This window comes from Cohnella lubricantis (genome assembly GCF_014212015.1).
Lineage (GTDB): Bacteria > Bacillota > Bacilli > Paenibacillales > Paenibacillaceae > Cohnella > Cohnella lubricantis.
On record NZ_JACJVN010000053.1, the window covers coordinates 1 to 55,375 of the forward strand.

58 protein-coding genes and 1 pseudogene (1 of these 59 cut by a window edge) are annotated in these 55,375 nt (G+C 57.5%); 41 read left to right on the top strand and 18 right to left on the bottom strand.

Going from position 1 to position 55,375, the window contains the following annotated elements; all coding sequences use genetic code 11:
* Positions 1–233: pseudogene (locus H4Q31_RS13180) on the top strand (hypothetical protein); the annotation flags it as partial.
* Positions 234–299: 66 nt separating this feature from the next.
* Here H4Q31_RS13180 and H4Q31_RS13185 read toward each other — a convergent pair.
* Both H4Q31_RS13185 and H4Q31_RS13190 read right to left on the bottom strand, forming a co-directional pair.
* Positions 300–1,127, bottom strand: coding sequence for an NAD kinase (locus H4Q31_RS13185; RefSeq protein ID WP_185179530.1), 828 nt, complete (start codon positions 1,125–1,127; stop codon positions 300–302).
* A 152-nt stretch (positions 1,128–1,279) separates the two neighbouring features.
* Positions 1,280–2,428, bottom strand: a complete 1,149-nt coding sequence (locus H4Q31_RS13190) for a nucleoside recognition domain-containing protein (protein ID WP_245347324.1) — start codon at positions 2,426–2,428, stop codon at positions 1,280–1,282.
* A gap of 421 nt (positions 2,429–2,849) precedes the next feature.
* Here H4Q31_RS13190 and H4Q31_RS13195 point away from each other — a divergent pair, with 421 nt between their 5' ends.
* Together H4Q31_RS13195 and H4Q31_RS13200 are read left to right on the top strand one after the other, a co-directional pair.
* The gene (locus tag H4Q31_RS13195; protein WP_185179531.1) at positions 2,850–3,239 is read left to right on the top strand and encodes a globin domain-containing protein; all 390 of its coding nucleotides are present in this window, start codon (positions 2,850–2,852) and stop codon (positions 3,237–3,239) included.
* A gap of 55 nt (positions 3,240–3,294) precedes the next feature.
* Entirely contained in the window at positions 3,295–3,993 is a 699-nt protein-coding gene (locus H4Q31_RS13200) for a DUF2225 domain-containing protein (RefSeq protein WP_185179532.1), read from the top strand.
* Positions 3,994–4,044: 51 nt separating this feature from the next.
* On the opposite strand, the gene H4Q31_RS13205 is transcribed toward H4Q31_RS13200, so the two are convergent.
* Complete coding sequence (locus tag H4Q31_RS13205) at positions 4,045–4,287, bottom strand: hypothetical protein (RefSeq protein ID WP_185179533.1); 243 nt, start codon at positions 4,285–4,287, stop codon at positions 4,045–4,047.
* Between the two features lie 111 nt (positions 4,288–4,398).
* Here H4Q31_RS13205 and H4Q31_RS13210 point away from each other — a divergent pair, with 111 nt between their 5' ends.
* Together H4Q31_RS13210 and H4Q31_RS13215 are read left to right on the top strand one after the other, a co-directional pair.
* Positions 4,399–6,189 carry a M3 family oligoendopeptidase gene (locus H4Q31_RS13210; protein WP_185179534.1) on the top strand — a complete coding sequence of 597 codons (1,791 nt, stop codon included), beginning with the start codon at positions 4,399–4,401 and terminating at the stop codon, positions 6,187–6,189.
* Between the two features lie 283 nt (positions 6,190–6,472).
* Positions 6,473–6,877: an O-methyltransferase gene (locus H4Q31_RS13215; RefSeq protein WP_245347325.1), complete on the top strand. Its 405-nt coding sequence runs from the start codon at positions 6,473–6,475 to the stop codon at positions 6,875–6,877.
* Positions 6,878–7,048: 171 nt separating this feature from the next.
* On the opposite strand, the gene H4Q31_RS13220 is transcribed toward H4Q31_RS13215, so the two are convergent.
* Positions 7,049–8,134 (bottom strand): permease, encoded by a 1,086-nt coding sequence (locus H4Q31_RS13220; protein ID WP_185179536.1) that lies wholly within the window; start codon positions 8,132–8,134, stop codon positions 7,049–7,051.
* 389 nt (positions 8,135–8,523) lie between these two features.
* Between H4Q31_RS13220 and trpS the strand changes: the two genes are divergently transcribed.
* Positions 8,524–9,522 carry a tryptophan--tRNA ligase gene (trpS, locus tag H4Q31_RS13225; RefSeq protein ID WP_185179537.1) on the top strand — a complete coding sequence of 333 codons (999 nt, stop codon included), beginning with the start codon at positions 8,524–8,526 and terminating at the stop codon, positions 9,520–9,522.
* On the opposite strand, the gene H4Q31_RS13230 is transcribed toward trpS, so the two are convergent.
* Complete coding sequence (locus tag H4Q31_RS13230; protein WP_185179538.1) at positions 9,519–9,701, bottom strand: DUF5325 family protein; 183 nt, start codon at positions 9,699–9,701, stop codon at positions 9,519–9,521. The two genes, trpS and H4Q31_RS13230, sit on opposite strands and share 4 nt — an antisense overlap.
* Before the next feature lie 95 nt (positions 9,702–9,796).
* Between H4Q31_RS13230 and H4Q31_RS13235 the strand changes: the two genes are divergently transcribed.
* Complete coding sequence (locus H4Q31_RS13235; protein WP_185179539.1) at positions 9,797–10,030, top strand: alpha/beta-type small acid-soluble spore protein; 234 nt, start codon at positions 9,797–9,799, stop codon at positions 10,028–10,030.
* 102 nt (positions 10,031–10,132) lie between these two features.
* On the opposite strand, the gene H4Q31_RS13240 is transcribed toward H4Q31_RS13235, so the two are convergent.
* Positions 10,133–11,116: a metal-dependent hydrolase gene (locus H4Q31_RS13240; RefSeq protein WP_185179540.1), complete on the bottom strand. Its 984-nt coding sequence runs from the start codon at positions 11,114–11,116 to the stop codon at positions 10,133–10,135.
* Positions 11,117–11,204: 88 nt separating this feature from the next.
* On the opposite strand from H4Q31_RS13240, the gene H4Q31_RS13245 reads away from it, so the two are divergent.
* On the top strand, positions 11,205–11,480 hold the full coding sequence (locus H4Q31_RS13245; RefSeq protein WP_185179541.1) for a hypothetical protein: 276 nt from the start codon (positions 11,205–11,207) through the stop codon (positions 11,478–11,480).
* Here the strand turns inward: H4Q31_RS13245 and gerQ are convergent.
* Positions 11,473–11,895 carry a spore coat protein GerQ gene (gene gerQ, locus H4Q31_RS13250; RefSeq protein ID WP_185179594.1) on the bottom strand — a complete coding sequence of 141 codons (423 nt, stop codon included), beginning with the start codon at positions 11,893–11,895 and terminating at the stop codon, positions 11,473–11,475. The genes H4Q31_RS13245 and gerQ overlap by 8 nt on opposite strands.
* 290 nt (positions 11,896–12,185) lie before the next feature.
* Between gerQ and cyoE the strand changes: the two genes are divergently transcribed.
* Entirely contained in the window at positions 12,186–13,043 is an 858-nt protein-coding gene (gene cyoE / locus H4Q31_RS13255; protein ID WP_185179542.1) for a heme o synthase, read from the top strand.
* A gap of 6 nt (positions 13,044–13,049) precedes the next feature.
* Positions 13,050–13,730 carry an SCO family protein gene (locus H4Q31_RS13260; RefSeq protein ID WP_185179543.1) on the top strand — a complete coding sequence of 227 codons (681 nt, stop codon included), beginning with the start codon at positions 13,050–13,052 and terminating at the stop codon, positions 13,728–13,730.
* Positions 13,731–14,091: 361 nt separating this feature from the next.
* On the opposite strand, the gene H4Q31_RS13265 is transcribed toward H4Q31_RS13260, so the two are convergent.
* The gene (locus H4Q31_RS13265; protein WP_185179544.1) at positions 14,092–14,454 is read right to left on the bottom strand and encodes a ribonuclease M5; all 363 of its coding nucleotides are present in this window, start codon (positions 14,452–14,454) and stop codon (positions 14,092–14,094) included.
* Positions 14,455–14,593: 139 nt separating this feature from the next.
* The gene (locus H4Q31_RS13270) at positions 14,594–15,814 is read right to left on the bottom strand and encodes an MFS transporter (RefSeq protein WP_185179545.1); all 1,221 of its coding nucleotides are present in this window, start codon (positions 15,812–15,814) and stop codon (positions 14,594–14,596) included.
* Positions 15,815–16,111: 297 nt separating this feature from the next.
* Between H4Q31_RS13270 and H4Q31_RS13275 the strand changes: the two genes are divergently transcribed.
* From H4Q31_RS13275 to H4Q31_RS13335, 13 genes are all read left to right on the top strand, one after another.
* Positions 16,112–16,546 carry a hypothetical protein gene (locus tag H4Q31_RS13275; RefSeq protein WP_185179546.1) on the top strand — a complete coding sequence of 145 codons (435 nt, stop codon included), beginning with the start codon at positions 16,112–16,114 and terminating at the stop codon, positions 16,544–16,546.
* Complete coding sequence (locus H4Q31_RS13280) at positions 16,543–17,664, top strand: transglutaminase domain-containing protein (RefSeq protein WP_185179547.1); 1,122 nt, start codon at positions 16,543–16,545, stop codon at positions 17,662–17,664. The genes H4Q31_RS13275 and H4Q31_RS13280 overlap by 4 nt, the downstream gene beginning before the upstream one ends.
* Before the next feature lie 48 nt (positions 17,665–17,712).
* The gene (locus H4Q31_RS13285) at positions 17,713–19,752 is read left to right on the top strand and encodes a peptidoglycan D,D-transpeptidase FtsI family protein (protein ID WP_185179548.1); all 2,040 of its coding nucleotides are present in this window, start codon (positions 17,713–17,715) and stop codon (positions 19,750–19,752) included.
* Positions 19,753–19,929: 177 nt separating this feature from the next.
* A complete protein-coding gene (locus tag H4Q31_RS13290; RefSeq protein ID WP_185179549.1) occupies positions 19,930–21,975 on the top strand; it encodes a peptidoglycan D,D-transpeptidase FtsI family protein in 2,046 nt (681 codons plus the stop codon).
* A 444-nt stretch (positions 21,976–22,419) separates the two neighbouring features.
* A complete protein-coding gene (locus tag H4Q31_RS13295) occupies positions 22,420–24,123 on the top strand; it encodes a peptide ABC transporter substrate-binding protein (RefSeq protein WP_185179550.1) in 1,704 nt (567 codons plus the stop codon).
* A 118-nt stretch (positions 24,124–24,241) separates the two neighbouring features.
* Complete coding sequence (locus H4Q31_RS13300; protein ID WP_185179551.1) at positions 24,242–25,177, top strand: ABC transporter permease; 936 nt, start codon at positions 24,242–24,244, stop codon at positions 25,175–25,177.
* Between the two features lie 4 nt (positions 25,178–25,181).
* Positions 25,182–26,138: an ABC transporter permease gene (locus H4Q31_RS13305; protein ID WP_245347326.1), complete on the top strand. Its 957-nt coding sequence runs from the start codon at positions 25,182–25,184 to the stop codon at positions 26,136–26,138.
* Positions 26,139–26,169: 31 nt separating this feature from the next.
* Positions 26,170–27,183 carry an ABC transporter ATP-binding protein gene (locus H4Q31_RS13310; protein WP_185179552.1) on the top strand — a complete coding sequence of 338 codons (1,014 nt, stop codon included), beginning with the start codon at positions 26,170–26,172 and terminating at the stop codon, positions 27,181–27,183.
* The gene (locus H4Q31_RS13315; protein WP_185179553.1) at positions 27,180–28,136 is read left to right on the top strand and encodes an ABC transporter ATP-binding protein; all 957 of its coding nucleotides are present in this window, start codon (positions 27,180–27,182) and stop codon (positions 28,134–28,136) included. Before H4Q31_RS13310 ends, H4Q31_RS13315 begins: the two co-directional genes overlap by 4 nt.
* Positions 28,137–28,301: 165 nt before the next feature.
* Positions 28,302–29,048 (top strand): Cof-type HAD-IIB family hydrolase, encoded by a 747-nt coding sequence (locus H4Q31_RS13320; RefSeq protein WP_245347327.1) that lies wholly within the window; start codon positions 28,302–28,304, stop codon positions 29,046–29,048.
* Positions 29,049–29,055: 7 nt separating this feature from the next.
* Complete coding sequence (locus tag H4Q31_RS13325) at positions 29,056–29,535, top strand: DUF456 domain-containing protein (protein ID WP_185179555.1); 480 nt, start codon at positions 29,056–29,058, stop codon at positions 29,533–29,535.
* A 100-nt stretch (positions 29,536–29,635) separates the two neighbouring features.
* Positions 29,636–30,355 carry a ThuA domain-containing protein gene (locus tag H4Q31_RS13330; protein ID WP_185179556.1) on the top strand — a complete coding sequence of 240 codons (720 nt, stop codon included), beginning with the start codon at positions 29,636–29,638 and terminating at the stop codon, positions 30,353–30,355.
* A 9-nt stretch (positions 30,356–30,364) separates the two neighbouring features.
* Positions 30,365–32,059: a putative polysaccharide biosynthesis protein gene (locus H4Q31_RS13335; protein WP_185179557.1), complete on the top strand. Its 1,695-nt coding sequence runs from the start codon at positions 30,365–30,367 to the stop codon at positions 32,057–32,059.
* Positions 32,060–32,091: 32 nt separating this feature from the next.
* Here H4Q31_RS13335 and H4Q31_RS13340 read toward each other — a convergent pair whose 3' ends face one another.
* Positions 32,092–33,414: a DUF2515 family protein gene (locus tag H4Q31_RS13340; RefSeq protein WP_185179558.1), complete on the bottom strand. Its 1,323-nt coding sequence runs from the start codon at positions 33,412–33,414 to the stop codon at positions 32,092–32,094.
* Positions 33,415–33,619: 205 nt separating this feature from the next.
* On the opposite strand from H4Q31_RS13340, the gene H4Q31_RS13345 reads away from it, so the two are divergent.
* The 4 genes from H4Q31_RS13345 (at position 33,620) to H4Q31_RS13360 (ending at position 38,548) form a co-directional block, all read left to right on the top strand.
* Entirely contained in the window at positions 33,620–35,146 is a 1,527-nt protein-coding gene (locus H4Q31_RS13345) for a stalk domain-containing protein (RefSeq protein WP_185179559.1), read from the top strand.
* A 114-nt stretch (positions 35,147–35,260) separates the two neighbouring features.
* Positions 35,261–35,611 (top strand): thioredoxin family protein, encoded by a 351-nt coding sequence (locus H4Q31_RS13350; protein ID WP_185179560.1) that lies wholly within the window; start codon positions 35,261–35,263, stop codon positions 35,609–35,611.
* A 177-nt stretch (positions 35,612–35,788) separates the two neighbouring features.
* Positions 35,789–36,760: a COX15/CtaA family protein gene (locus H4Q31_RS13355; protein ID WP_245347328.1), complete on the top strand. Its 972-nt coding sequence runs from the start codon at positions 35,789–35,791 to the stop codon at positions 36,758–36,760.
* A gap of 18 nt (positions 36,761–36,778) precedes the next feature.
* On the top strand, positions 36,779–38,548 hold the full coding sequence (locus tag H4Q31_RS13360) for a UbiD family decarboxylase (RefSeq protein ID WP_185179561.1): 1,770 nt from the start codon (positions 36,779–36,781) through the stop codon (positions 38,546–38,548).
* A gap of 61 nt (positions 38,549–38,609) precedes the next feature.
* On the opposite strand, the gene H4Q31_RS13365 is transcribed toward H4Q31_RS13360, so the two are convergent.
* Positions 38,610–38,780, bottom strand: a complete 171-nt coding sequence (locus H4Q31_RS13365) for a hypothetical protein (RefSeq protein ID WP_185179562.1) — start codon at positions 38,778–38,780, stop codon at positions 38,610–38,612.
* Positions 38,781–38,970: 190 nt separating this feature from the next.
* Between H4Q31_RS13365 and H4Q31_RS13370 the strand changes: the two genes are divergently transcribed.
* Entirely contained in the window at positions 38,971–39,687 is a 717-nt protein-coding gene (locus H4Q31_RS13370) for a Cthe_2314 family HEPN domain-containing protein (protein ID WP_185179563.1), read from the top strand.
* Positions 39,687–40,463, top strand: a complete 777-nt coding sequence (locus H4Q31_RS13375; RefSeq protein ID WP_185179597.1) for an SDR family oxidoreductase — start codon at positions 39,687–39,689, stop codon at positions 40,461–40,463. Before H4Q31_RS13370 ends, H4Q31_RS13375 begins: the two co-directional genes overlap by 1 nt.
* 104 nt (positions 40,464–40,567) lie before the next feature.
* On the opposite strand, the gene H4Q31_RS13380 is transcribed toward H4Q31_RS13375, so the two are convergent.
* Positions 40,568–40,813, bottom strand: coding sequence for a NifU family protein (locus H4Q31_RS13380; protein ID WP_027093107.1), 246 nt, complete (start codon positions 40,811–40,813; stop codon positions 40,568–40,570).
* A gap of 83 nt (positions 40,814–40,896) precedes the next feature.
* On the opposite strand from H4Q31_RS13380, the gene H4Q31_RS13385 reads away from it, so the two are divergent.
* The gene (locus H4Q31_RS13385) at positions 40,897–41,166 is read left to right on the top strand and encodes a YuzB family protein (RefSeq protein WP_185179598.1); all 270 of its coding nucleotides are present in this window, start codon (positions 40,897–40,899) and stop codon (positions 41,164–41,166) included.
* Between the two features lie 45 nt (positions 41,167–41,211).
* On the opposite strand, the gene H4Q31_RS13390 is transcribed toward H4Q31_RS13385, so the two are convergent.
* Both H4Q31_RS13390 and mqnE read right to left on the bottom strand, forming a co-directional pair.
* Positions 41,212–42,267: an NAD(P)/FAD-dependent oxidoreductase gene (locus H4Q31_RS13390; RefSeq protein ID WP_185179564.1), complete on the bottom strand. Its 1,056-nt coding sequence runs from the start codon at positions 42,265–42,267 to the stop codon at positions 41,212–41,214.
* Positions 42,268–42,419: 152 nt separating this feature from the next.
* Positions 42,420–43,523 (bottom strand): aminofutalosine synthase MqnE, encoded by a 1,104-nt coding sequence (gene mqnE / locus H4Q31_RS13395; RefSeq protein WP_185179565.1) that lies wholly within the window; start codon positions 43,521–43,523, stop codon positions 42,420–42,422.
* Between the two features lie 291 nt (positions 43,524–43,814).
* On the opposite strand from mqnE, the gene H4Q31_RS13400 reads away from it, so the two are divergent.
* The 4 genes from H4Q31_RS13400 to sda all read left to right on the top strand — a co-directional run bounded on the left by H4Q31_RS13400 (position 43,815) and on the right by sda (position 46,411).
* Positions 43,815–44,276 (top strand): hypothetical protein, encoded by a 462-nt coding sequence (locus H4Q31_RS13400; RefSeq protein WP_185179566.1) that lies wholly within the window; start codon positions 43,815–43,817, stop codon positions 44,274–44,276.
* A gap of 395 nt (positions 44,277–44,671) precedes the next feature.
* Positions 44,672–45,028 (top strand): iron-sulfur cluster insertion protein ErpA, encoded by a 357-nt coding sequence (erpA, locus tag H4Q31_RS13405; RefSeq protein WP_185179567.1) that lies wholly within the window; start codon positions 44,672–44,674, stop codon positions 45,026–45,028.
* 286 nt (positions 45,029–45,314) lie between these two features.
* Positions 45,315–45,995: a YheC/YheD family protein gene (locus H4Q31_RS13410; RefSeq protein WP_185179568.1), complete on the top strand. Its 681-nt coding sequence runs from the start codon at positions 45,315–45,317 to the stop codon at positions 45,993–45,995.
* A gap of 272 nt (positions 45,996–46,267) precedes the next feature.
* On the top strand, positions 46,268–46,411 hold the full coding sequence (gene sda, locus H4Q31_RS13415; protein ID WP_185179569.1) for a sporulation histidine kinase inhibitor Sda: 144 nt from the start codon (positions 46,268–46,270) through the stop codon (positions 46,409–46,411).
* Between the two features lie 15 nt (positions 46,412–46,426).
* Here sda and H4Q31_RS13420 read toward each other — a convergent pair whose 3' ends face one another.
* Together H4Q31_RS13420 and H4Q31_RS13425 are read right to left on the bottom strand one after the other, a co-directional pair.
* Complete coding sequence (locus H4Q31_RS13420; RefSeq protein WP_185179570.1) at positions 46,427–46,663, bottom strand: hypothetical protein; 237 nt, start codon at positions 46,661–46,663, stop codon at positions 46,427–46,429.
* 85 nt (positions 46,664–46,748) lie between these two features.
* Complete coding sequence (locus H4Q31_RS13425; RefSeq protein ID WP_185179571.1) at positions 46,749–47,744, bottom strand: NAD(P)/FAD-dependent oxidoreductase; 996 nt, start codon at positions 47,742–47,744, stop codon at positions 46,749–46,751.
* 308 nt (positions 47,745–48,052) lie between these two features.
* Here H4Q31_RS13425 and H4Q31_RS13430 point away from each other — a divergent pair, with 308 nt between their 5' ends.
* Positions 48,053–49,246 (top strand): NAD(P)/FAD-dependent oxidoreductase, encoded by a 1,194-nt coding sequence (locus H4Q31_RS13430; RefSeq protein WP_185179572.1) that lies wholly within the window; start codon positions 48,053–48,055, stop codon positions 49,244–49,246.
* Entirely contained in the window at positions 49,246–49,524 is a 279-nt protein-coding gene (locus H4Q31_RS13435) for a hypothetical protein (protein ID WP_185179573.1), read from the top strand. Before H4Q31_RS13430 ends, H4Q31_RS13435 begins: the two co-directional genes overlap by 1 nt.
* A gap of 120 nt (positions 49,525–49,644) precedes the next feature.
* On the opposite strand, the gene hemQ is transcribed toward H4Q31_RS13435, so the two are convergent.
* Positions 49,645–50,388, bottom strand: a complete 744-nt coding sequence (hemQ, locus tag H4Q31_RS13440) for a hydrogen peroxide-dependent heme synthase (protein ID WP_185179574.1) — start codon at positions 50,386–50,388, stop codon at positions 49,645–49,647.
* A gap of 172 nt (positions 50,389–50,560) precedes the next feature.
* On the opposite strand from hemQ, the gene H4Q31_RS13445 reads away from it, so the two are divergent.
* From H4Q31_RS13445 to H4Q31_RS13455, 3 genes are all read left to right on the top strand, one after another.
* Positions 50,561–50,845, top strand: coding sequence for a YuiB family protein (locus H4Q31_RS13445; protein WP_185179575.1), 285 nt, complete (start codon positions 50,561–50,563; stop codon positions 50,843–50,845).
* A gap of 33 nt (positions 50,846–50,878) precedes the next feature.
* Positions 50,879–51,289 (top strand): GtrA family protein, encoded by a 411-nt coding sequence (locus H4Q31_RS13450; protein ID WP_245347329.1) that lies wholly within the window; start codon positions 50,879–50,881, stop codon positions 51,287–51,289.
* A gap of 75 nt (positions 51,290–51,364) precedes the next feature.
* On the top strand, positions 51,365–52,285 hold the full coding sequence (locus H4Q31_RS13455) for an alpha/beta fold hydrolase (RefSeq protein WP_185179576.1): 921 nt from the start codon (positions 51,365–51,367) through the stop codon (positions 52,283–52,285).
* On the opposite strand, the gene msrC is transcribed toward H4Q31_RS13455, so the two are convergent.
* Positions 52,276–52,758 carry a free L-methionine (R)-S-oxide reductase MsrC gene (msrC, locus tag H4Q31_RS13460; protein WP_185179577.1) on the bottom strand — a complete coding sequence of 161 codons (483 nt, stop codon included), beginning with the start codon at positions 52,756–52,758 and terminating at the stop codon, positions 52,276–52,278. The two genes, H4Q31_RS13455 and msrC, sit on opposite strands and share 10 nt — an antisense overlap.
* 214 nt (positions 52,759–52,972) lie before the next feature.
* Between msrC and H4Q31_RS13465 the strand changes: the two genes are divergently transcribed.
* Together H4Q31_RS13465 and H4Q31_RS13470 are read left to right on the top strand one after the other, a co-directional pair.
* Entirely contained in the window at positions 52,973–54,490 is a 1,518-nt protein-coding gene (locus H4Q31_RS13465; RefSeq protein WP_185179578.1) for a DnaD domain protein, read from the top strand.
* 71 nt (positions 54,491–54,561) lie between these two features.
* Positions 54,562–55,375: the 5' portion of an ATP-binding protein gene (locus tag H4Q31_RS13470; protein ID WP_185179579.1), read on the top strand. It continues 140 nt past the right edge of the window; only the first 814 of its 954 coding nucleotides appear in the window; the start codon lies at positions 54,562–54,564; the stop codon falls past the right edge of the window.

A 55,375-nucleotide genomic window follows, 5' to 3' on the forward strand; every position in this document is an offset into this window, starting at 1 on the left:
GCGGCGCTGCAGCGCCGCAAGGCGATGGCGCGCAGCGGCATGCCGGCGGCAGCGGCAATGGCAGCGGCGGCCCAGGCGGAAGCCGCTGGGGCGGCAAGAACCGGCGCCGCGGCGGGTTCCACGGCAAGCCGAACCGGCCGCGGCCCGAAGGCGGACCGCGGCCCGAGAACGGGCGCCGTCCGGATAACGGGCAATCCGGCTCCGGATCCAGCGGTGGAGCGGAACGGACTTAATAGATTGACAAAAACAAACAGCGGCGCAAGAGGAATGATCCTCTGAGCCGCTGTTTGTCGTTCCGCTTACTTCTTCCGCTTCCACGAGGCGCTCGAATCGTTCTGGTCGAAGCCGATGAACGCCTCCCGCACGCGGTTCCAGAACGGGAATGGCCGATACCGGGCGAATCGGACCTTCTCGTCGGCGACGGTGCAGATGATCGAGCGAACCTCGTCGAACTGCATGACGAGATGGTCGATGCCAATCGCCAGCGGCTCTTCGGGAGCGGTCACGATGTCGCAGTGGTGGTGCTTCGGCAGAATGATCGACGAGCCCAGCGTCCGATAGACGCGGTTGTTGATCGAGGCGATCTCGGCGATCTGCAGCGCTTCTAGCGACGGATGAATGATCGAGCCGTTCACGCTCTTATTGTAGCCGGTGCTGCCCGTCGGCGTGGATACGACGATGCCGTCGCCCCGGAACATCTCGAACGGTTCGTCGTTGATGTTGAGTTGGGCGACAAGCGTCCCTTCCACGCTCTTCAAGGTGAATTCGTTCAGCGCCAGATATACGTTCGTGCCGCTGTCGGTAATAATCTCCACGCGCAGAAGCGGATAGCTGACCGTCGTGGGCTCCATCTTGGCCATCAGCTCGACCAGCTCGGGGAGCTCGTCCTTCTGCCAGTCGGCGTAGAACCCTAAGTGGCCGGTATGGACGCCGACGAACGCCAAGGAGTCGACGTGATCCCGGTAACGATGGAAGGCTTGCAGAAGCGTGCCGTCGCCGCCGATGGACAGCACGATATCGGGAGCTTGATCATCCCGCGTTAATCCGCGCTCCTTCGCCATCGTATGGAATTGCTCCGCCAGCTCGCGGGATAACCGGTCTCCCCGGTCCAGCAATGCGTACTTCAAGTTGCTGCTCCTTCCGTAGCCGTAGCCTGCCGGCAGCTCTCCAGCTAGGAGACTGTGCGGCATTCGGCCTGTTCACGAATTGTCACTTCAAATCATACCCCAACCCGCCCGGCGAAAACAATGCCCGAATGCCGCCGCGGCCACTGGCACGTTCAGGAAGCGGAGTACAGCAGCGGCCACAGCAGGTAGACTAGCAGCACCGCCATCCCGGCGTGAAGGAGCCGCGCCCGCAGGAACGGACCGTAGCGCCAGCTCGTGCGGCTCATTAATCCCGCCACCTGCGCGTGCACGGACAGGCCGCCCCACGACAGCACGAAGGCGGCAGCGGCGACGCGGTCGATCAGCGGCGGAAGCGCACCCGAAGCCGCCGCTGCGCCCGCGCCGGCTTCAGCGGCGCCCCGGGAGCCAAGCGTCACTTCGAATGTGCCGCTGACGAGCGCATCGCTCAGATGAGGGGAAGCGCCGGCGGCATGAAGCGCTAGCGTGAACAGATGGCGAAGCCCGCCGAGCAGCCCGCTATGGATGAGCAGCTCCAGCGTCGCCGAGAAGAAGACGACCAGCCCGCCGACGACGATCATCAGCTGCAGCGAGGACTTCAGCGAATCCTGCAGCATCGTCGCGAACGTTCGGCCGTCCGCTTGCCTCGCCTCATACATGGCGGCGAACGCTTCGCGGATGCGGCCGCCGGGACGGCGCCGGCCGGCAGCCGGCGAACCGCTTGAATCTGCGCCGGTCATTTGCTCCCCGCGCCCGGTCCATCTAAGCAGCATGCCGAGCAGCATGGCGCCGCCGTAATGGGCGGCGATCAGCACCGGCACGATGTCTGCCCGGCCGAAGAAGCCGATGCAGACAGCCCCGATCAAGAAGATCGGGTCAGAAGATGTCGTCATGGCGACCAGCCGCTCGCCTTCGCCGCGATTCAGCAGCTTGCTCTCCATGAGGCGCGAAGTCAGCCTCGCGCCGACCGGATAACCGGACGCGAAGCCCATCGCGACGACGAAGCCGCCTGCGCCGGGAATGCGGAACAGCGGCCGCATGAGCGGATCGAGCAGCCTGCCGGTCAAGTGAACGATGCCGAAGCCAAGCAGCAGCTCCGATAAGACGAAGAAGGGGAACAAGGCGGGAAAGAGCACTTCCCACCAGACAGCCAACCCTTTAAGGGATGCATCCAGCGCGACTTCCGGCATGGCAAGGGCCAGCCCGCCGATCAAGGCGATCGCCGTGCCAATCGTTAGAGCGGCTAGCCAGCCGTTCAGCCGGGAGAGCCGATTCGGGCGGATGGGTGCTGCGGGCGTGCGCATGCGGTCACACTCCATTTCTCGATTGAAGCCTCTCTTGTCCAATATATGAGCCGTCCGCTTCGTTCTTGCCGGGGCTTTTTTTGCAATCGGTTACAATTGTGGTGCGCGCGCCTTGTATGTTGTGATACAATCAAAGGGAATAAGCCCATAAAGCGAGGGATGAAGATGGCGGCGGTCGTGGCAGGTTTTCTCGTATGCGCTTTCGTCTTTGTGATCCGTGAATCGTTGGCAGGAACCGAGGAAGATTGGTAGACCCGCGTCTTTGCTGATTCGAACCTACTCATACTTGAGGCCCTTCGGGGCCTTTTTTGCTTTTTCCGACACTAGGCTGGCCAACCTCTTCGCCGTCTGAAGTTCCGGTTGTGCTATAATGAATTAGCGTCAAACCGACGGCGGTCCATGGCGTTCTTGAGGCCGTCTGATGAGGAGGCTGCGTCAATTGAATTTCAACACGATATACGAAGCTGCAGGAGGAGCGTCCGCGATTCGCGACTTGGTGGAGCGCTTCTATCCGAAAGTGCAGGAGCATCCGCTTCTGGCGCCGTTGTTCCCGGAAGACATTCGCCCGGTGATGGAGAAGCAGGTGCAGTTCCTGACGCAATTCTTCGGAGGACCGAGCTTGTATTCCGATGCGCACGGACATCCAATGATGCGCGCCCGGCATATGAGATTTCCGATTACGCAGGAGAGGGCCGAGGCATGGCTGGACTGCATGAGACGAGCCCTTGCCGAGACGGAGCTCTCTGAAGAACTGCAAGCCATTATGCTGGATCGGTTGTCCGGCCCGGCCTTTCATTTCATGAACAGCTGACAATGACGATAGGGCAATCCTTTATTTTGAAGAGACTGCCATGGGAGGACTCGGAATGGATCCGTTATTTCAAATCCAAATAACTTGCTTATGCTGCGGCTTCGAATTCTCGACTTCCCGGGTTCGTCCGAGCTTGAAGCGGGCCACTCGAACAGATACGGACTTCTGCTCTTACTTCGGCGTGGCCAATCCCGACTTCTATGTCGTTCGGGTATGTCCATCCTGCGGTTATGCTTCGACTGAGAACTCAAGCGATCGCCTGACCGACAAGCAGAAGCAAGCGTACTTAGATCAGATTGGGAAAATGTGGTCTGCGCGCGATTACGGCGGAGAGCGCACGTTGGAAGAGGCTTTGGCGTGCTACAAGCTGGCCCTGTTGTCAGCTCAAGCCGTAGAGGAGAACGATCGGCTGATCGCAAGCTTGCTGCACCATATCGCTTGGTTATACCGATATCAAGGCAATGAAGGAATGGAATTAAAGTTTCTGCAGTTCGCACTGGATTCTTACATACAAGCTTATCAGACGGAGAGAGATGCGGATAAGAATGCTCGGCTGCTGTACTTGATCGGCGAGCTGCACCGCAGAACCGGGAACTATCATGAAGCGGTCCGCTGGTTCACGCGCGTTATTCACGATAAGAGCATTACCGATGCGGCCATGATTCGCGCGTCGCGGGAGCAGTGGACACAGATCCGGGAGGATCTGACCGCCGCCGGAGCGGAATTGCCGGAGGAGATGACGAACGGCGCTTGATAGGCGCCGTTCCTCGTTAGATTATGATCAGTTACATGGGAGCCTTCGAATTCAGGAGCGCCGTCTAAGCGGCTTGTCCGACATCAGGTAGTCGCCGTCCGCATCCACGAACTGCACCCGCGTGTGGCAGCACGGGAAGACGACGGGGCGTTTGCGCAACCCGCCGCGGAGATCGTTGATCTCTTCGGGCTTCATCGGCAGCCGGACGTGGGAGTTGCCGCAGAAGGGACACTCCAGCGCGTAGACTTCGTTCATCTGAATATCGTAAGGCAAACTGTTCTGGAATGGGATCATAGCGGGAACGCCTCCGTTCGCAAAGCTCATCTTACGATACAACAGTTGTTCCCGGTAACGCAATGTTGTAGCATTTAATTCAGATTAGTTGAAGAGAGGATGAGGACCGTCATGGCAGAGCAATTGTCGCAACAATGGGATTTGGAAGCAATCTTCGCAGGAGGCTCCGATTCGCAGGCTTTCGCCGGCTTCATGGCGCAGACGGAACGGTTGATTGCCGAGCTTCTCGGCGAACTGAAGCTTAGCGGCGAGGGGGAACCGGACGAGCAATCGCTGAACAAGTGGACGGCTGCGCTGCAGGAAGCGCGTGCTCGTATCGTGCAAGCCGGCTCGTTCACGGGCTGCTTGACCGCACAGGATATGCACGACAAGCATGCGGTCTCATGGACAGATAAGGTGCAGTCGGCTGCGGCTCAGCTCCAGCAGGCTTCCGATCTGTTCGATGTGAAGCTGGCGGCGGTTCCGGATGAGCGGTTCAAGTCGTGGGCAGCTTCGGCCGATCGTGCCGGCATTGCGTTCCCGCTCAGCGAACGCCGCGAAGCGATTCGCGATAAGCTGCCGCCGGAGCTCGAAGCGCTCGCGTCAGAGCTTGCGATTGACGGCTATCATGGCTGGGGCGAGCATTACCAGACGATCGTCGGACGGATCGCCATTCCGTGGGAAGAGGACGGCAAGTCCGTGACGCTGTCCGCCGGGCAAGCGTTCAACAAGCTGAACAATCCGAAGCAGGAAGTTCGCGACGAGATGGGCGCGAAGTGGGAGGAAGCCTGGGGCGGTCAAGCCGATCTGGCGGCTGACACGTTGAATCGGATGGCCGGCTTCCGGCTGAAGCTCTATGGCCGCCGCGGATGGGAGGATGTGCTCCGCGAGCCGCTGAAGATCAACCGCATGAGCCGTGAGACGCTCGACGCGATGTGGGATTCGGCAGCAGGCGGAATGGACGCTCTGAAGCGATATTTCGCGGCGAAGGCGCGCCTTCTGGGCAAGGATAAGCTTGGCTGGCACGATGTATCTGCGCCGGTGGCGGCCGATGCGTCGACGATCCCATTCGACGAAGCCGCGACGATGATCGAAGGCGCGTTCAATGAGTTCTCGCCTAACCTGGCCGCGCTTGCGAAGCGCGCGTTCCAAGGCAGCTGGATCGAAGCCGAAGACCGCGCTGGCAAACGTCCGGGCGGCTTCTGCACCGACTTCCCGCTGAACCGGGAGACTCGTATCTTCATGACCTACTCCGGAACGGCCGACAACGTCTCGACGCTGGCGCACGAGCTGGGGCATGCTTACCATTCCTCGCTCGTCTCCGGCCTGCAGCCGTTCGCGCAGGATTATGCGATGAACGTCGCGGAGACGGCGTCCACCTTCGCGGAAGCGCTCGTCAGCGACGAGCTGCTGCGGCGGGCTGGCAGCGATGCGGCGAAGCTGTCGCTGCTTGACGAGCGTCTGCAGAGCGCCGTCGCATTCTTGATGAACATCCGCGCGCGCTTCCTGTTCGAGACGCGCTTCTATGAGCGCCGCGGCGAAGGCATGCTGGACGTAGGCGAGCTGAACGAGCTAATGGTCGCCGCCCAGCGCGAAGCGTTCGGGGATGCGCTCGGCTCCTGGCACCCGCACTTCTGGGCGTCGAAGCTGCACTTCTATATCACCGACGTGCCGTTCTACAACTTCCCGTACACGTTCGGCTATCTGTTCAGCACCGGCATCGGCGCTGTCGCGGCGGCCGAAGGGAAGTCGTTCGCCGGCAAGTACGACGCGCTGCTTCGAGATACCGGCCTGATGACCGTCGAAGAGCTGGCGTCCCGGCATTTGGGCGTCGATCTGCGGCGTCCGGACTTCTGGCAGGCGGCCGTTAAGCGCGCCGTATCCGACATCGGCCAATTCGAGCAGCTTGCTGCTTCACGCTAAGCAACCGCGCCGTAACCGGCCGCGGACGTGTTAGGAACTGCAGGTACGCATTCGCCTCCGCAACCGAATTCATTTCGCTTAATGCGCCGCTTCTCACTGTTCGAGTGAGAGCGGCGTATTGGCGTTTTTACAGCATGTTCTTTATGACATCATTTTCTTTATTTATATGATGTGACAAAATAAGACAAAAAGATTGAAAAATTCTAATTATAGTCATATAATAGTTCTCAAGTTCCATAATATTTCCAAGTTATCCCTTAAATGAGACCTGAGGAGGAGAATGATGAGCTGGGACATGGTACCATTGGCCAGGCAAGTCGATGCAGCGCTCCAAGAGATGGCAGAAGAATTAAAGGGAATGTTTGCGGGAACGATCGTTTTCCAAATTCGCAACGATGCGGTGGGCAAGTTTGGCATTCGCCATCTGCCGTTGGAATGCGAGGAGCGGGAATCGGACAACTCTTCTTCGGCGGGAGGGCTTTCGGCTGAACAAGTTGAGAAGCTGCGGCGGATGGCGGTTGAGGCACTCGTACATAAGAAGAGCTGGACGCACGGCGAGATTACTTATGACTTCTTGTTAAAGCAAGGCAAAGTGAATTTAAGCGTTCAATTCGAATCGAATTACAACATGGCGAATCTGATGTTCCGGTTGTCTCCGAAGCGCCGAGACCGGCGCGAAGCCAACTGAACGGGACGGAGCAGAACATAATAGAGAACAGAACAAAGCCGGCTGCCGCTTCTGCGGTGCCGGCTTTGTTGCAGACAAGCGACTAAGTGCGCATATGTATTATGCAGGAGGAGCATTCGAACCGAATGAGGAGTTAGGTTGAACTGGGACTAATTCCATCGCTGGCGCCGCTCAGATCCAGCCCATCCGTTCGAAGATGTGGGAGCCGATCAGCACGAGCCAAGCGGTCAGGAGCCCGAAGTAGATGACGAATTTGGTTCGGAACGTGGACAGCATCATGAGCGCTCCTTTCAAGTCCATCATGGGTCCGAAGACAAGGAAGGACAGAAGCGCTCCGGGCGGAAATAAGTGATCGAACGAGACGGCGACGAAGGCGTCGGCAGTGGAACACAAGGACAGAAGGAAAGCGAAGGCCATCATGAACAGGTGGGAAATCAAGTCGTTGCCTGCGACAGCGGCGAACGTGTCCTGGCTGACGACGTTCTGTACGGCTGCAGTGATGAGCGCTCCGATGAGCAGATATTTGCTCATGTCCAACATATCCTCCGCGGCATGCTGCGGAACGCCGGTCAGCCAGCCGCGCCAGCCTCCGCGGGACGAAGCGTGGCGGTGATGGTGCCCGTGGCTGTGGCCGTGATCGTGACTATGTCCATGCTCATGATGATGATGATGTCCATGCGAATGCCCGTGCCCATGGTATCCATGAGCGTCAAACGGCCCAATTCCGGCCGTTCCGCCGCCCTTCGGCTCCCGAAGCGGGCTGCGAGTGAGCAGGATAGTCAGCATTAACCCGAGCGCGACTGTTACCAGGAAGGCCAGCCCGAACCGGGCATAGGCAAGACGGGGATCGTCCCGGAAGGCGACGAGCGTCGAGACGATGACGATTGGATTAAGGATCGGTCCTGCCGCCATATAGACGATGCCGATATAGGCGGGCAAGCCTTTGCGCAGAAGTCTGCGGACGATGGGGATCATGCCGCACTCGCATAGCGGAAGAGCCAGCCCCAGCAAGCTTCCGAAGAAGACGCCGTACAGCTTGCGGCGCGGAGCGAAGCGTTCGATAAGCCGATCAGACATGTATTTCTCGATCAAAGCGGAGACGATGGAGCCGAGCGCCAGATAAGGAAGCGCATCTAGCATAATATCCGCGAATGTGCGGAGGAAGGGCAGCATCCATTCCTGATGCGCGCGCCACAGAATAAAGGCGAAGACAACGCCGACAGCCGCCGTCGTCACCCGGAGCCTGACGATCGTCAACGAGGGTCACTTCCTTTTCACCGGAACTTCTCTAAGCGTATGCTTGACCATCGTCCGTGAGAACCCGTCCCAAGTTGACATGCGGGGTTTGAAGAGTATAATGAATGTCAATAATGAACATGGCGATGAAGAGCTATAGTACGTCTTCGGGAATTGCTTGCAGAGAGCCGGTGGCAGGTGCGAACCGGTACAGCCCGATGTGCGGAAGTGGAGGCTTGGAGCCTGGAGCGGTCTCAATCGTTCCCGTCCGTTCCCCGTTACGGAACTCAAGGCTTCTCCGGCGTTCGCGCCGGCGAGGCGAATAAGGGTGGCACCACGACCTCTTCGTCCCTTGGCGAAGGGGTCTTTTTGTTTTTTTACCGAACATTGGGATAAAGGTGGGTTCACACATGAGCGAGAAACTTCGCGTATTGTCGGGCATTCAATCCAGCGGGCGGCTGACGATCGGCAATTACATCGGAGCGATGAAGAACTTCGTAGAGCTGCAGGATGAATACGACAGCTACTACATGATTGCGGACTTGCATGCCGTCACCGTGCCGCAGGATCCGGCGGATCTTCGGGAGCAGACCGAGATGGTCGCGGCGCTGTACGCGGCGGTAGGCATCGATCCGGCGAAGGCGGCAATCTTCGTGCAATCGCATGTGCATCAGCATGCTGAACTCGGCTGGCTGATGACGACGCTGTCGTACATGGGCGAGCTGGAGCGCATGACGCAGTTCAAGGACAAATCCGCGGGCAAGGATGCGGTTGGCGCGGGCTTGTTCGTCTATCCGCCGCTCATGGCGGCCGACATTCTGCTGTATCAAGCCCATCTGGTGCCGGTAGGCGACGACCAGAAGCAGCATTTGGAGCTGACGCGCGACTTGGCAGGCCGCTTCAACCATCGGTACGGCGAGACGTTCCGGGTGCCGGAGCCGTTCATTCCGAAGTCTGGCGCCCGGATTATGTCGCTTGACGATGCTTCCAACAAGATGAGCAAGAGCAGTCCGCTCGCGGGAAGCTACATCGCCATGCTGGATGAGCCGGACGTCATTCGCAAGAAGATTGCCCGCGCCAAGACGGACACGGGCATGGGAATTGTGTTCGATCCTCAGAATAAGCCGGAGATCAGCAATCTGATGACAATCTACGCGAGCTGCGCGGGGATTACGCTGGATGAGGTTCAAGCCCGCTATGAGGGCCAAGGCTATGGAGCGTTCAAGAAGGACTTGGCCGAGCAGGTGGTCGCCATGCTCGAACCTATGCAGAAGAAGTATGCTGAGATCCGCTCGTCGGGCGCGATCCATGACATTCTGCGAGACGGAGCGGAGAAGGCTGCCTCCATCGCCGAGAAGACGATACGCCAAGTCAAAGAGACGATGGGCTTCCTGTCGCCCCGGAACTAGGCTTGGTTCTGGTTCTTGCGCCGGATACGCGCTTTGACGGTGAAGCCGAGGCCGATGTTCGCGATGCACAGCACGAAGAAGATCGCGGCAGCCCATCCGTTGTAGTTGAGCGAGATCGCGCAGAGCGTCATCCAAATAATTGAAGTAACGGCAAACAATAATCCAAGCGGCTTGTTCATATTGTTGAGCTCCTTGAGCATATTTTTCTTTCGCCTTTGCATACTAGGAAAGCAAGCTTGCAAACTACTCAGCAAGGCGAAAGGAGCAAACAGGAATGCCAGCAAACCAGAACAACTCTTCGTCTTCCCGCAACCGGGTGCTCGTCAAGGAATCCAAAGGCGCTCTGGAAAACATGAAGATGGAAGCCGCTCAGTCCCTTGGCGTCCAAATTCCGCAAGACGGTTACTACGGCAACGTGACTTCCCGCGATGCAGGTTCGCTTGGCGGCTATATCACCAAGAACCTGGTTCGTATCGCTGAGCAGCAACTGTCCGGCAGCGGTCGCTAAGGGACGAAGCGTCCCCGGCCTAAAGCCCGAGGAATTCCTCGGGCTTTTTGCTTATTATCATATCTCAACCTCCGGCTGCGCACAATGAAGTGTACCCTGCTATTAATAGGTATTCATCCGAAGCCGCTTCTCCAGCCGATCGTCGCTCAGCCAGCCGACATAAGACTGAAGCGGCACATAATTGGCATCCATCAGCACAACGGCGACGAAGGGGTATTGGCGGCGGTAGCGGTAACGGATATCCTCCCAACGCACCTCATATCCCCAGCTGTAGATCCTCACATGGCCGCAGGGGCAGGGAGTCAGGTTGAGCAGCGCTTGCACATCTTTGCTGCTCTTCGAGGCCTCGATGGCCGGATGGTCGTCGCATCTCGTGCGGTCAACCCATCGCAGCGTGCTGTTCTCCCATTCGCCGATGCTGTAGCGATTGTCTTGGGAGAGCTTGACGACGTTCCAGCGGAACATCGACAACGTGGACAGCAGCTTGTAGCGATCCCCTTCGCGCCAATCCGGGTCCTTCTTGGGGAGCTGCGACAGGAGTCTGCGGTGAACCCATGTTCTCCAAGCGATATACAGAACGACGAACGCGTACAGAACCGGGAAGATGGCTCTCGGATCGGCCAGTCCGCTCAGCCATAGCAGAACGGCAAGCGCGTGGGAAGCGAAGATGGCAGGGTCGAACACGTGAATGGAGCTGAAGGCGATCCACTTCTTGGTGAACGGCCGGAAGCCTTGAGTGCCGTAGGAGTTGAACAGATCCGTCGTCACGTGCAGGACGACAGCCAGCAGAATCCATGCCGCGAGATGTCCCCATGGGACTCCGCGGAAGAGAAGCGACACGGCAAGCGTGATGAGCGCTGCCCATCCAATCTGGGCGGGGATGGAATGGGACCATCCGCGATGGTTTCTGATATAATCGGCATTGCTCTTGAATCGCAGCAGCATGTCCGCATCCGGAGCCTGCGAGCCTAGAATGGTTCCGATCAGGATGGCGACGGGGCCGTCGGGATGAGTAGCGATTGCCGGATCGGCTAACGCGAGGCCTCCCAACCCAAGGCCGAACATCAGATGAGTACCTGAATCCATGCCGATAGCTCCTTTCGTATTTTACATTAGATGGGGTAAGTATGGTCCGGGGGGGACTAATTTATGTCAATCGAGGAGGAGTACCTGGATGATTCTGTTCTGTGAGTATGTGATTGCCGCAGACTGCCGCGAAGAGTACGTAGCGTGGGTTAAGCGCAATCCTGAGCGTTGGATGGATGCGGAGCTGGCTGAGAATACCGCGCAGCCAGGTGTCTTCGTGGAGCTGCGAAGGGCCAAGGACGAAGAGGAAGCCGACCGCATGCAAAAAGAACGCCGCGAAGGGCGCTCTTGGCGAGAGATGGAGCAGTGGGTCAAGGGAGGTCCGGAAGGCTTGCGAATCTGGACGTTCCGTCCGGTTATCTAGTCGGCAGCCCGCCTGCGGAGCCGAATGGAAGCGTGTAGTTAAGAGGCTCGTCGAAGGTGACATAATCGAGGTTCAAGGTCAAGAGCAGGAATCTCTTCCCCGTCGTCGGATCGCTGAGCACGATATGGTCGCGGCCGGCAGCTTCCACGACGCCTTTGAAAATTTTGGCGTTCCATTCCGAATTGTTCTCATACGTCATGTAGAACGTGCCAACCTTGCCGAGATTCATCCGCAGAATGTTCTCCACGTACGACTCTTCTCTTGGCGGCGCCGGGAGCGTCATACCGGTTGGCGTGACGACCGAGCCGCTGGTCACGGCGGGAGGAGTGACACCGGGAACAGAAGGCTGGGCGGACATAGGGAACATTGCTCCCGCCGCCATTGGAGCCATCGATGCAGTGCCTCCAGTCGGCATTCCGCCGTAGGGTACTGGAACGGCTGGAGCTTGCGGCCAAGGCGTTTTGTTGTACAAGGGGTTATACCTCCTTAGAATATGGCTTGCGCCTTAATAAACTTGGGGAGCCCGGCGCTGCGCTAACGGTGCTGGGCGATTGTCGCAATACAGTCTATTGCGGCCGCCCGGAATTGGTGACTGCGATGGCGAAATGATGAACACGCGGCGCGAACGTTGTCAATAGCCAAACAGATAGGGTATCATTAGTCATGACAACCTTGCGGTTTGGTACATATTTAAGGAGGAACATCGTGATTAAAGACCTCGTGGCCCTTACCAAGCCGGGCATCATTCGCTTGAATTTGTTCGCGGCGTTCGGCGGTTTCTGGGTCGCTTCAAGATGGCAGATCGAATGGTCCGTGCTGATCTGGATGCTGATCGGCTCGACGCTGACGATGGCATCGGCTTGCGTATTCAACAACTATTTCGATCGCGACTTCGATACCAAGATGGCGCGCACGCAGAATAGAGCGCTGCCCCAAGGCCGGCTTCGGCCTTCTTTTGTGCTCGGATATGCGATCGCGCTCGGCGTACTGGGTCTCGCCGATTTGTTCATCATGGTTAACCCGCTGTGCGGATGGCTAGGCTTGCTTGGATTTTTCGTTTATGTCGTCATTTATACGTTGTGGCTGAAGCGCAATTCCACATGGAGCACATCTGTTGGAGGCATCTCCGGGGCTATGCCGCCCGTCATCGGCTATTGCTCGGTCTCGAATGAAGTGGATGCAGGCGCATGGATTCTGTTCGCGCTGCTGTTCCTATGGCAGCCGCCGCACTTCTGGTCGCTCGCGATCCGGAAGGTGGAGGAGTATCGCGCTGCCGGTTATCCGGTGCTTCCAGTCGTCAAAGGCGTGCTCCGGACGAAGATTCAGATGATCCCGTACATTGTGCTGCTGCTGATCTCCTCCATTCTGCTGTATACGGAAGGCTATGTCGGCGTGGTGTTCCTGATCCTGTCCATCGTCATTCTGGGCTGCTGGGTCATTCATGCGTTGTCCGGCTTCCGCGCGCGGAATACGGAGAAGTGGGCGAGGACGGACTTTCTGTTCTCGGTCAATTATTTGCTGGTTATGTTCATTGCCATGATCCTCGATACGAATGGAGTGTAATCGACCATGTCTATGCAAGATGAAGAACGTACTGTAGGAGGCGCGCCAGTCTCTTCAACTGGAGCGGCGAAGAAGCCGTTCATGAAGCGCTACGGCTTCCCGATGACGCTGCTCGCGCTCTGCGTCATTCTCGCGGGATTCTTGATCTGGAATTCGATGCCGAAGAGCGAGAAGCTGCCGGATCTAGGCGCGGCAGCCGACTTTACGTATAACGATATTGACGGCAATCCGGTGACGTTCAGCGATGCGGAAGGCAAAGTGCGGCTCGTGTACTTCTTCTTCTCCAACTGTCCGGACGTATGCCCGCCGACGACCTACATGCTGTCTCAGGTGCAGGACAAACTGAAGGCGGAGGGCAAATTCGGCGACAAGGTCGAGATCTTCTCGATCACGATCGACCCGGTGCGCGATACGCCTGAAGCGCTGAAGACGTTCGCGGGCAAGTTCAACGCCGACTTCAGCGGCTGGAAGTTCCTGCGCGGCGATGAGAAGGAGACGGCTGACCTGGCTTACAAGTATCAACTGATGGTCACCAAGGATGAGGAAGGCAACTTCGGGCATTCGAACTTGATCGTGCTCGTGGACAAGAAGGGCAGAATGCGCGAGTTCATCTCGCCGGCTTCGAACGGCGAAGCTGGAGAATACGACGCCGACGGGCTTGTGGCGGAGATCAACAGCCTGCTGTAGAGAATGTGCCGACGCTAATCCGCGAAGAGGGCAGCTCATGCGAATTCAAGCGTTAGCGGAAGCTGGTTCCGTAATCTCGCCGCAAAAACTGCTCGTAGACGGGATAGAGGGACGCGGTTCCGTTATTCGCGACATGCCATTCGAGTAACCATCTTGAAACGCGGAAATAACGGAATGACGTTCCGTTATTGCTCGGAGATCGAACTTCAGCTAACCAATAACGGAACTACGTTCCGCTCAGACTGTCGAGTAAGTCTCGGCAGTCTTTCTTATATGTTAGATTGATTTAACACGATACGTTAACTGTGATACGAAGCCGTCTTCAACAGACTCGCCTCTTTATTTGATGGTCAGCCGGCGTTCACTCCGGCCAGCCGGATGACGGCGGCGGGTACAGAATGTACTCCTCCAGCCCGGCCTTCTCCAACTGCTGGATCAAGTACTCCTCCGGCGTGCCTTCAACTCCGTTGTAGCCGCGGCGCGTATAGATATGCTCCGCATCGGGGAACGCGTCCCGCAGCACGCCGCGAATCCGCCGCCCGGACGCGTCCGGATCGGTGAACAGATATACTTGCCGGTCGCCGACCGTCTTGCGGAGCGCCTCGAGCTTCTCCGTATTCAGCGTTCCGAACGTGCAGTGAATCGGAACGTCGGATGAGAGCACGCGGGCCAGGCGGCTCTTGTCGTTCTTGCCCTCGACGATAATCACGATATCGTTGTCCATCCAGTCGATATCCTCCTTGGCTGCGGAGAGATCGCGAAGCCGGTTGCCGGCTTGCTTGGAGATCTCTATTGTACCACAACCAGCCGGAGTCCTATTATCCGCCCTAGCGGAATGAGGGAGCGCCCGTGGCGGACGCGAGTTAGTGGCCGGAGGGAGGCGTCAAGTCCGCTCCGGCGTTCCAGCCTTTGGAATAGACCGGACGAGGCATTAGCGCGACCAGGGCAGTCATGAGCACGGCGAAGGCGATGAAGTACGGTGAGAAGCGGCTGCGGGAGGCGCCGGCAAGAACCGGACCGAGGAACGAGCCGATCGACATCGCGATGGACAAGAAGGAGAACGTGCGCCCGAACCGGGATGGACCGCTTAGCTGAAGCAGGAACGAAGTCATCGCGGGGAAAATGATGCCCTTGGCCATGCCGATCACGAACAGCATCGCCATTAAGGGAACCGGCCATCCGGCCGCAATCCCGTAATAAGCCAGGGCGGCGAGCAGCAGGCCGGCGACGTTGCGCGCGTATGGCAGGTAACGCTGCAGGAACAACAAGGCCAGCGTTGAGAGGGAGCCCAGGCTGATGACGGAGAATAGAAGTCCGGCATCCATCAATTGATCCGGCGAAGAAGCCTCGAACGGGAGCTCGAAGGCGAGAATGCCTTGAGAGCAGGCGACGGCGACGGGCAGCAGGAAGACGATCCAAGGGAACCGATCCGGCGCTTCGTCCTTGCGGGCGGATTCAGCGGGCAGCCTTAATTCTGACGTTCGTCGGCTCTCCGCGGCGGAGGTAGAACTTGGCTCCATCGAAGCCTTCTGCGGCATGGCCGGTTCGCGAACGAACCAGAGCGAAGAGATGCCGGTCGCGAGAAGAATCCAGCCAAGGATCAGGAACGATTCGGTGAAGCCGATCCTGGCCGCCAGCCAGGCGCCGGCCGCCGGCGATACGACGGAAGCGATCGTATGAACGAGCCCGTTGCCGGCCATCAGCTTGCCTTGCTGGATGTGATTTTTGGCCAGTTTGGCTAGCAGAGACAAGCACGCCGGCGATAGGAACGCCAGAACGAACCCGCTGATGGAGCGGATATAGAGCAGATGCCAGGGATCGGTCACTCTCGATTGAAGAATGAGCAGAATGCCTGCGCCCGCCAAGCTTGCGGCGATGAAGTAGCGGCTGCCGTAGCGGTCGACGCCGTAGCCGGCGAGCAGATTGCCTGGCAGGTGGGTGAGCGAGTACATTCCCATGACGAGCCCGATGAAGGAAGGCGCGGCGCCAAGCGAGACGGCGAACGGGGTCAGCATCGGGTATTGGGCGTGAAGATCAAACATCGCGACGAATAGGAACAGATAGAGCCAGACAGCCGTCTTCATCGGTATCGCACCTCCATGATGACAGGAGCTTGGCGAGCGAGTCGGCGCTTGCGCGATTCCTGTCTTGTCTATCCTACTTGTACGTTGAACAAGCTCTTCATATGCGCGAACGTTTCGCCGCCGCGGAGATATGCCGCATTTTCGACAAATAAGGCGTGAATAAGACGGATATAATTCAGAGACGGCGAGGAGCCGCTAAATTCGATTGAAAATGTTGGAGTTCTAATAGGTTTTACTCGACGCAAAAAGGTAAAGTATAATAGAGTAGGGTTATTCGCTAGCTATGGGGGAGATGGAATGAACCTCGACTTCGAGGCTTGGAAGCAATTCGCCATCGATCATTGGATTATTATCGTTGTTGCCATCGTGGCGATGATTGTAATCGTCAAGCTGGTCAAGACGCTGACGAAGTGGGTGCTGGTCGCCGCGATTGTCGTCGGCTTGGCTGTCTATGGGGGATACAGCATTAACGATCTGAAGGAAGTCGGCTCGAAAGTCTCTTCGGCCCTTCTGAACGAAGCGATCGCCTCGATGGCAGGAGAAGCAGCGGACGCGAAGTACACGCTGAACGAGGACGGCACCTACACGGTAACCTCCAACAACTTGACGCTGTCGGGCGTCCCGAATTCCGGCGAAGTGAAGGTCACTTACCGCGGCGTCACATTCCCGGCGGTTCCGCTTGAAGGAGCCGTTCGCGAGTTTGTCGTTCAGGCGCGGGAAGCTTCGCAATGAGTTCGCTTGACACGAACCTGATCACTTTGGGGTTGCTCGCCGTTGTGGCGGTATCGATGCTGCAGGGCGTGTGGAGAGGAGCGAACGGTTCCGCGAAGCGTCTGTTCCTCTTCGTCGCCGGAGCGGCGATGACGCTTGCGTCCATCGCGCTTGCGGCTTGGGCGGCCGCCGCAGCTTCGCCCAGAGTACAGGAGTGGCTGGCGCAGCGGCCATGGATTCAGCCGAAGGCGGATGCTTCGGCTATTGTTCAATTCTTGTATACGGCTTATTCCGGCATTCGCGATCTGCCGCTGCTGCGGTTCGCGGTGCTGTTCTTGATCGGATACACGGCGATTCGCGCTGTCCTGGGAGCGTTCAGTTCGCTCCTCATCAAAGTCGGAGCGGCGCCGATGGCTATCGTGCCTTCAGGCGGTTCCATCAGCCGCGTGTTCGGCGGCTTGATCGGCGCCGCGCTCGGCTGCGGCAGAGCGCTGCTGCTAACGGCGCTGTTGTTCGGGTATTGCGCCTTGTTCCCTAAGGCGCCGTTCGTTCATTATGTGGCGGAGTCGAGCTTGTACCAACAGGCAGCATCTCAGGTCATTCAGCCAGCGGCCGGGAGGCTTATCGAGGAGCGACTGCCGGTATTCGCAAGACAGATGCAAGGCGAGCTGAATCTGCTCTGGCAGAAGCGTTATGACGTCATAGACGCGGATTTGCCGTCTGATATCGTCCTTGCCGCAGAGCAGGTGACCGAAGGCAAGGAGTCTGCGGAAGATAAAGCGCGCGCATTATACAACTGGGTGGGCACTCGAATCGTCTATGATGATGACAAGGTGATGGCTTACGAGGAGCGGAACGAGTGGCGGGAGCAGAGCCCCGAGGACACGTTCCAGACCCGCAAGGGTGTCTGCATTGATTACGCCCGCTTATATGCGGCGATGGCCAGGTCCGTCGGGCTGCAGGTCCGCGTCGTGACCGGGCTCGGTTCCGACGGCATGGGCGGCTATGGCGCGCATGCCTGGAATGAAGTCTATCTGCCGGAGCGGGAATCATGGGTTCCTCTGGATCCGACCTGGGCGCGGGCGGGCGATTGGTTCGATCCGCCGAACTTCACGGATACGCACATTCGGCAAGCCTGATAAGCCTTTATCCTACTAGCATGAACTTACAGCAGGAGGAACAACAGCGTGAGCAACAACAGCACGGAAGAGGCGCAGAAGCGCGAGCTTCGCAATCGTCGAAGCTTCAGCTTCCGCTTGAACTCGTTTTTTTTCCTAACCTTCTTTGTCTTCTCGCTGCTCATCGTGAGGCTGGCTTATCTTCAATTCGTCCAGGGCTCGTCGTTCAAGGAGCAGGAGCATCAGATCGCGACGCGGGATGTGTCCATTCCGCCGATCCGGGGCAACATCTACGATGCCGCCGGCGAGCCGATCGCCTACTCCACATCGACGCAGTCTCTGTACTACACGCTTGAACCTGGCACGAAGGAAGAGGAAGGCAAGGCGCTCGCGGAGAAGCTTGTCCGGGTATTCGACCAATATGGAGATAAGACGAAGCCGGCTTTGACGGCGGAAGAAGTATTTGACGATATGGACTTTGGCGGCAAGGTGCATTTGCCGTTCCAGCAGCGCCGGATCAAATCCGGCCTGACGGACAAGGAGATCGCGTATTTCAGCGAGCATCGCGATGAATACAACGGCATCGATATCGTTGAGGAGAGCATTCGGCAGTACAGCCCGGACAAGGTCGCCGTTCAGCTGGTCGGCTACATGAAGCAGCTGTCCGGCGCGATGTCGCTGGATAAGTATAAGGACATCAACGAAGGCCAGACGGACCCGACGCTTAAGTATCTGGACAGCGAGGAGGTCGGCTTCGACGGCCTCGAGCTAATGTATCAGGACGAGCTGCGGGGCCGCAACGGCCTTAAGACGTATCCGGTTGACAGCCAGAGCCGGATCATTGGTCCGATGCAATTGACCAAGCCGGTTAAAGGCAACAACCTGTATTTGACGATCAACAAGGATGTGCAGCTGGCAACGCAGAGCGCCATCACCGAGCAGTTGAAGAAGCTTCGCACATCTACCATCGCCGCGGAACGCGCGCCGAATGCCAGGACCGGCTATGCAGTGGCGATGGAGGTCAAGACGGGCAAGGTCGTCGCTATGGCGAGCATGCCTGATTACGACTCCAACATCTGGCAAGGCGGCATCAGCCAGAAGGATTACGAAGCGATCCAATATTACATGGGGAACGGTGCGATCCGCGAAGTGCAAGCGCCTTACGCCGACGACAAGGAGCGCTTGAAGCACCCGTCCTCGCTCGTCAATCTGGGATCGACGCAGAAGCCGCTCTCCATTCTGCTGGGGTTGAACGAAGGGCTGATTACGCCGACGTCGACGTTCTACGATCCAGGCTACTTCGAATTCGGACGCGAGGGCTATGAGACCCGGGTGCGCAACTCGAAGAGCGAAGCGAATGGACTGCTGACGGCATCGAGAGCGATCGCGAAGTCGTCCAACGCCTTCATGTCGGCTATGATCGGCAATGCGCTGTACCTTCGCGACGGCAAGGAAGGGTTGGACATCTGGGACAAGTACATGAAGGAGTTCGGCCTCGGCGTGTCGCCGGAGAGCGGTCTCCCCGGCGAATCCAAAGGCTCGATCAACTACTTCATCGAGGCGGAGCGGGGCAGCGCGCAATCTGCGCTCATCTATGCTTCGTTCGGTCAGCAAGGCCGGTACACGGCTCTGCAGCTTGCGCAATACGCGACCATGCTGGCGAATCGCGGCTCTCGGCTAAAGCCGCAGTTCGTCGATCATATTACGGATGCGGACGGCAACATCGTACAATCCTATCAGAAGGAAGTGCTGAATACGGTCGAATTCCCCGATGTCTATTGGGAGACGATCGAGAAGGGCATGTCGCAGGTTAACGTTCAAGGCTTCGACGGCTTCCCGTACAATTTCAACCGGAAGACGGGAACATCCCAGCAGGACGTCGGAGGAGGCCTGGTCGAGAATGCGGTGTTCATCGCGTATGCACCCGCCGAAGACCCGAAGCTTGCGGTCGCCGTCGTCGTTCCAGAAGGCGGCTTCGGCGGATGGGGAGCGGCTCCGATCGCGCGGAAGATCTTCGATGCTTACGACGAGACTGTCGGCCTGACGGACGCTGGCCCGAAGAAGCCTGCGAACAGCGGCGTAACGAATGTGGAGGCTGTGAATCCGTAAGCTGTTTTTAGCCATGCAAGAGTGAATAAGGGGACGCTCGAATGCCATAAATATGGTGGACGGGCGTCCTCTTTTTGCCGTCGCTGTTTCCTCCGGACAACCAGAAATGGTAGAATGGTTGATGGATAGGTTTGGCAGATAGGGCGGCAGATAGGACCGGCTCGGACGGGAGGCGTTATGAGCGATCGCAAGGCAGAAGAGGCGCAGAAGAGGGAGCTTCGCATCCGCCGGAATTTCAGCTTCCGGCTGAATTTATTCTTTTTTATCACATTCGGGTTGTTCTCGATGCTAATCGTTAGGCTCGCCGTCCTGCAATTCGTGGAGGCGGACGAGTTGAAGTCCAAGAAGAGCATTCTGACGACAGACAGCGTCCCGATCCCGCCGATCCGCGGGAATATCTATGATTCTGAGGGCCGGCCGATCGCTTATTCGGCGTCGACGCAGTCGCTGTATTACACGTTAAGGTCAAAAGTGAAGCCGGAGGACGCACTTGAATTGGCTACCCGAATTGCAGCTGTCTTCATGCAGTATGGAGATGCCTCCGCAGGCCAGATGACTCCGGAACAGATAGTGGAGAAGATGGACTTGAACGGCCGCACCCACAATCCTTATGAGCAGCGGCGAATTAAGTCTGGCTTAACGCAGAAGGAAGTCGCTTATCTGAGCGAGCACCGCGATGAGTTCAAGGATCTCGATATCGTCGAAGAGAGTATCCGGCAGTATTCCCCTGACCGAGTCGCCGTGCAGTTGGTCGGCTACATGAACAAGATGCAGGGCGCGAAGGCGAATATCGACTTCTATAAGACGATCAACGATGAGCAGGACGATCCCGCTCTGGAGTATCTCGATTTGGAGGACGTCGGCATCGATGGGCTCGAGCGAATGTATCAGGCAGAGCTTCGCGGCTTGAACGGCTACAAGACCTACGAGGTGGACAACATGAGCAAGATCGTCGGCGGCATGCAGCTGACGAAGCCGGTGAAGGGACAGAACCTGTATCTGACGATCAATCGGGCAGTGCAGCTTGAGGCGCAGGATGCGATCATGAAGCAGATCGAGCAAATCAAGCATTCGACGGCCAAGCAGCTTCAGGACGCGCAGCCGACGACCGGGTATGCGGTGGCGATGGAAGTGGATACGGGCAAGGTGATTGCTATGGCGAGCATGCCGGATTATGATCCGAATGTCTGGCAGGGCGGCGTCAGCACGGAGACGTGGAACCAGATTATGCCATTCATCGCGAACGGCACGATTAGGGAAGTCTATCCTCCATACACGGATTCGAAGGAACGGGCACAGCACCCCACATCGCTCGTTCCGCTCGGCTCTACGCAGAAGCCGCTCTCGATCTTGGTTGGTCTTAACGAGAAGCTCATAACGCCGAGCACACGGTGGACCGACCCCGGCTACTTCGCATTCGGAGCGAAGGGCTACGAGACGGAAGTCCAGAACGCAAGCCGAGCCGCGAATGGCAGCTTGACGCCGACGATGGCGATTGCCAAATCCTCCAACGCGTTCATGGCGGCGAATGTGGGCAATGCGCTTTATTATAGGGACGGCGACGAAGGCGTTGACATCTGGGACAGCTATATGAAGCAGTTCGGATTAGGCGTCAAGACGGAGAGCGGATTGCCGAGCGAGAGCTCGGGCACCATCGAGTACTACCACGAATTGGAGAGCGGCAGCGCGCAGTCGGCGCTGATCTATGCGTCGTTCGGCCAACAGGGCAAGTACACGACGCTGCAGTTAGCACAGTACGCTTCGATGCTTGCCAACCGAGGGAAGCGGATGCAGCCGCAGTTCGTTGAGCGGCGTACGGACTCGGACGGCAACGTCGTGGCTTCCTTCCAGCCGAATGTCCTGAGCACCGTGGATTTCCCTGATGTGTATTGGGAGACGATTGAGAAGGGTATGGATCAGGTAGGCGTTCAGGGCTTCGAGAACACGAACTACACCTTCCGAAGGAAGACGGGCACGTCCCAGCAGAAGGGCGTCGGCCAGCGGGAATTCGTCGAGAACGCGGTATTCATCGCCTACGCGCCTGCCGAGAAGCCCAAGCTGGCGGTGGCCGTCGTCGTGCCGGACGGCGGCTACGGCGGATGGGGAGCGGCTCCGATCGCGCGCAAGATCTTCGATGCGTACGATGCCGCTGTCGGGTTGACCGACGCGGGACCGCGTCAGCCAGCGGCAATTCCGGAGACTTCGTTGGCGTTCGGATTGTAGGATGTTATTGGCAGTGTTCAACGGCCGGCGCGCTTGCGGCCGGCCTCGCAGCCGCCTCTCGGCGAATCTATCAAAAAATTCGCTCTTAATCGAATAATTGATGGGTGACAAGGTTCGATAAAAACAGTAGAATATAGAGACTGCACTGTTGGTCAACTTCGAAGACAGCGCGCAGTCTCTTTCTATTCTCGCTGCATGTAGATTATTCAGCTAATTTAGCGAAATTTCGCATGACAGTGAACTTAACGGTTGGCTTCGACCATGTCACAAATCATAACATGGCAAATATACTTTGTGACATGGATATAACATTTATATTGCGCATATTACGCTATGCTGGTAATATCGTAATGATTCATCCTCTTTGGGTAAGATTAATCAATTTTACAGATCGCAAATGAGGATGGACCTATTTTTTTATGATAAGGGGAGGAAGGTTTAGCAATGACAGTGAACATGTTCAAGAAAGTCTTCGGCACGACGATGGCAGTTGCGCTCGTCGGCACTGCGCTTGTCGCATGCTCTAACAACAACAACAATGCTTCATCCTCAAGTTCTCCCAGCGCTTCGAGCTCTGCGAGCGCATCGGCGAGTGCCACGTCCTCGGGCGAACCGAAGGAATTCCGCTTCTCGCTGACGGAACCGCCTAGCTTGGATCCATCTCTTCTGAAAGACGCACAATCTATTATCGTTGGACAAGGCCTGTTCGAAGGTCTTACTAGATTGGATGCCGCTGGCGAACCGCAGCCTGCCGCAGCAACCAACTGGGACATCTCGGAAGACGGCAAGACGTACACGTTCCATCTTCGCGATGGCCTGAAGTGGAGCAACGGCGATCCGGTACTGGCTAGCGACTTCGAGTTCGCTTGGAAGCGTACGCTGGCTCCGGAGACAGCTTCTGACTATGCATACTTCCTGTACTACATTCAAGGCGGCACGGAATACAACGCCGGCGAAGGTTCTGCAGACGATGTAGGCGTCAAAGCATTGGATGAGAAGACTCTTGAAGTTAAACTGGCGAACCCGACTCCTTACTTCGTGAGCTTGACGGCTCACAACTCCTACTGGCCTGAGAACCAGAAGGTTGTTGAAGCGGATGAGGCGTGGGCTACCGAAGCTTCCACGATCGTTACCAACGGCGCCTTCACGCTGAAGGAATGGGAGCACAACGACCACCTTACGCTCGTGAAGAACCCGGACTATTGGGATGCGGCGAACATCCACTTCGATACGGTTAGCATCGCTCCGTTGACGGATGACGCGAACACCCAATACAACGCATTCCAAGCCGGCGACATCGACTGGCTCGGCGCGCAAGCTGGCTCGGTTCCGACCGACCATACCGCTCAAGATATCGCAAGCGGAGCAGCTCAAGTACAACCGGTTGCTTCCACTTACTACTATGAGTTCAATACGACCAAAGCGCCGTTCAACAACGCCAAGATCCGCAAGGCGTTCTCGCTCGCTATCGATCGTCAATCGATCATCGATAACATCACGAAGGCTAACCAAACGCCGGCATACGCCCTTGTTCCTCCGAGCATCGCGGGCGACGGCGGCAAGAAGTTCCGCGAACTGTATCCGGATACCAGCTTCGGCTCGACGAATGTAGAAGAAGCGAAGAAGCTGCTCCAAGAAGGTCTGGATGAACTCGGCATGTCCGAGCTGCCTCCAGTCACGCTCTTGTACAACACGGATGAAGGCCACCAGAAGATCGCTGAAGCTGCTGCCGATATGTGGCGCACGGCTCTTGGCGTAGAAGTAGACGTACAGAACCAAGAATGGGGCACCTTCCTTGAGACCCGTTCCGCTCAACAGTTCGACATCGCTCGCGCTGGTTGGGGTGCAGACTTCAATGATCCGATCAACTTCACGTATGACCTGATCTACTCGAAGTCCGGCAACAACAACGGTAAGTACAGCAACACTGAAGTAGACAAGCTGCTGGACGAATCGCTGATGACGACCGACAATGCGAAGCGCATGGAATTGATCGCACAAGCCGAGAAGATTGCCATGGCTGACGATACTGCTGTACTGCCGTTCTACTACTACACGACGGTAACGGAGATTAAGCCGGGCATCACTGGCGTAGAATCCGACTACGGCGGTCACCTGCACTGGGTTTACGGCGATATCCAACAATAATAGTAACTCCCGAGATATAACATCGAAGTAAGAGTGAGTATTGAGGGTATATATAGAAACTCTATATATACCCTCTTTCTTCCTGTAAACCTATTCTACACAAGGCAGGTGAGTTTGGTTGGTTGGGTATCTTGCCAAGAAATTTGTATTTATGTTCGTGTCCCTGTTCCTGCTGGTCACGACCACTTTCGCATTGATGAATGCGGTTCCCGGAAGCCCGCTGCAGTCGGAGAAGGCGCCGAGCGCAGCTGTTCAGAAGAACCTGGAAGCTTATTATGGCCTGGACAAACCGATCACCACGCAATACTTCATGTATCTGAAGAAGTTGGCTCATTTCGATTTAGGCGTCTCTATGAAAAAGCGATTCGTATCGGTTAACAAAATGATCTCCCAATCTTTCAAGTACTCGCTTAGGCTCGGTCTCGTGTCGATAGTAACCTCCGTGTTGGCCGGCTGTGCGCTCGGCATTATCGCGGCCCTATACCATCGCAAATTCCTGGACAACTTGGCTATGATTCTAGCGGTCATTGGATTGGCGATTCCCAGCATGGTCTTGGGACCGCTGCTTCAATACCTGTTGTCTGTCAAAATAAGCTTGTTACCCGTCACTGGATTGAAAGAACCGCTTGATTATATTTTGCCTACCCTTACGCTGTCATCCGTCTCGATCGCGTTTATCGCCCGTTTGATTCGTTCGACGCTGATTGAAGTTTTAAGCTCTGACTTTATCAAGACGGCGAAAGCCAAAGGCTTGTCCGGGCACATCATCGTCTGGAAGCATGCGATGCGCAACTCGATTCTGCCGGTTATTACGTACCTCGGATTCTTAGCGGCTAACGTTATTACCGGTTCGATCATTATTGAGCAAATCTTTGCCATTCCGGGCATGGGCAAGTTCTTCGTGTCTTGTATTACGGATAGAGACTATCCGCTCATTATGGGTACGACGGTGTTCTATGCGGTTCTCCTGATCGCATCCCGATTCATAGCCGACATCATCTACGCACTCGTTGATCCTCGCATGAGAACTTCTGTCGGAAGAGGAGGGAAATAAGCGGATGTCTCAAGAAATGAACGTTAATGTAACGCCAGGCGCCGGCTCGAATCCATTCGAGAAGATTGGCCGCGATCAGAACGGCGGCGAGCGAATCGTCCGCAAGAGCTTAACCGCGTGGCAGAACATCCGTAGGAACTTATATGAGAATAAGCTGTCCATGGTCGGTCTGTATTTCATTATCGCGATTGCGCTGATGGCTATCTTCGCCCCTTGGGTGACGGGACTGATTACCGGCTATAACTATTTTGCCAATGAATTGGCCAATGCGAACCAGCCTCCAAGCTGGGCGCACTGGTTCGGCACCGACGATCTCGGACGCGATATGTGGGTCAGAACGTGGAAGGGCGCGCAAATCTCGCTGTTCGTCGGTATTGCGGCTGCGTTGATCGACTTGGTCATCGGTATCGTCTACGGCGGCATCATGGGTTACTTCGGCGGCAAAGTAGACGAGACGATGAACCGGATAGCGGAGATTCTGTACGCCATCCCTTATCTGCTCGTTGTTATTCTGCTTATGGTCGTCATGCCGCAAAGCTTAACGACGATTATCGTCGCGATGTCGATTACCGGCTGGATCAACATGGCGTGGATCGTCCGCGGCGAGATTATGCGGCTCAAGAACCAAGAGTACGCACTCGCTTCGAAGGCGCTTGGCGCCGGCTCGATGCGGATTATTTTCCGTCATCTCATCCCGAACGCGATGGGTCCGATTCTCGTTACGCTGACCCTCACCATTCCGGGCGCCATGTTCACGGAAGCGTTCCTGAGCTTCCTCGGCATGGGCGTTAAATCGCCGGTTGCTTCGTGGGGTACGATGATCGATAACGGAAGACAGGCCATGACGACTTATCCATGGCGTATTATGTTCCCGGCTCTGTTCCTCGCGGTGTCGATGTTTGCATTGAACGTATTCGGTGACGGACTGCGCGACGCATTCGATCCGAAGATGAAGAAATAAACAACCATTCGGGAAGGAGGGACCTGTCTCAATGAGACCCATTCTTGAAGTGAAAGATTTATCCGTATCATTCGACGTATTCGGCGGCGAAGTGCAAGCGATCCGCGGTGTCAACTTCACGGTTAACGAAGGAGAGGCTGTCGCCATCGTAGGCGAATCCGGCTCCGGCAAGAGCGTGACGGCGCAGACGGTGATGCGGCTTATCGCAACGCCGCCGGGCCGGATCAAGAACGGTTCGATCATGTTTAACGGCCGTGATCTCTTGTCCTTATCCGAGAAAGAGATGCGCAAGGTGCGCGGCAACGAGATCGGCATGATCTTCCAGGATCCGATGACTTCGCTCAATCCGACGATGACCATCGGCAGCCAGATTACGGAAGGCCTGGTTAAGCATCAGAAGCTGAGCCATTCCGCCGCCAAGACGCGGGCGATCGAATTGCTGAAGATGGTTGGCATTCCGAATCCGGAGGTGCGCCTTAAGCAATATCCGCACAACTTCTCCGGCGGTATGCGCCAGCGGGTTATGATCGCGATAGCGCTTGCGTGCAATCCGGCTCTCCTGATCGCCGATGAGCCAACGACCGCTCTCGACGTGACGATCCAAGCGCAGATCATGGAATTGATGAAGGATCTTCAGAAGCAGATGAATACCTCCATCATTCTGATCACCCATGATTTGGGCGTTGTCGCCGATGTGTGCGACCGCGTCATCGTTATGTATGCAGGTCAAGTTGTGGAGACCGGAACGATCAAAGAGATCTTCCGCAACCCGCAGCATCCTTATACCAAGGGGCTGCTGAAATCTTTGCCTCGTCTTAACCAATCGAAGGACGAGCCGCTCATTCCGATTCACGGTACGCCTCCGGACCTGATCAAGCCGCCGCAAGGCTGCGGCTTCTGCAGCCGCTGCGAAGATGCGATGCGAATTTGCGCTACGGAAGCTCCGGAAGTTACCACGATCAGCGAGACCCAGATGGTTCGTTGCTGGCTCCAGGATCCTCGTGCGGCTAAAGGTGCAGGCATGGGCAAGGAGGAATCCGCATGAGTGACAATTTCGTAGAAGTCCAAGGCTTGCGCAAATTCTTTAACGTTGGGAATAACCGCATACTGAAGGCGGTTAACGATATTAGCTTCTCGATCAAGCAAGGCGAGACGCTCGGTCTTGTCGGCGAGTCCGGATGCGGCAAGTCGACGGCCGGCCGGACGATTATTCGCTTGTACGAGCCGACGGCCGGCAGCGTCACGGTTGACGGCGTCGAAGTGACGAAGCTGTCGAAGTCGAAGATGAAGGCGCAGCGCCGCAACATGCAGATGATCTTCCAGGATCCGTTCGCATCTCTTAACCCGCGGATGACGATTCTGGACATCATCGGCGAGGCGCTGGACATTCACGGCCTGGCCGGCAGCAGAGCCGAGCGCAAGCGCCGTGTCGAGGAGCTGCTCGAGCTGGTCGGCTTGAACGCCGAGCACGCTTCGCGCTTCCCCCACGAATTCTCGGGAGGACAACGCCAGCGGATCGGCATTACGCGGGCGCTGGCAGTCGAGCCGAAGTTCATCATCTGCGACGAGCCGATCTCCGCTTTGGACGTATCGATTCAAGCGCAGGTTATCAACCTGTTGATGGATCTGCAGAAGAAGATGGATCTGACGTACCTGTTCGTCGCGCACGATCTGTCGATGGTTAAGTACATGAGCGACCGTGTCGCGGTTATGTATTTGGGCAAGATCGTAGAGATTGCTAAGAGCGAAGATTTGTATGCCAATCCGCAGCATCCGTACACGACCGCCTTGCTGTCCGCGATTCCGGTTCCGGATATCGAGGACGAAGGACGGAAGGAACGGATCGTGCTGCAGGGCGATCTTCCGAGTCCGATCAACCCGCCGAGCGGCTGCCCGTTCCGGACTCGCTGCCCGGCGGCAACGGAACGCTGCGCGCAAGAAGCTCCGGAATTGCGCGAGACGCGCCCGGGACACTTGGCAGCATGCCATTATGCTTAATAAGATTCGACCGAACAACCCGGCGGCTTTGCCCGCTCGGGTTGTTTTATTATTGCTCACGGGTGGCGAGAGCAAATGTGTTCCTCCCCAAATGTGTTCCTCCCCTAATTGTGATAGAATAGCGAAGTGTAGCAAATGCAACTGGGCAGAGAGGAGTGGCTGTTATTGGCTGGGAAATACCGGCTTCTCGCTTTGGACTTGGACGGCACGACGTTAAACGATCGAAGCGAGATTAGCGCGGTCAATGAGGAATGGATTCGCAGGGCAAGCGAAGCAGGCGTTGCCGTGTGTATCTCGACTGGCCGCGGATTCCAAAGCGCGCTGCCCTTCGCGGAGCAGCTTAAGCTGGATACGCCGATGATCACGGTCAACGGAGGCGAGATCTGGTCTCGTCCGCATGAACTGCATCAGCGAACGACGCTTGCGAGGGAGAAGATCGAGCGGCTGCACCAGATAGCGCAACGATATCCAGACGTCTGGTTCTGGGCTTATTCGACGGAAGGCATCTACAACAAAGATAGATGGGTCGAGGATACATACGCGCAAGAATGGCTCAAATTCGGCTATTACACAGAAGACGAAGAAGCGCTGGGCCGCATACTGGCTGAGATTCGTGAATGGGAAGGCTTGGAGCTCAGCAACTCTTCTCCCTATAATATTGAAGTGAATGCGCAAGGCGTATCCAAAGCGGCGGCGATTGCCGAAGTGTGCCGCCTGTTAGGCTGCAGCATGACCGAAGCGGTGGCAGTCGGCGACAGCCTGAACGACCTGGCAGCGATTAAGGCGGTCGGTCTCGGTGTGGCGATGGGCAATGCGCAGGAGGAAGTGAAGGCGGCGGCTGACGTCGTAACCGGCGGCAATCTTGAGGACGGGGTGGCGCAGGTCATCCAACAGTATGTGTTGAGGGCGTGAGAAGCGAGTGGACATTATTGGTTGGATGATCGTCATCGCTTTGTTCGCAGTCGGCTTAGCAGGGGCGATCTATCCCATTCTGCCGGGAGCGCTGGCGATTTACGCGGCTTTCTTCGTATATGGACTATTCTTCTCGTTCCACTCGTTCGGCTTCTGGTTCTGGACGATCCAGACGCTGATCGTCGTCGTCCTCTTCGTGGCCGATTACGTCGTGAATGCATGGGGCGTCAAGAAATTCGGGGGTTCTAAAGCATCCGTCGTCGGGAGCACGATCGGGGTCATCATCGGACCGTTCGTCATTCCCGCTTTCGGACTGCTGGTCGGCCCGTTCGCAGGCGCCTTTCTAGGCGAGCTCATCCACGGCTCCCCCATGGACCGGGCGCTCAAAGTCGGCTGGGGCTCCTTGGTCGGCCTCTTCACCAGCACAGTCGTCAAAGTCGTCCTGCAAGTCGCGATGATCGTGCTGTTCTTCATCTGGTTGATTTAAGAAGTAGACTTTGACGGGAACAAACAGCGATCGTAGGCATGATTCACTTCTAACACGTCCACCACCAATTATGTAATCATTCAACAAAGGAGAGAGTCCGATGATCAAAGTAACGGTCTGGAACGAATTCAAGCATGAGCAAATTCATGAGGAAGTTCGCCAAGTGTACCCGGACGGCCTGCACAAGGCGATCGCCGACGGGCTGGAGCAAGAAGGCGGCTTCGCCGTCCGGACGGCCACCTTGCCGGAGCCGGAGCACGGCTTGACGAAGGAAGTGCTCGACGACACCGACGTCCTCGTCTGGTGGGGACATATGGCCCACGGCGACGTGAGCGACGAGATCGTCGAACGCGTGCATCAGCGGGTCATGGACGGTATGGGGCTAATCGTGCTCCATTCGGGCCATTTCTCGAAAATATTCAAGAAGCTAATGGGAACCGGCTGCGACTTGAAGTGGCGCGAAGCGAACGAGAAGGAGCGCATCTGGGTCGTCGATCCGGCGCATCCGATCGCGGCGGGCTTGCCCGAATACTTCGAGATCAAGCCTGAAGAGATGTACGGCGAGCACTTCGATATTCCCGCGCCGGACGAGCTCGTGTTCATCAGCTGGTTCGAAGGCGGCGAAGTGTTCCGCAGCGGCTGCACCTACCACCGCGGGCAAGGCAAGATCTTCTACTTCCGTCCGGGACATGAGACTTATCCGACCTACTACCATCCGCTCGTGCGACGCGTCATCGCTAACGGCGTCCGCTGGGCTGCTCCGTCGGGCGCGGCCAAGCCGGTACGGGGGAACCATCAGCCACTCGAAAAGTTGGGATGATTAATCAGCATGGTGAAGAAAGACTCGCTAATTAAAGGCACAGTTATACTCGCGGCGACCGCGCTGATCGCCCGGGTTCTCGGCATCTTTCAACGGGTGCCGCTGCAGCATGCGATGGACCACGAAGGCAATACCGCTTTCGGCCAAGCGAACAATATCTATCTGCTGCTGCTAGTCTTCGCGACTGCAGGAATTCCGACTGCCATCTCGAAGATGGTGTCGGAACGTCTCGTGCTTGGCCGCCGCGAAGAAGTGAACCGGATCTACCGGGCGGCGATACGATTCGGCGTCATTGCCGGCATCGTCATGACGGTGCTGCTTCTGATCGTTGCGCCGTTCTATGCCGAGCTGTCGGATAGGCCCGGATCGACGCTGGCGATTCAAGCCATCGCGCCGTCGCTGCTGCTGTTCCCTGTCATCGCTATGATGCGAGGGTATTTCCAGGGGCGGCAATTCATGATCGCGGGAGGCATCTCCCAGATCGTTGAACAGATCGCCCGCGTTGTCGTTGCGGTTGGCCTTGTCTATACGCTGCTAGGTTGGGGATACAGTAACCGAATCATGGCCGCAGGCGGCGCCTTGGGCAGCGTCTTTGGCAGCGTTGCCGCATTCCTCGTGATGCTCTGGTATGCGTACAAGCTGCGGGCGAGCGATAGAACCGAATCCGCATCGGCAGTGGACGGGCGTCGGGAGTATGTGTACAAGCCCGGCGAACCGCCCGTACTGTCTCGAACCCAAGATATTTATAAAGCTATCGTTCGTATCTCCATTCCGATTCTGCTGACCGCCATGACGGTACAGGTCATTTATCTGATTGACCAAACACTGCTCATTCCGTTGTCGCAATGGCGCTTTGATCCTGGCTTGAGCGAGATGTGGCTGGACGTGCTGATCAACAATGCCCAGTCGATCGCGGGCATTCCGCCTGTCCTAGCGGTCGCGCTTAGCACGTCTCTGCTGCCCATCATCTCGTCTGCATTCGCGGCAGGCGAACATGAGAAAGTGAAGCGGCAAGGCGGGCTTGCGATGCGGATCGCCGTCTTCTCAGGCCTGCCTGTTGTGCTTGTCCTGTCGATCGGCGCTTATGCGGTAGACCACTTCCTGTTCAAGACGGAGGAGAGCGACGCGATCGTCGGCTTCTTGTTCAAATCAGGCGAGGGAAGCGCGATCGTCGGCCTCCTAACAGCAGGGACGATCTTCCAGATTACGATGATGACGTCGAATGCCATCCTGAACGGACTTGGGAAGCAGCGTACCGCGATGCGGCATACGCTGACCGGTGTAGCCGTCAAGCTTGTCCTGTCCGTCGCGTTAACGCCGTTCTTCGGCGTCTACGGGCTGGTCGCGGCGACGAGCATCTGCTTCATCCTCGCAACAGTCTGGAACATGGTCACGATCCGCAGGCTGACCGGCATCAAGGTTCTTGGCGATCGTTGGCCGGGCTTCATAGCCGCTCTAGCGGTCATCATTGCAGCGGGAGCTGTTCTCGTCTACTTCGGGCTGCAATGGTTTGAGCCGCTTAGCTGGAGATGGCCTTACTTCTTCACGATCTGCCTGATCGGCTTGTTCGTCTGCGTCGCTTATCCGGTGCTGCTCTTCGCGCTGAAGGTCATCCGCGCGGAGGACGTCGAGAGCTACCCGGCACGCGTACGCAAGCTGATGCGTCCGTTCGCCAAGCTGCAGCGGAGCCGGGCGAACGGGTGACGCGACTCGCGGCTTAGCGTTGGCGGATGGTGTCAGCGCAGCAGCTTGTCCTTGGCCAGCGTAGCCGCCTGCAGCTTCCGCTGGCCGAGCTCGTGCTCGCTCGTCATGTCGAAGACGAGCGGGGGGCGGAGGCTGCGCATGTGGCGCAGCGAAGCAAGCCCGTCGGATCCGAGCCAGTCATAATCGTTCACCGGCCCTAGCGGCTGATCGTCCCATGCATCCTCCAGCCTGGGGCTGAACCATCGCGTGCCAGCGTTCCCGCCGGCGGTGCGGTCCGAATGATCGGGCCGGCCGCCGGCTTTAATTTGCACAGAATTCAGTCTTGCCCTCTCCTCCTTGACCCCCTGATCTTCCTGATCCGCCTGATCCGCCGTGAACAACGATGGCCAATAGTCAGCCCGCGACCCGCTGTGCGGCACCGCTTCGGCGAACGCCAATACGCCATTCAGCACCTTCGGGTAAGCGTACAGCATCGCATACAGGCTTTTGCCGAAGGCGATTCGCTCTGCCAGATCATCGAACCTCTCCAGAATCCGCCCGGCCAATCGCGGGATTCCCCCGGATCCGCCATCGGAAGGGGCGCCGAGCGGGAAGACAATCTGATTCAGCTGCAGCACCCGCTGGCTGAACATAGCGGCCGCGATCGCAGCGTCGTCCCGGTAGGTCGGGTCTTGAACGACTCGCCATTCGATCACATGCTGCTCGTTCACGATCAAGGCGGCCGTCAGCATCGCCGAATCGCCGTCGATCCGGAATCGCTCCCAGAACGGCGCCATGAAGGCGGAGACACCGAATGCGGGAAGCAGCGGGAACAGGTTCCGGCCGGTTCGGCGCGTCTCTTCATACAGCCGCAGCTGCGGGTAGGCATCGCGGAAGATCAGGGCGTTGCACGACTCCAGCATCCGGAAGACGGCTGCAGCCGTTCGAGCATCCAGCAGCTTGGGCAGCCACTCGCCTCTTAGATCCGTCATGGACCAGCCGCCGTTGCGCGAGACCATATGGGCGAGCAGCGCCCAATGAAGCTCCGGGTAAGAGCGGAACACGGACCAATAAGCAGCCGTTCTCGTTACGTTGTTGCGATTGCGGCGCTCAGTCTCCTTCCGAATGCGTTCCACAACGTCGTAAGCGTTCTCGTCATGCGGCGTCCAGGTTGGCCTGCCGCCACGGCGCCACTGCTGCCGAAGCTTGGTCTCGACGGCGGCGGCGGCTTCCTTGCGTATGCGCAGCGGCTCGCGCGGATGCGCCAGCCGAAGCGATCCGGACAAGGCGGTCCTCTTGCCGCGTATTCCGTTCATCAGCTTCATCGCGACTTCGATCAGATTGGCCGATTTGGCACTCTTCTCTTGCATATGCATCCATAAGTCCCTTCCTGTGGAGGAATATCCCTACAGGAAGGATATCCGAATCGGCCCTTGCTATCCTTAGGCATGCAGGTCTAAATGATCTTGCTTGCAAGATTGATCATATAGGAGGAATTTCCCACCGCCCGCCGAAATACTCTAACTTGGATCGCGAATCCTTCACGGAGACGTATCCGAGAACCTTAAGGGGGAATGATTCATGTCTCGCAAAGGATGGCGGCGTATTGCACTTGCCCTGGGAACGTTGATGCTGGCGCTGCTGGTAGGCTGCCAATCAATCGGCGGCTTTGATCCAGGTAAGATGATCGTTAATCAATTAAGCGTCAAGTCTATGGAGAGCAGCAGCACATTCGAGCTCCACTTCGACTGGGATGACGAAGCGCTCGCGCAACAGGATCCGGAGGCGGCCAAGATCGCGGACCTGTTCCGTACGATCACGCTGAAGAGCGATCATGCGATGGTCGATAAGGATGGCAATATAGCGATCAATGGGGAGCTCGCGTTCGCCAAAGCCGCGATTCCGTTCTCGCTTGCCCAGAATGCGGATTCTATGGTGCTGCAGATTGAAGGGTTCAAGCAGCCGATCGTCATCCAGTCGGGCGGCGGCGGCCTGTTCCCTATGGTTGAGGAGGATCAAGCTGATAACGAGGTCTATCAAGAGGCAGCTACTAAGATTGCCGGCGAGCTGGCTTCGTACCTTTTCGGACATGTGTCGAATCCTCCGGTGATGAACGTCGAGCAAGTGAACGAATCGGTTCACGGCGAGAGCTTGAATCTGACGAAGGTTCATGCGGAGCTGAACGGCGAACAGCTGGGCGGCCTCCTCACGGAGTTCATGACTTCGATCGCCAAGGATGAGGAAGGATTGCGGCAACTGCTGCAGCAAGTCATTCAGTTAGCGACGACGCTGCCGCCGGAAGTGCTGGAGGAGTTCGGATTCACGGCAGAAGAGGCGATTCCAACGGAGACGGAGCTCGACGAATTCGTGAAGGAGCTGATGGGCTCGTTCGCAGAAGCTCGCGATCAATTGCTGGCGGAGAAGTCGTCGCCGGAATGGAACGAGATTTTCAACGAGGGACTGACATTTAAGACAGATCTGTTCATTGACAGCGAGATGAATATCCGCAAGTCCGATCTGGAGATCGGATTGGGCGCCGAATTGTTCAAGGACTCGGAGATCCCGCTGGAGGGCGTAACGCTCCACAGCATGCAAGAGACGTGGAATGTGAACGGTGACGTTGAAGTGCCGGCGGCGGACATTCCGGATAACGCCATGAGCTTGTTCGACTTCTATCTGGCACAGCCTTATGAAGTGCTTCGCCAGATGGATCCGACTTCCAAGCTCTACGGCTTGCTGAAGAACGATCTGGAGATTGACGATCAAGAATTCACGGCCAGCTATTATATTACGGACGACAACGGCGATATTTACGTGCCGCTGCGGCCGACGCTTATCGACTTCGGAATCTATGATCTCACCTTCATCGGGAAGGGCAAATACATTCAATTCCGGGACGAAGCGATCCAGAGGACGCTCCAAGTGCAGCTTGGGACGAATGCCGCCAAGGTGAATGGACGGCCGCTCCAGCTGAAGCATGAGGTTCGCGTCGTGAACGGAGTAGGTTATGTGAATGCCGACGATCTGTTCGGCTTGATGGGGGCCGAGTATAGCGTCTCGAAGGATGAGAACGGGGACGAAGCGCTCTTCGTGACCAGAGACCTGTAACGAACGGCGAACCGTACGGCTAGCGTTCCTTGTTCAGGCTGCGGGGAAGGCGTATAATGAGGTCGAAAATGTTCGGCCGTACCTTCAACGCATACGAGAAGGAGGTAGTTAGCAATGGAGAAGATTCAGGATGAAGCCGCGTTCCGCTCCAAGATCGGCGAGAACGCGCTGACGATAGCGGTGTTCCGGACGACTTGGTGCCCGGACTGCCACTTCCTCGATCCGTTCATGCCAAGCGTGGAAGAGGCTTATGCCGATCGGCTTCGCTTCATCGAGCTCGACCGCGACGAGCTGCCCGATCTGTGCAGCGAGCTGAACATTCTGGGCATTCCGAGCTTCATCGCTTTCAAGGAAGGCCGAGAGCTTGTGCGCTTCGTCAGCAAGCTGCGCAAGACCCGCGACGAGATCGAGCAGTTCCTCGACCGCGCGGTTGAAGTATCGAAGGCGCTCGCTTCGAACGCCTGAAGCGGCAGAGCCCTCGAAGGAGGGGCGCTTGCACCAATTGCACTGATCCCGAGAGCCTGCGCTCTCGGGATTTGTGCTGTCGGACAAGTATGCGTTGCAGATCTGACACAGTTTAAACATAGTATTGTCGGCGGGGGTTCGGTATAATGGGGTTGGCCATCTAGGAGCCTTACTTATATGCAGAAATTGGGGATGGGCATGACCGCACAAAGATTTCGTTGGTTAACTTTATGGACCTGCATCGGCATGTTTCTCGTGCTGGTTGTCGGCGTTGTCGTGACGAACACCGAGTCCGGCCGCGGCTGCGGAACGGATTGGCCGCTCTGCAACGGGAAGTTCGTGCCGGCTTATACATTGGAATCGTTAGTCGAATATACGCACCGGGCCGTCAGCGGCATCGAAGGCTTGCTCGTTGGAGCGGTATTCATCTGGACGCTCTTGATCAAGCCCGCCCAGAAGGAAGCGCTGATCTATTCCTCGGCTGCGCTGTTGTTCACGGTCGCTCAGGCGCTTCTGGGCGCTGCGGCTGTCATCTGGCCGACTTCCGACGCCGTGCTCGCGATTCACTTCGGCATCTCGATGATCGCCTTCACCTTCACCTGGCTGCTGGATTCGTGGGCCAGAAGGTGGGCGGCGAATCCGGAGGCCGTCGCTAGAGGCGAGTCGATTAGCGCAGCGCCGCAGGGCAAGACAAGCGGAGCCGTTCCAACGGGACTGTTCGGGTCGGTCGTGGCGATTCTCGTCTACTGCTACGGCGTCGTCTATATTGGCGCCTATGTCCGCCATACAGCTTCCGCGGGCGGCTGCTACGGCTGGCCGCTGTGCAACGGCGAGCTCGTTCCTAAGATCAACGGCGCGACCGGAATCGCCTTCGCCCACCGGCTGGCGGCTGTCGTTCTGTTCATCGCGATTCTCGCTTTGACGCTGTGGATTCGCAAATCGATGGCGCCGCGGGAGCTAAAGACACTCGCCAACGCATCGCTCGCGCTGGTTGTCGCGCAGATTCTGAGCGGCTGGCTGCTCACGGCGACGCTGGATTCGCACGACATCTACGTGTTCACGAGCTTGCTGCACACGATCATCATCACCGCGATGTTCAGCCTGCTGTGTCTGCTGGCCATTCGCGCCAAACAATTGTCTCGCCGTTAAAGCCGCAGGAGGGGAAAAATGAGCTTCTCATCGCTTCGCCCGTTTCTGGAAACGCTGCGCAAGGAGAACGACCTGGCGATCATTCACGCGCCGGTCGATCCTGCGCTGGAGATCGCCGAGATACACCGCCGGGTCATCGACGAAGGAGGCCCGGCTTTGCTGTTCACGAATGTCATAGGCAGCCCGTTCCCCGTCGCGACGAATCTGTTCGGCACGCGGCGCCGGGTCGACTTGGCGTTCGGCCCGAGGCCGGAGCAGCTGGCGAACCGGCTGGTGGGCGCCATGGATTCGCTTCTGCCGCCGAGCGCCAAGGCGTTATGGCGCGAGAAGGACATGCTGCTCGACCTGATGAAGGTCGGGCTGAAGAAGGCGCCTGCGTCGTCCGCGCCTGTGCTCGGCGCCTCGCGCAGGGAGAAGCCGCTGGCCGGCCTGCCTGTGCTGACGAGCTGGCAGGAGGACGGCGGTCCGTTCATCACGCTGCCGCTCGTCTATACGGAGCAGCCGGGGCAGCCGAAGCGGCATAACCTTGGCATGTATCGCATGCAGATTTTCGACGATCAGACGACCGGCATGCACTGGCAGATTCACAAAGGCGGGGGCTTCCATTACCACGAGGCGGAGCAGAGGGGCGAGGCGCTCCCTGTTACGGTGTTCCTCGGCGGACCGCCGGCTCTTATCGCATCGGCGATCGCGCCGGCGCCGGAGAATCTGCCGGAGCTGCTGCTGGCGTCGCTGATCCTGGGCGGCAAGCTGCCGATGGTCGAGGACCCGCTCGGCGGCCACCGCATTCCGGCGGAGGCGGAGTTCACCATTTCGGGGCATGTGCCGCCTCATGTGCGCCGTCCGGAAGGGCCGTTCGGCGACCATTACGGCTACTATTCGCTGCAGCATGATTTCCCGGTGTTCAACGTGGATCACGTGTGGCACCGCAAAGACGCGATCTACCCGGCGACGATCGTCGGCAAGCCGCGCCAAGAGGATTATTACCTCGGCGAGTTCCTGCAGCGGCTGCTGTCGCCGGCGTTCCCGATCGTCATGCCCGGCGTACGCAGCCTATGGACCTACGCCGAGACGGGCTTCCACGCGCTGTCCGCGGCCGTTGTCCGCGAGAGCTATTCTCGCGAAGCGCTCGGCACGGCATTCAGCATTCTAGGCCAAGGTCAGCTGACGCTGACCAAGATGCTCCTGCTGACGGATCGCTCCGTTGATCTGGAGAACTTCGCGGAGCTGCTCGAGGCGGTGCTGGAGCGGTTCGATCCGAAGACCGACTTGTTCGTCTTCGACAACACTTCGCACGATACGCTCGATTATACCGGACGGCGCCTGAACCACGGCAGCAAGGCCGTCCTGCTCGGTGTAGGCGAGCCGGTTCGCGTCTTGCCGGGCGAATATACGGAAGGCGAGCTGCCCGGTATCGGCAAGGTCAAGCCGTATTGCCGCGGGTGCCTCGTCGTGGATGGCGCGTCGTATGAGCATGACCCGCAGCTGGCGGCGCGGCTGTCTAAGCTGCTCGCGGAGCGCGGAACGCAGTGGCCGCTCGTCATTCTGGCGGATGACGCGGCGATCGCGGACGGCCAGTCCGCCTTCCTGTGGACGACGTTCACGCGATTCAACCCGGCGCATGATATCTATGCGGCCAGCGAGGCTAACCGCCACCATATCGCGTATGGGCTGCCGCTTGTCATCGACGCTCGGATGAAGCCCGGCTATCCGGATGAGCTGTTCCCGCGCGAAGATATTGTGGAGCTGGTCGACCGGCGCTGGCGAGAATATTTTCCGACCGCTTAATATTCCGAAGACAATAAGAGAAGCCTGAGTTCCGGCGGCCGGAATCCAGGCTTCGCTTGCGTTAGAGCGGCATATGATCCTGTTCGTTCTGCTGCCGGTTCGCGTTCTGCTCGAACGCTTCGGCGGCTTCCTCCGCGGAGAATTCCGTATCGTCTTCGCCGGGGACGGGCATCTTATTCAACTCCGTTGATTGAACTTCGCCTTTGGATAGCTTCTGATTGCGATTGGCCATGCTGACACCTCCTTTTATCAACGAACAACAGCCACTAGTGTGCCGCTTGGCTATCGGTTTATGCATCCCGCAGCCATCGATCGCTGCACATGGAAGCTGGTTGAGCAGCGTGCCTCAGTTGCGTTAGAATAAGGGAATGGACGGTTCTGATCCGCATAGCGGCAATCCGTCGGACTCAGGAGGCAAGCCTATGCTGCGTGAATTATTCGGAGAACGGCCCCGCGAGTGGCAGGGGGCGCACCTAGAGACGGTTCAAGCGATTGAACGCTTCATTCGCCTGATGAATGAGAAGGGCGACGGCGAATCTCGAGAAGCGGCGATCTGCCGCAAGGTCGTGATCTGGTCGGAAGGGCTGCTGCGATCGCTGGACGAATTGGAGCAGAGCCTGTATGCGGCCAAGCGGTTCGCGCAGCGGCTGACGAAACCGACGGTTGACGAGATGTCGCCGGACGAGCGGCTCGATTACTATCGGCACGTCTACTTCGATAAGAATGCGTATATCCGCCTGTTCGCGATTCTCGACAAGTTGGGCGTCCTGCTGAACGATCGGTTAGGGCTGCAGGCGGATCGAATCAAATCGCGGTTCTCCTTCTTCACTGTGCTTCGCGGCATGCGCGAGCATACGGCCCATGCCGTGCTGGCGGAGGCGCTCCTGGAAGGGAAGGATCGCCATCAGGAAGCGCTGACCCGGCTGCGCCGCAGGCGCAATATGGAGATTCACCATATGAACGCGGAGCTGCAGGACGATCTGCTGCATAGCCTTCAATCCGATGCGAGCTCCGCCCGCTTGGAGAACATTCAGGAGAATATGAATGATCTGGAGGAGGGCTGGCAGATGGTTAGCCGAACCTTGCTCCTGTCGTTCCTATACTTGCTGAAGCTGGAAGGGGCGGGGACAAGCTCGTGATGCTTGCGGGGAAGACGGCGCTCGTCACGGGAAGCGCCAAGGGGCTAGGCTGGAGAACAGCGATGGAATTAGCTCGATTGGGCTGCAACGTGGCGATTAATTACGTTAACAGCGAAGCCGAGGCGAAGCAGGCTGTGGGGGATATCCAAGCAATGGGGCGGGAAGCCGCCGCTATTCGCGCGGACATCGCCGACGCCGAAGAGGCGAAGCGGCTGGTCGGCGAGACGGAAGCGAGGCTGGGCGGCGTGGACATTCTCGTCAACAACGCCGGCCCGTTCATTCGGGAGCGCCGGCTGTTCGCCGACTATTCGGAGGAAGAGATTCATTATCTCATGAACGGCAATTTGGTCGGCACGATGCTGCTCGATCATCGGGTGCTGCCCGGCATGCGCGAACGCCAGTGGGGGCGGATTATCCACTTCGGCTTCGGCCATGCGGCGGAGGCGCGCTCTTGGCCGCAGCGGGCGGTATATGCTGCCGCGAAGGTCGGGCTCGTCTCGTTCACGAAGACGCTGGCCGTAGAGGAAGCGGCGAACGGCATTACAGTGAATATGATCTGTCCCGGCGACATCCGGGGAGACTTTAAGGAGAAGGGCATCTCCGACGTGAACGGCGTCATGGATGAGGAAGCGCCGCGCGGCCGCCCCGGCACGGGGGAGGATGTCGCCCGCGTGATCGGCTTCCTCTGCCTGCCCGAATCCGACTTCGTGACCGGGAATGCGATTGAAGTGTCTGGCGGCTTGGATCCGATCGTGACGACGGTCAAGCGGAACTAAACGCCAAGCAAAAGGTCCTGCAATGCGGCTCGCGCCGCCCCGCAGGACCCTCTTCACCGACCAGCCTTGCAGCCGGTCGGGCTTCATGCATGTGCTAGAAATAATTAGAACACTTGAACAACGTCCTGGATTCCTTCGACTTCCTCCAGCAGCGCGCGTTCAATGCCGGCCTTCAGCGTGATCGTGGAGCTGGGGCAGCTGCCGCAGGCACCCATCAGTCTGAGCTTAACGATGCCGTCTTCAACGTCGACCAATTCAACGTCGCCGCCGTCGCGTTGCAGGAACGGGCGAAGCTTGTCGAGTACCTCGAGAACTTCATCGTACATCGTATCTTGCGCGGTTTCGCTCATCGCCATCTCCTCCTTTCATAAAGTTATTATAGTACAAATTCGGATGAAATAAAACGGACGTCCGGTAAAGAAAGGACGATAACATCTTGAACGTCATCGAATTTTGCGTTAGCAATATGCACCATGGCACCGATCAACTGCTGCCTAAGCTCGAGCAGCTGCACGATGCGGAAGTTATCGAGTACGGCTGTCTCGGCAATTGCGGCGAATGCTACCTGTTCCCGTTCGCGATGGTGAACGGGGAGACCGTCGCCGCCGAGACGGCGGATGAGCTCTATGACAAGATTCTGGAGGAGATCAAGAATCAGGAAGCTGAACGTTCCGCTCTGGACAAGCTGCTGGACGACCTGTGACAACTTCGCGATCAGCGACAGGCAGCCAGTCAGCTGTCGAACCGCTTAGCCGAAATGACGGCGGCTCTTCCACAAGACGCCGCTCTTCAGCAAGCGCGCCATCCGGCCATAGATCGGGGTGCTGCCCATCAGTCCGAAGCCCGTCTTCTTGCCAAGAGAGCCCAATGTCCCCTTCAGCCGAATGCGGGGCAGACGCGGCTCTTTGTTGTTCCAGCGGGCGTTGATCACCTGCGCGACCTGATGGCCCTGCGCTTGGGCGAGCTGGCCGCTCGGCGAGAACGGCTGGCTGGAGCAGTCGCCGATGACGAAGACGTCATGCTGGCTTGGAAGCTCGTGGAATTCGTTGACGATTAAACGGCCTGTCTTATCCTTCGGCAAATCCATGCGCTGGACAAGCTCAACGGGTTGAATGCCGGCCGTCCATACGGTCACGTCGGTCAGTATCTCTTCGTTCCCGTTATAGATGACGCCGCATTCCAGCTTGTTAATATGGATCTGCGAACGGAGCTCGACGTGATTCTCCGCGAACCAATGCTTGGCGAATTCCTGCAGCTTGCCGGGGAATGCGGACATCAGGCTGCTGCGGTCAAGGATGCGGATGTTCAGATCCGGACGGCTCTCGCGCAGCTCGGAAGCGACTTCGACGCCGCTAAGACCGCCGCCGACGATCGTCACTTGGCCGTAAGGCTTCGTATTGCCGATCAGGTGATAGGCTCGTCTTGCCGCTGCCAGCGATTGTACGCCGGTCGAATATTCGTAAGCGCCGGGGATGCCGTGGAAGTTGTCCGTGCAGCCCAGCGCGATCACGAGCGAGTCGTAGGACAGCGGATCGCGATTCTGGATATGGACGGATCGGGTCTCGAAGTCGACATCCAGCACTTCGCCATAAATAATCTCAAGCTGAGGGTGGGATGGGAATGCCACCCGAATCTCCGCCTCGGAGGCGGTTCCCGCCGCCAAAGCGTAAAATTCGGTCTTAAGCGAGCCGAACGACATTCGATCGACCAGACAGATGCGAACATCAGACGGAATATGTTCCAATAGTTCATTAACGACGGTCAAACCGCCGTAACCGCCGCCAAGAACAACAACATTCTTCACACAACATTTCTCCTTCGGGTAGCATGCTTCGGTGTTAGTATGTTCCTTATCGCTTGCAAGGACGCAGCAAAATAGCGGCAATATGCGCCGCTATTCTGCCGCCAATCCATAACAATTCAACAGGTGCAGGTATCGCGGATCAGGGGTCAGGTTCAGGAATAAACGTTCACTTCGTTGTAATGCGTATCGCGTTCGACCGGAATGCGGCCGGCGCCTTTGATTAGCCATACTAGATCTTCGCGCGTGATGCCGGCCGGCGTCAACGCGCCAGCAGAGTGGCTGATCCGTTCGCGGACGATCGTGCCATGCGCGTCGGAAGCGCCCATCGTCAGGGCAACCTGAGTCAACTGCGTTCCGATGTTGATGAAGTACGCTTTGACGTGCTGGAAGTTGTCGAGCATCAAGCGGCCGATCGCGATCGCCTTCAGATCGTCGAAGGCCGAGTTGCGCCGGCGTATGCCCGCCTTCGGGCTAGTCGGCTGCATCGACAGCGGGATGAACACTTGGAAGCCGTTCGTCTCGTCTTGCAGCTCGCGCAGCTGAATCAAGTGCTGAACGCGTTCCTCGATCGTCTCGACCGGCCCGTACAGCATCGTCGTAGGCGTCCTCATGCCCATCTGATGCGCCGTGCGGTGAACCTCCAGATACTGCTTGATGCCTGCTTTCTCGACGCGCATCTTATCCCGGTATTGATCGGACAGAATCTCCGCGCCGCCACCGGTGAGCGACTCGAGGCCGACGGCGGTGAGGCGTTCGAGCACTTCGCGATAAGTGAGGCCCGAGATGCGGGAGAAGAAGTCGATCTCCGCAGCTGTGTAAGCTTTGATCGTCACCTGCGGATAGCGTTCTTTAAGCGAGCGGATCGATTCGACGTAATAATCGAAGGGGACGTTCGGGTTGTGGCCGCCGACAATGTGGAATTCGCGGGCTGTCGGGGTGATGTGCTCGTCAACGTAAGCGAACATCTCCTCCGGAGTCAGCGTGTAGGCCCCTTCTTGGCCTTCATCTCTGCGGAAGCTGCAGAAGGCGCAGTGGGATTCGCAGACGTTGGTGAAATACAAGCTCATCGTCTCGGTGAAATAAACCTTCTTGCCATTCTTACGCATGTTCGCTTCATTGGCTAGCTGCCCAATGGTGAGCAAATCTTCCGAACGATAAAGATAGACGCCGTCTTCGAACGTTAATCGTTCGCCTTGGCGGACCTTCTCGACAATCTCGGCCATCTGTCGATCTGGATTAGCGCTGATGAGAGACATGATCATTTCCTCCTTAGCCGAATTGAAGCGATCAACCCGAATTAGATTTGTGAAAAAAAGTACTTACTTGGCATAACCAAGCGCCGCTCGTTTGAAGAACCCGGGATGTCTCGCCTCGATCGGGTAAACAACTGTTCATATTATAAACTTCTCGCCATAACCGGGCAACTGAATTTCCACCGCGTGTATATTTTGCTTCAAAAACGGGAATCAACTTGAATAATAAGTAAAATATGGTTATGTTATTGATGGTGTAATTTAAAAGATGTGGCCAAAGGAAGGTGTAAAATCTTGATCGAAGTGTTGTCATTAGCGGAATTGGAGCAAATGAGCCAAGAAGACAAAGTCGCTGCGCTGCAAAAATACAGAGCTGCTTATACCATTAAAGATTTGAGCCAAGCGTGGGGGCTAACGAACCCGATACAGTATTATATGTGGCTGAAGAAGCAGCAAATATACGAGCAGATTGTTCGCAGATCGGACAAGTTCGAACCGTCGAAGGAATGGAAGCGGATGAAAGACTCCGAGAGCAGGGATGAAGATCGCGTTCCGGTTAGAGGGCTGCCGGCGGATCAATTCCGTTACGGCATCGATACCGATTCGACCGGACCGGAGCTGGCGCATGTGTTCCGCCGGCTGGCTGATTTTCTCTCGAACGAATCCGGCCATCTCCGCTGCCGGATCGAGCTGAAGGCGCTGCCCCAGCAAGCGCCCGCGAACGGTGAATGGAAGGAAGAAGAGCCCGGCGCTTAATGCGTCGGGTTTTGCGTTTGTTGGGCGTCTGCTGAGCGTGCTTGCTTGGTCCGGTAAGGTCGGCGATCGGCGACGCGCCGGCCGCCGGTCCCCGAACGCGCGCCTAAGTGCATTCGTACATCTAGTTGGTCGCTAAAAGGGCTGTCAGCGCGTATTAATTGCAAATCTGCAATTCAACTCGTCCCAGGAGTCGCAAATGGCGAGCGGCGCCGGAACTAGTTGCAGATTCACAACTAGGATCAACAATCGCTTGATTGCGGGCAGATTAAGTGTACAAATGCAATTAACCTGTTGCTCTGGCGGCCTCGGCTCTTGAGGCATTTCGGCGGGAGGAGTATACTTAAGGCAAGTCAAGATTCATTCATGTATCTTGCAGCTTGAAGGAGGGACCGGATATGATAGCGATCAGCGAAGCAGCCGGCAATAAGATTCAAGAAATGCTTGCAGCAGAAGAGACGCCTGATTTGTTCTTGCGCCTCGGCGTTCAAGAAGGCGGCTGCACAGGCTTCTCATACGGAATGGGCTTCGACGATGAACAGCACGAAGACGATCAAGTGTTGGACGTTCAAGGCTTGAAGGTCGTCGTCGACTCGGACAGCGTGAAGTATCTGCGCGGCCTGGAGATCGATTGGAAGGAATCCGCCATGGGGGGCGGCTTCACCATCACGAATCCGAACGCCATCGCTACCTGCGGCTGCGGTTCGAGCTTCCGCACGGCGACGGATGCGGGCAAGCCGGACAGCGACTGCTAAGCCGCTTATAGTATTGTCGGATTTTGACCTTCTGGAATTGTATTCACAATTCCAGAAGGTTTTTTTGTGCTCGCGAAGAAGGAAGACAAATTGACATCACCGTATAAGAGAAGTTATCGATATCAGATAAGAGGAGCGGTCACATGAACGCAACTGAGTTTCAACAACACGTTCCGAAGGCGGCGATCATCCTCATAAAGGGCGTATCACGCGCGTCATTCATCCAAGAACCTGTCCTTTGTCCCGAGTATGTATAAAGTATACTCAGGGAAAGGAGGCTATGCGGATGAATCAAGCGACTATCTCATCCGGCCGGCAGTTGGCGAGCAAGTGGCTGAAGACGGGAGCGCTCCTGTCCAACCCCTATCTCGCGCGCCACATTCCCCCTTCGCGCCTGTTCGGACCCCGCAATTTAAGGACGATGCTGAGCAGGTACGGCACTGTCGTCATTAAGCCGGTACGCGGAGCAGGCGGCATGGGCGTGATGAAGATCTCCCGTTCAGGCAGCGGTTATCGATGCACGTACATGGCCCGAACGCACGCCTTCAGTACCTTCTCTTCTCTCTTGAGGCATGTGAACCGATCCCGAAGAGGAAGGGCATACCTGATTCAGAGAGGCATTCGGTTAGCGTCGGTCTCGGGCCGGCCGGTTGACTATAGGGTGAAGTACGTCAAGATGAACGGCGTCTGGAGATTCCGCTCGATGGTAGGCAGAGTGGCGCGCCGCGGATTGTTCGTGACGAATCTGTGCCGAGGGGGGATGCGTCTCACGGCCGCTCAAGGCATTAGACGTTCGTTGTCGCCGAGGTTAATCGCCGCCAAGAAGCGCGAGATGCGACATTTGACGAGAACCGCCACTCCCTTGCTGGAGAGCCGGTTTCCCGGCATTGCGCAGCTGGGCTACGACTACGGCATCGACCGCAACGGACATATATGGATTCTGGAAGTCAACACTCGACCGCAGTAACCGACCCATAGCTACACGAATCTCGATTAACGCTTATAATAACGGCAATTTTCACAATCAATGTTTTTTATGAGTTAAGTAAAATTCGGTTCTGTGTATAAGTTCATCCCCATAATCCACTGTGGCATACAAGTGCTCCTTGGCTGTGTTAACAATGTACTCACACTTTATCCACAACCATCTGTGGGTAAAATGGAGGCTTGTCCCTGTGGAAAATCGCATGCTATGATGCCATCAGCCGATCAATCGATGGAAGGAAAGAAGGTTGGGCGATGCTTCTGCTTCTCTCGGATGAAATGTTGCTGGAGGCTTATCATCAGGCGGTTCGCATGAAGCTTGAACGGGACTTCATCTACATGCTGCGCTCGGAGATCGTGCGGCGGAACCTTGTGCTGCCGGAAGAGCAAGCGGGCTGAGCAGCAGGGGCCGCTTCACAGCGGCCAGAGAGGAACGGCGACCGGGAACGTCTCTCCGCACTGCGGACACCCGGCGGTGTGAAGGCAATAACGGCCGTTATTCTCGAGATCGGCGCCTTGGCCGGCTGAGAGGCCATATGGAGCATACGGACCGTAATAGTCGGCCGTTCGGCCTTCATCTGAGGCGTTGGCGCCGCACTTCGCGCAGAGGGGATCGAGCGAAGCCAGCGCATTGCAAGCAGGACATAGCAAGAAGGGCATCCTCCTTCGAAGCCGGAAGCCATCTCCGGCAGATCTGAAGGTAGGATGCCCTTTCTTCGTGGAAAATAAGGATGGACTAAAGCTTCATGTTGCTGCTGTGTCCCGGGGACAGCTTCGCGTTCGGGTCCACATACACCTTCGCGTTGTTGATAGCGGTCGGCGCTTCGCCGAATCCGACGGCGATCAGCTTCAGCTTGCCGGGGTAAGTCGAGACGTCGCCTGCAGCATAGATGCCCGGAATGTTCGTCTCCATCCGCGTATCGACGATGATAGAGCCCTTCTCGATGTTGAGGCCCCATTCCGCGATCGGACCGAGGGAGCTGAGGAAGCCATAATTGACGATGACGGCGTCGACGTCCAGAACGGTCTCTTCCTTGGTCGTCACGTGGGTCAGCGTTACCTTCTCGATGCGCTCTTCGCCGTGAAGCGCCGTAATCTCCGTCGGGACGACGACGTTCACCTTGGACTTCATAAGAAGCTCGACGCTGTGCTCATGCGCGCGGAACTTGTCTCGGCGGTGAACGAGCGTTACCTGCTTGGCGATCGGCTCCAGCATAAGCGCCCAGTCAAGCGCGGAGTCGCCTCCACCGGTGATCAGGACGTTCTGATCGCGGAACTTCTCCAAGTCGCTGACGAAGTAGTGCAGGTTGGCCTTCTCGTACTTCGCCGCTTCCGGAAGCTCCAGGCGGCGCGGTTCGAAGGCGCCGACGCCTGCCGTAATGATGACGGCTTTGGCGTGATGCGTCGCCTTGTCCGTCACGATCTCGAACAGGCGCTCTTCGAGCTTGCGCACCGATTGCACCTTTTCCTCCAGGCGGACGTTCGTATCGAACAGATCCATCTGACGCTTCAGATTATCGACGAGCTCTTGGGCCTTCACCTTAGGGAAGCCTGCTACGTCGTAAATGTACTTCTCGGGGTATAAGGCGGCCAATTGTCCGCCCAATTGCGGCATGCTCTCTATTAGTGTCACCGACATCTGCCTCATGCCGCCGTAGAAGGCAGCGAACATGCCTGCAGGGCCTCCGCCGATGATCGCAACGTCCGCTGTCGTTACAGGATTGCTGCTCATGGGTGTTACCTCCATCTATGCCGCCCGTCGCCGGGCGAAATGCGAATCTTTTCTTATTATAGACTTGCGCTCTTGCCAACGGAATACCCTTAGGGAAATTGTCGAAGACTGTGAAAAGAATGGGAGCTTGACGCGCTTTAATTTTGTGGAGATGTCCAAACAATTTCGTGGGAAATGAACCTTGAAAATGCTATAGAAAGCCTATATGATTCAAAATGTACAGCTGTCGGCGAAAGCGTGCCGCAGTGCGAATTACGGCTTCATACACAGATAGAGAATAAACAACATTGGATTGGATGGGATCAACCATGAGCAGCATTCCAAAAATCGTGATTTTAGGCGCAGGATACGGCGGTGTGCTGACCTCTCTTCGATTGCAGAAAGAGCTTAATTATAATGAAGCAGACGTTACCCTCGTGAACAAACACGATTATCATTATATTACGACTCATTTGCACATGCCGGCCGCGGGAACGGATCATCCGGACAACGCCCGAGTTAGCATCTCCAAGCTCATCGATGAATTCAAGATTGACTTCGTCAAATCGACGGTCGTTCAAATTCGCCCGCAAGACCGCAAGGTCATTCTCGAGGACGGCACGTTGTCCTACGATTATTTGGTGATTGCGCTCGGCGGAGAATCAGAGACGTTCGGCATTCCGGGGCTCGCCGAGAACGCCTTCACGATCCGCAGCATCAACTCGGTTCGGCTCATCCGCGAACATATCGAATACCAATTCGCGCGCTACAAGCGCGAACCGCATCGCACCGACTACTTAACGTTCGTCATCGGGGGAGCCGGCTTCACCGGCATCGAATTCGTCGGCGAGCTGGCGGACCGCATTCCGGATCTGTGCAGGCAGTTCGACGTTGATCCTTCATTGGTCAAGGTGATTAATATCGAAGCGGCTCCGACCGCGCTTCCGGGCTTCGATCCGGAGCTGGTCGAATACGCGATGAACGTGCTTCAGAAGAAGGGCATTACATTCCGAATCGGCACCGCGATTAAGGAATGCACGCCGGACGGCGTCATCGTCGGCGAAGGCGAAGAGATCAAGGCGCAGACCGTCATCTGGACCGGCGGCGTGCGCGGCAATCGCCTGATCGAAGAAGCGGGCTTCGAGACCATGCGCGGACGGGTTAAGGTCGACGAGCTGCTGCGCGCGCCGGGACACGAGAACGTCTTCGTCTTGGGTGACAACTCGCTAATGATCAATCCGGAAGGCCGCCCGTATCCGCCGACCGCGCAGATGGCGATGCAGCAAGGCGTCAACTGTGCGCATAATCTAGTTGCCGCGATCCGCAACCAATCGCCGAAGCCGTTCGCGTTCAGCAACAAGGGCACGGTCGCTTCGCTTGGCAAGGGAGAGGCGATCGGCATCGCGTTCGGCAAGAAGTACAAGGGCCGCGTCGCCGCTTGGCTGAAGAAGCTGATCGATCTGCGCTATCTGTTCATCATCGGCGGTATTCCGCTTGTGCTGCGCAAAGGCAAGTTCCTCTAATGCGACACTGCAGCGTTCAGGTGCGAGGGCTGCTGACGCGGGATGAACTGGACCGGTATAACGCGCTAATGGAAGTCGGGAGCTTCCTGGAATCGCAGAAGAGGTACGATCTGTCCGCCATCGTGCAGGCTGAAGTGGATCTGCTCATCCAGCCGGGCATCGAGCGGCTCAAGGAGAAGGGACGCCAGCGCGACCGCATGACCCAGGAATATCTGGAGGAGCTTCGTCGCGCCGAATGGGAAGCGCAGCTGAAGAAGCTAGCGGAAGAGGAAGACTAAGCGCGGATTTATATTGTCATTACAATAGAGAACCTCCTATCCCGCATTGGCGGGGCAGGAGGTTCTTTGCGTGGGCGGCCGAGAGAGGCGTCGCATCATGTAGGGTGATGTTGGCTGGCGTTACTTCAACAGCTCTGCCAGCGAATCATGCGTCAGCCGATTGCCGACGTAGAAGGCGCCGAACTCGCCGTAGCGCGCGCTCACTTCGTCGAAGCGCATCTCGTAGACGAGCTTCTTGAATTGAAGCGAGTCATCGGAGAACAGCGTCACGCCCCATTCCCAATCGTCGAAGCCGACCGATCCGCTGATGATCTGCTTCACTTTGCCGGCGTAGCTGCGTCCGATCATGCCGTGGCTGCGCATCATGGCTTTGCGGTCTTCCATCGGCAGCATATACCAATTGTCGCCGAGCAGACGGCGCTTGTTCATCGGGTAGAAGCAAATATGCTCCGTCTTCGGCAGAATCGGCTTCAAGCGGGCGACGATCTCCGGCACCTGCATCGGATCGACACCGGGCTGTCCCATATAGTTGCTGAGCTCGACGACACTGACGTAGGAATAAGCCGGCTTCGTGAACTTCGCGAACGCGGAGCGGTTGAACTTGTTCTCCACCGCGTTCAGCTCTTGCAGCGTCTCCCGCAAGTGCATGAAGACGAGGTCGGCCTTCTGGCCGACGATCGCGTATAGCGCGAGGCTTCCTTCCTTGCGTTCCTCGACGGCTTCCCATTCGTTCACCAGGGCGAACAGGGCGCTGCGCGCTTCTTCCCGCTCGGCGGGAGAAGCGGCATTCCATGCCGTCCAATCGATCGTTCTGAAGTCATGAAGGACGTACCAGCCGTCCAATGTTTGCGCTGCTTCGCTCATTTGTTTGATCTCCTCGCCTTACAGAAATTATGAACATTATCCTCTTCTATTGTATCGGAATGAACGACGCCGGGTAAACAAGCCGTTCGTGAAAGTTTGAGGAACATTGACTACGGAAGCTTCGATTTGTAAACTGGAAAAGGAAACGCTGGCTTGGGAGGATAAATCCGATATGAGAGAGTTGATCCAGGAAATCGTCGGTACCGTGCTGTTCTTCGTCTTGTTCTTCGGAATCGGCTTCATTCTCAACATGTTGATCAAGACGACCTGGATGCCGACTTGGCTATATATCGTCGTCGTGCTTCCGCTTAGCGTCTGGTACTTCTGGAAGCCGGAGCTGAGCCTGCTCGCGTTCCTCGGCGTGTATCTCTGGCCGTTCGCGGCAGGGATCGGCGGGGCGTTGACGAGCGGATGGGCGATCAAGACGCTGCGCAAGAACGGCTACGGCATGTTCTGATTGGGGCCAAGCGGGCATTCAGGGGGAATCCAATTGGCCAACGGGGAATGGCGGAGGCTGTTCAAGTACGGTATTGTAGGCGTGATGAATACAGGCGTCGACTTTGCCGTGTTCGCAGCTCTGGTATACGGGCTTCACGTTGCGGCGATCGCGGCGCAGCCCGTCTCTTATTTGTGCGGCTTCGCGAACAGCTATTATTGGAATCGGAAGTGGACGTTCCGATCCGGCAAACGGGCGAATGCGATGGAGCTGATTCGGTTCGGCGTCGTGAACGCCGTATCGTTCGGCGTTGCGACGATTGTGCTGATGGCGATCGTCAGCGGCCTGGGCTGGAGCGCGCTTATCGGCAAAGCCGCATCGATCTTCGCCTCGCTGGCTGTTAATTATATCGGCAGCCGGCTGTGGGTGTTCCGCAGCGCGGTCGAGGGCGGAGAAGGAACGTAACGGCAATTAAGGTATGAAAATAAACGGGGCACGGAACGCTAACGAATACGATTCTGGTATTCGGAGGCGATGTCCGTGCCTTTGCTTCATGCGAACGGCATTGAGCTGCATTATCACGTTCAAGGGAAAGGTATCCCTATCGTATTCTTGCATCCGCCAACGATGGGCAGCCGCCTGTTCACCTATTTGCGCAACGACTTGGCCCGGGACCATCGCACGCTGCTGTTCGATTTCCGCGGACATGGGCGGAGCGCCTCTTCGGCTTCGCCGATCACATTCCCTCTTCTCATCGAGGATACTTGCCGGCTGATGGACGCGCTCGATATCGAGTCGGCGTACTTGTGCGGCTATTCGATGGGAACGATGGTCGCGCTCGAAGCGCTGCTGACGCATCCGGAGCGGTTCCGGGGCGCTGCGCTGCTGTCCGGGATGCCGAGCGTGAGCGGTCCTAGCGCGAAGTTCCTGGCCAGATCCGGATTGGCAGCCGCTTCGCTGCGAGCGAAGCAGCTAATGGCGCTGGCGGAGAGCCTGTCGCATGCGGACAACCCGGAGGCGTTCCAGCGGCTTCGCGCCGAGAGCGTCTCGGGGGATCCGACCAAGTGGAGGGAATATATCGCGGCGGGATTAGCGTATTCGGCGACGGATCGGCTGCAGGCGATTCGGCAGCCGATTCTGCTGCTCTACGGGCAGAAGGATCAGAACATGCTGCCTTACGCCCGAATGCTGCAGTCGGGATTGCCGAACGCGGCGTCCGCTTGGATTCCGGGCACGGGACATCGGCTTCCGATCAGCGCGGCGGATATGACAGGCAGGCTCATTCGCGGCTGGATCGACTTCCTGGAGAAGCGGGACGAGCCGCGGGAAGAAGCCGGCTTCGGCCGCCGGGTCGCGCCAGAAGAGCGAGCGCCGTCGACGGAAGAGCGCTCCTTCGGCAGCGCCTCCTTCGCCGACCCGGATGCATCGGGTTCTCGACCGGAGCCGGGCGCTTACAGATGAGCCGTCAATTCGCGAGCGAAGGCTTCTAGGAACTGCTGATCTTCAGCCGTGAAGCGGCCGATGGACGGGCTGTCGATGTCGAGTACGCCAATCAGGCTGCCGTCCTTCAGGAGCGGAACGACAATCTCCGAATTGGAGGCGGCGTCGCAGGCGATATGGCCGGGGAATTCGTGCACGTCGTAGACGAGCACCGTCTCCCGGCGTTCGGCTGCCGTGCCGCACACTCCGCGGCCGAGCGGGATGCGCACGCAAGCAGGCAAGCCCTGGAACGGGCCGAGCACGAGCTGCTGCTCCTCCAGCAGATAGAAGCCGACCCAATTGATGTCGGTCAGGTAAGTGTTCAGCAGCGCGGAGGCGTTGGCGAGATTGGCGATTCGGTTCGGCTCGTCAAGAGTCAAGCCGCGCAGTTGAGCGAGCAGCAAGCGCTCATTCTCTTCGCGGCTGCCGGTATAAGCTGTATGGTTAAACGACATAGGTTCTATTCCTCCATCCTGATTGCTTACGGTAAGCATAGCGAGGCATGGTTCGCCCAGCTCGATAGCATCTGCAGATTAACTATAGCATAAACCGAATAGCTCTCTCTTCCAAGAGACTCCGCCTGGCGGAGTCTCTTTTCCTATCCTCGCATGCTTCTCTTTGTGTTAAAATAGAGAGATCATTCTACCGTTAAAGGTTGTCGATCTCTCCATGCGAGTGTCGAATCGATTGGAATTCACGGAGAATCACCGGTACGTAGCCTACCGCGACTTTGCGCTGAGCGGGCTCGACCGGCGTATTCTCAGCCACCTCTATCAACCGATGGTCGGCGCCTTCGCCGTTGGCCTCTACTTGTTGCTCTATCAACATCTGAGCGACGATAAGATCGGCTTCACCGAGCCGGAATCGCAGCGGAAGCTGTTCCTGGGACTCGACCTGGAGATGAATCCGGACGGCCGCCAGCAATTGGTCGAACATTTCTCCAAGCTGGAGGCGGTCGGGCTCGTGCAGACGTTCCGCCAATACGACCCGGCTGCCGAAGAGACGCTGTACGAATACGTGCTGATCCGGCCGCTGCCGCCGGGCGAATTCTTCTCCAATTTGCATCTGACGTTGCTGCTGCGCGACAAGGTTGGCAAGCCGGCGCTGCTGGAGCTGAAGGAAGAGCTGCTCCCGCAGCAACCGGTTGGTCTCGCAAGGTTCATGAATCGCGACGAGCTGACAGTGCCGTTCTACGAGCTGTTCCGCCTAAGTCCCGGGCCTGTCGATCCGGAGCTTGAGACGGCTTTCTCGGAGAGCGCTCCAGCCATGGAGCGGAGCGGCGGTCCGAAGCTGTCGGACCGCATCCGGCACAGCGAGATGCTGCTTCGCTTCCCGCGGGGCGCCTCGAACCGGTCTTATGTGGAGAAGCTCCACTTGCAGCCGGAGGCGATGGCTCAGATCAATTTCCTGGCTTACAAGTTCGACCTGCAGGTGGCGGAGATTTGCCGGCTGCTGGACGAAGACGGCATTTTCGAGCCGGACGGAACGCTTCGCTGGGACGAGCTACAGCTGAGGGCGAATCTCGTCTATCGGCAGGACCGCAAGCGCGGCGAAGAACGGGACCGTTACTTGGCCCGTCTGGACGTCTCCGAGGCTCCCGCGGCGCCGGACGAAGCCGATGAGGCGCATGCCGCGGCAGGATTGCTGCTGGAAGTGCCGGAACGGTTCATCGACAAGGTATCGGCGGACGAATACAACCGGCTGCTTCGCCGCGAGCCGTATACGCGGATGCTCGCGAGATATTTCCCCGGCACGGTTCCGGACGCCTTCGTTCGAATCTTCGAGCGGATCGATCTGAACTACAAGCTGCCGGAGCCGGTCATCAACGTGCTCATCCATTACGTGCTCGGCATGAACCATGCCCAGCGGCTGACGAAGAGCTTCATCGACTCGATCGCTTCGAACCTGCTGGCCAAAGGCATCGACACGTTCGCCAAAGCCGTCCGTTACGTCCGCGAGCAGCAGAAGCTGAACGAGACGCTGGAGCGCCGACGCAGAGGCGAAGACGTCGCGATCGGCGGCGCATCCGCGAGCTCTTCCTCCCGCGGCCGGAAAGGCGTGAGCGGCGGCAGCCGCAAGCCGGCCATGCCGGTCGTCGGCAACGGCGGACCCGTGCAAGAGGTCTCGCCCGAGGAGCGCGAGAAGATGCGCGAGCTCGCCCGCAAGCTGAAGAACAACAAGGGCTGAAGCTGCCTTACTGATAATTGACCGTTGAATGCCAAGCGCAATGAATGCACTTGATGGAGGAGGGAGATAGCATGGACTCGATAGGCGAAGCGCTGCGGACTTGGCAGCAGGGAAGCCGGCTGCAGGAAGCGGAGAAGCTGGCGGAGCGGGTGCTGGGCGATCCGCTCGTGCGCAAGCTTCGCGAGCGTTATCCGGAGCTGACCGACCGGACGCTGCGGATCAACTTGAACAAGCTGTACCAGATGACGAACGAGTACCGCAACTGCAAGGAATGCCCGGGACTGGAGCGGTGCCCGAACGATATGCAAGGCCATTCGACCCGGATCGAATGCGAAGAGACGAACGGCGAATGGCAGCTGTTCGACCTGAAGACGCCTTGCAGCAAGTGGACGGCCTTCGAGCAGCAGGAGATGATCCGCCGCCGGATCACGAGTTACCACGCGGACGTCGACTTGCTCGGCGATCCTTACGACGAGGAGCAGATGCTCGATCTGGACCCGGAACGCGAACTGTCCGTGAACCGTGTCATGCAGTACGTCGAAGAGACGCGCAGCCAAGGGCTTAGCAAGAGAGGGCTCTATCTGATGGGCAGCTTCGGCACCGGGAAGACGTACATGGTCTCCTACCTGCTTCATAAGCTGGCCATCGAGGGCTTCTCCGGCGTTATCGTCTACATGCCGGAATTCGTGGAAGACGCCAAGGCGCTCATGATGGAGCCGCAGAAGCTGAAGGAGACGCTAACGCTCATGAAGGAATGCGATCTGCTCGTCTTCGACGACATCGGGGCGGAGAACTTGAGCCCATGGGTGCGCGATCATGTGCTTGGCGCGATTCTCAACTATCGGATGAATCGCAAACCGACTTTTTACACATCCAACCATGATC

What these genes read in the sequence shown, in the direction of transcription:
- msrC (WP_185179577.1), bottom strand. Translation starts at nt 52,758, where the DNA reads ATGTCGTTTAACCATACAGCTTATACCGGCAGCCGCGAAGAGAATGAG.
- H4Q31_RS13235 (WP_185179539.1), top strand. Translation starts at nt 9,797, where the DNA reads ATGCCAGCAAACCAGAACAACTCTTCGTCTTCCCGCAACCGGGTGCTC.
- trpS (WP_185179537.1), top strand. Translation starts at nt 8,524, where the DNA reads ATGAGCGAGAAACTTCGCGTATTGTCGGGCATTCAATCCAGCGGGCGG.
- H4Q31_RS13215 (WP_245347325.1), top strand. Translation starts at nt 6,473, where the DNA reads ATGAGCTGGGACATGGTACCATTGGCCAGGCAAGTCGATGCAGCGCTC.
- H4Q31_RS13280 (WP_185179547.1), top strand. Translation starts at nt 16,543, where the DNA reads ATGAGTTCGCTTGACACGAACCTGATCACTTTGGGGTTGCTCGCCGTT.
- H4Q31_RS13305 (WP_245347326.1), top strand. Translation starts at nt 25,182, where the DNA reads ATGTCTCAAGAAATGAACGTTAATGTAACGCCAGGCGCCGGCTCGAAT.
- H4Q31_RS13445 (WP_185179575.1), top strand. Translation starts at nt 50,561, where the DNA reads ATGAGAGAGTTGATCCAGGAAATCGTCGGTACCGTGCTGTTCTTCGTC.
- H4Q31_RS13430 (WP_185179572.1), top strand. Translation starts at nt 48,053, where the DNA reads ATGAGCAGCATTCCAAAAATCGTGATTTTAGGCGCAGGATACGGCGGT.
- H4Q31_RS13210 (WP_185179534.1), top strand. Translation starts at nt 4,399, where the DNA reads ATGGCAGAGCAATTGTCGCAACAATGGGATTTGGAAGCAATCTTCGCA.
- H4Q31_RS13205 (WP_185179533.1), bottom strand. Translation starts at nt 4,287, where the DNA reads ATGATCCCATTCCAGAACAGTTTGCCTTACGATATTCAGATGAACGAA.
- H4Q31_RS13270 (WP_185179545.1), bottom strand. Translation starts at nt 15,814, where the DNA reads ATGAAGACGGCTGTCTGGCTCTATCTGTTCCTATTCGTCGCGATGTTT.
- H4Q31_RS13245 (WP_185179541.1), top strand. Translation starts at nt 11,205, where the DNA reads ATGATTCTGTTCTGTGAGTATGTGATTGCCGCAGACTGCCGCGAAGAG.
- H4Q31_RS13370 (WP_185179563.1), top strand. Translation starts at nt 38,971, where the DNA reads ATGCTGCGTGAATTATTCGGAGAACGGCCCCGCGAGTGGCAGGGGGCG.
- H4Q31_RS13260 (WP_185179543.1), top strand. Translation starts at nt 13,050, where the DNA reads ATGTCTATGCAAGATGAAGAACGTACTGTAGGAGGCGCGCCAGTCTCT.
- hemQ (WP_185179574.1), bottom strand. Translation starts at nt 50,388, where the DNA reads ATGAGCGAAGCAGCGCAAACATTGGACGGCTGGTACGTCCTTCATGAC.
- gerQ (WP_185179594.1), bottom strand. Translation starts at nt 11,895, where the DNA reads ATGCCGACTGGAGGCACTGCATCGATGGCTCCAATGGCGGCGGGAGCA.
- H4Q31_RS13330 (WP_185179556.1), top strand. Translation starts at nt 29,636, where the DNA reads ATGATCAAAGTAACGGTCTGGAACGAATTCAAGCATGAGCAAATTCAT.
- sda (WP_185179569.1), top strand. Translation starts at nt 46,268, where the DNA reads ATGCTTCTGCTTCTCTCGGATGAAATGTTGCTGGAGGCTTATCATCAG.
- H4Q31_RS13295 (WP_185179550.1), top strand. Translation starts at nt 22,420, where the DNA reads ATGACAGTGAACATGTTCAAGAAAGTCTTCGGCACGACGATGGCAGTT.
- H4Q31_RS13190 (WP_245347324.1), bottom strand. Translation starts at nt 2,428, where the DNA reads ATGCGCACGCCCGCAGCACCCATCCGCCCGAATCGGCTCTCCCGGCTG.
- H4Q31_RS13350 (WP_185179560.1), top strand. Translation starts at nt 35,261, where the DNA reads ATGGAGAAGATTCAGGATGAAGCCGCGTTCCGCTCCAAGATCGGCGAG.
- H4Q31_RS13265 (WP_185179544.1), bottom strand. Translation starts at nt 14,454, where the DNA reads ATGGACAACGATATCGTGATTATCGTCGAGGGCAAGAACGACAAGAGC.
- H4Q31_RS13275 (WP_185179546.1), top strand. Translation starts at nt 16,112, where the DNA reads ATGAACCTCGACTTCGAGGCTTGGAAGCAATTCGCCATCGATCATTGG.
- H4Q31_RS13380 (WP_027093107.1), bottom strand. Translation starts at nt 40,813, where the DNA reads ATGAGCGAAACCGCGCAAGATACGATGTACGATGAAGTTCTCGAGGTA.
- H4Q31_RS13290 (WP_185179549.1), top strand. Translation starts at nt 19,930, where the DNA reads ATGAGCGATCGCAAGGCAGAAGAGGCGCAGAAGAGGGAGCTTCGCATC.
- erpA (WP_185179567.1), top strand. Translation starts at nt 44,672, where the DNA reads ATGATAGCGATCAGCGAAGCAGCCGGCAATAAGATTCAAGAAATGCTT.
- H4Q31_RS13375 (WP_185179597.1), top strand. Translation starts at nt 39,687, where the DNA reads ATGCTTGCGGGGAAGACGGCGCTCGTCACGGGAAGCGCCAAGGGGCTA.
- H4Q31_RS13230 (WP_185179538.1), bottom strand. Translation starts at nt 9,701, where the DNA reads ATGAACAAGCCGCTTGGATTATTGTTTGCCGTTACTTCAATTATTTGG.
- H4Q31_RS13435 (WP_185179573.1), top strand. Translation starts at nt 49,246, where the DNA reads ATGCGACACTGCAGCGTTCAGGTGCGAGGGCTGCTGACGCGGGATGAA.
- H4Q31_RS13200 (WP_185179532.1), top strand. Translation starts at nt 3,295, where the DNA reads ATGGATCCGTTATTTCAAATCCAAATAACTTGCTTATGCTGCGGCTTC.
- H4Q31_RS13345 (WP_185179559.1), top strand. Translation starts at nt 33,620, where the DNA reads ATGTCTCGCAAAGGATGGCGGCGTATTGCACTTGCCCTGGGAACGTTG.
- H4Q31_RS13335 (WP_185179557.1), top strand. Translation starts at nt 30,365, where the DNA reads ATGGTGAAGAAAGACTCGCTAATTAAAGGCACAGTTATACTCGCGGCG.
- H4Q31_RS13425 (WP_185179571.1), bottom strand. Translation starts at nt 47,744, where the DNA reads ATGAGCAGCAATCCTGTAACGACAGCGGACGTTGCGATCATCGGCGGA.
- H4Q31_RS13465 (WP_185179578.1), top strand. Translation starts at nt 52,973, where the DNA reads ATGCGAGTGTCGAATCGATTGGAATTCACGGAGAATCACCGGTACGTA.
- H4Q31_RS13340 (WP_185179558.1), bottom strand. Translation starts at nt 33,414, where the DNA reads ATGCATATGCAAGAGAAGAGTGCCAAATCGGCCAATCTGATCGAAGTC.
- H4Q31_RS13365 (WP_185179562.1), bottom strand. Translation starts at nt 38,780, where the DNA reads ATGGCCAATCGCAATCAGAAGCTATCCAAAGGCGAAGTTCAATCAACG.
- H4Q31_RS13360 (WP_185179561.1), top strand. Translation starts at nt 36,779, where the DNA reads ATGAGCTTCTCATCGCTTCGCCCGTTTCTGGAAACGCTGCGCAAGGAG.
- H4Q31_RS13355 (WP_245347328.1), top strand. Translation starts at nt 35,789, where the DNA reads ATGCAGAAATTGGGGATGGGCATGACCGCACAAAGATTTCGTTGGTTA.
- H4Q31_RS13410 (WP_185179568.1), top strand. Translation starts at nt 45,315, where the DNA reads ATGAATCAAGCGACTATCTCATCCGGCCGGCAGTTGGCGAGCAAGTGG.
- H4Q31_RS13240 (WP_185179540.1), bottom strand. Translation starts at nt 11,116, where the DNA reads ATGGATTCAGGTACTCATCTGATGTTCGGCCTTGGGTTGGGAGGCCTC.
- mqnE (WP_185179565.1), bottom strand. Translation starts at nt 43,523, where the DNA reads ATGTCTCTCATCAGCGCTAATCCAGATCGACAGATGGCCGAGATTGTC.
- H4Q31_RS13195 (WP_185179531.1), top strand. Translation starts at nt 2,850, where the DNA reads ATGAGGAGGCTGCGTCAATTGAATTTCAACACGATATACGAAGCTGCA.
- H4Q31_RS13315 (WP_185179553.1), top strand. Translation starts at nt 27,180, where the DNA reads ATGAGTGACAATTTCGTAGAAGTCCAAGGCTTGCGCAAATTCTTTAAC.
- H4Q31_RS13310 (WP_185179552.1), top strand. Translation starts at nt 26,170, where the DNA reads ATGAGACCCATTCTTGAAGTGAAAGATTTATCCGTATCATTCGACGTA.